This window comes from Corynebacterium sp. HMSC034A01, assembly GCF_001838175.1.
Classification (GTDB): Bacteria; Actinomycetota; Actinomycetes; order Mycobacteriales; family Mycobacteriaceae; genus Corynebacterium.
Window position 1 is genome coordinate 15,127 of the sequence record NZ_KV835978.1, and the last position, 53,727, is coordinate 68,853.

The 53,727-nt window shown below is 65.5% G+C and carries 61 protein-coding genes and 1 tRNA gene (1 of these 62 only partly in view); 21 read left to right on the forward strand and 41 right to left on the reverse strand.

Translation table 11 applies throughout. The features are described 5' to 3' along the window. Positions 1-91 precede the first annotated feature (91 nt). The 8 genes from HMPREF2791_RS10030 to HMPREF2791_RS10065 form a co-directional block, all read right to left on the reverse strand. Positions 92-871, reverse strand: coding sequence for a putative hydro-lyase (locus HMPREF2791_RS10030; RefSeq protein ID WP_070472785.1), 780 nt, complete (start codon positions 869-871; stop codon positions 92-94). A 9-nt stretch (positions 872-880) separates the two neighbouring features. After that, positions 881-2,050, reverse strand: coding sequence for an NRAMP family divalent metal transporter (locus HMPREF2791_RS10035; RefSeq protein WP_070473064.1), 1,170 nt, complete (start codon positions 2,048-2,050; stop codon positions 881-883). Between the two features lie 198 nt (positions 2,051-2,248). Further along, entirely contained in the window at positions 2,249-2,572 is a 324-nt protein-coding gene (locus HMPREF2791_RS10040) for a putative quinol monooxygenase (protein ID WP_070473066.1), read from the reverse strand. A 10-nt stretch (positions 2,573-2,582) separates the two neighbouring features. Next, positions 2,583-4,373 (reverse strand): ABC-F family ATP-binding cassette domain-containing protein, encoded by a 1,791-nt coding sequence (locus HMPREF2791_RS10045; RefSeq protein WP_070845219.1) that lies wholly within the window; start codon positions 4,371-4,373, stop codon positions 2,583-2,585. A gap of 46 nt (positions 4,374-4,419) precedes the next feature. Next, on the reverse strand, positions 4,420-5,379 hold the full coding sequence (locus HMPREF2791_RS10050) for a 4-(cytidine 5'-diphospho)-2-C-methyl-D-erythritol kinase (RefSeq protein WP_070845220.1): 960 nt from the start codon (positions 5,377-5,379) through the stop codon (positions 4,420-4,422). Continuing rightward, complete coding sequence (rsmA, locus tag HMPREF2791_RS10055) at positions 5,372-6,223, reverse strand: 16S rRNA (adenine(1518)-N(6)/adenine(1519)-N(6))-dimethyltransferase RsmA (protein WP_070845221.1); 852 nt, start codon at positions 6,221-6,223, stop codon at positions 5,372-5,374. Before rsmA ends, HMPREF2791_RS10050 begins: the two co-directional genes overlap by 8 nt. Continuing rightward, complete coding sequence (locus HMPREF2791_RS10060; RefSeq protein WP_070472797.1) at positions 6,224-7,363, reverse strand: resuscitation-promoting factor; 1,140 nt, start codon at positions 7,361-7,363, stop codon at positions 6,224-6,226. A gap of 98 nt (positions 7,364-7,461) precedes the next feature. Then, the gene (locus HMPREF2791_RS10065; RefSeq protein WP_070845222.1) at positions 7,462-8,298 is read right to left on the reverse strand and encodes a TatD family hydrolase; all 837 of its coding nucleotides are present in this window, start codon (positions 8,296-8,298) and stop codon (positions 7,462-7,464) included. A gap of 12 nt (positions 8,299-8,310) precedes the next feature. On the opposite strand from HMPREF2791_RS10065, the gene HMPREF2791_RS10070 reads away from it, so the two are divergent. Beyond that, entirely contained in the window at positions 8,311-8,703 is a 393-nt protein-coding gene (locus HMPREF2791_RS10070) for a DUF3806 domain-containing protein (RefSeq protein WP_070845223.1), read from the forward strand. Beyond that, positions 8,700-9,611 (forward strand): alpha/beta hydrolase fold domain-containing protein, encoded by a 912-nt coding sequence (locus HMPREF2791_RS10075; RefSeq protein WP_210400178.1) that lies wholly within the window; start codon positions 8,700-8,702, stop codon positions 9,609-9,611. Before HMPREF2791_RS10070 ends, HMPREF2791_RS10075 begins: the two co-directional genes overlap by 4 nt. 201 nt (positions 9,612-9,812) lie before the next feature. Here HMPREF2791_RS10075 and metG read toward each other — a convergent pair whose 3' ends face one another. The 3 genes from metG to rsmI all read right to left on the reverse strand — a co-directional run bounded on the left by metG (position 9,813) and on the right by rsmI (position 14,510). Beyond that, positions 9,813-11,669, reverse strand: a complete 1,857-nt coding sequence (gene metG / locus HMPREF2791_RS10080; protein ID WP_070845224.1) for a methionine--tRNA ligase — start codon at positions 11,667-11,669, stop codon at positions 9,813-9,815. 72 nt (positions 11,670-11,741) lie between these two features. Further along, on the reverse strand, positions 11,742-13,547 hold the full coding sequence (locus tag HMPREF2791_RS10085; protein ID WP_070845225.1) for a BCCT family transporter: 1,806 nt from the start codon (positions 13,545-13,547) through the stop codon (positions 11,742-11,744). 105 nt (positions 13,548-13,652) lie between these two features. Continuing rightward, positions 13,653-14,510: a 16S rRNA (cytidine(1402)-2'-O)-methyltransferase gene (rsmI, locus tag HMPREF2791_RS10090; RefSeq protein WP_070845226.1), complete on the reverse strand. Its 858-nt coding sequence runs from the start codon at positions 14,508-14,510 to the stop codon at positions 13,653-13,655. 40 nt (positions 14,511-14,550) lie between these two features. On the opposite strand from rsmI, the gene HMPREF2791_RS10095 reads away from it, so the two are divergent. Next, positions 14,551-16,197 (forward strand): dolichyl-phosphate-mannose--protein mannosyltransferase, encoded by a 1,647-nt coding sequence (locus tag HMPREF2791_RS10095; RefSeq protein WP_371335996.1) that lies wholly within the window; start codon positions 14,551-14,553, stop codon positions 16,195-16,197. Between the two features lie 179 nt (positions 16,198-16,376). Here the strand turns inward: HMPREF2791_RS10095 and HMPREF2791_RS10100 are convergent, their stop codons facing one another. Beyond that, entirely contained in the window at positions 16,377-17,012 is a 636-nt protein-coding gene (locus tag HMPREF2791_RS10100) for a zf-HC2 domain-containing protein (protein WP_070845227.1), read from the reverse strand. Further along, positions 17,005-17,412, reverse strand: a complete 408-nt coding sequence (locus HMPREF2791_RS10105) for a DoxX family protein (protein WP_070845228.1) — start codon at positions 17,410-17,412, stop codon at positions 17,005-17,007. The genes HMPREF2791_RS10100 and HMPREF2791_RS10105 overlap by 8 nt, the downstream gene beginning before the upstream one ends. A gap of 52 nt (positions 17,413-17,464) precedes the next feature. Here HMPREF2791_RS10105 and HMPREF2791_RS10110 point away from each other — a divergent pair, with 52 nt between their 5' ends. Beyond that, positions 17,465-18,088 carry a DNA-3-methyladenine glycosylase I gene (locus HMPREF2791_RS10110; RefSeq protein WP_070472821.1) on the forward strand — a complete coding sequence of 208 codons (624 nt, stop codon included), beginning with the start codon at positions 17,465-17,467 and terminating at the stop codon, positions 18,086-18,088. A gap of 18 nt (positions 18,089-18,106) precedes the next feature. Here the strand turns inward: HMPREF2791_RS10110 and HMPREF2791_RS10115 are convergent, their stop codons facing one another. Then, positions 18,107-18,727: a cation efflux transmembrane domain-containing protein gene (locus tag HMPREF2791_RS10115; protein ID WP_246815170.1), complete on the reverse strand. Its 621-nt coding sequence runs from the start codon at positions 18,725-18,727 to the stop codon at positions 18,107-18,109. Positions 18,728-18,956: 229 nt separating this feature from the next. Here HMPREF2791_RS10115 and HMPREF2791_RS10120 point away from each other — a divergent pair, with 229 nt between their 5' ends. The 3 genes from HMPREF2791_RS10120 to HMPREF2791_RS10130 all read left to right on the forward strand — a co-directional run bounded on the left by HMPREF2791_RS10120 (position 18,957) and on the right by HMPREF2791_RS10130 (position 20,772). After that, positions 18,957-19,175: a hypothetical protein gene (locus HMPREF2791_RS10120; protein ID WP_070472824.1), complete on the forward strand. Its 219-nt coding sequence runs from the start codon at positions 18,957-18,959 to the stop codon at positions 19,173-19,175. Further along, the gene (locus HMPREF2791_RS10125) at positions 19,172-19,591 is read left to right on the forward strand and encodes a hypothetical protein (protein ID WP_070845229.1); all 420 of its coding nucleotides are present in this window, start codon (positions 19,172-19,174) and stop codon (positions 19,589-19,591) included. The genes HMPREF2791_RS10120 and HMPREF2791_RS10125 overlap by 4 nt, the downstream gene beginning before the upstream one ends. A 704-nt stretch (positions 19,592-20,295) precedes the next feature. Beyond that, positions 20,296-20,772 (forward strand): carboxymuconolactone decarboxylase family protein, encoded by a 477-nt coding sequence (locus HMPREF2791_RS10130; protein ID WP_070472828.1) that lies wholly within the window; start codon positions 20,296-20,298, stop codon positions 20,770-20,772. A gap of 368 nt (positions 20,773-21,140) precedes the next feature. On the opposite strand, the gene HMPREF2791_RS10135 is transcribed toward HMPREF2791_RS10130, so the two are convergent. The 12 genes from HMPREF2791_RS10135 to HMPREF2791_RS10190 form a co-directional block, all read right to left on the reverse strand. Beyond that, entirely contained in the window at positions 21,141-22,451 is a 1,311-nt protein-coding gene (locus tag HMPREF2791_RS10135) for a DUF3987 domain-containing protein (protein ID WP_070845230.1), read from the reverse strand. After that, the gene (locus HMPREF2791_RS10140; RefSeq protein WP_246815171.1) at positions 22,448-23,338 is read right to left on the reverse strand and encodes a bifunctional DNA primase/polymerase; all 891 of its coding nucleotides are present in this window, start codon (positions 23,336-23,338) and stop codon (positions 22,448-22,450) included. The genes HMPREF2791_RS10135 and HMPREF2791_RS10140 overlap by 4 nt, the downstream gene beginning before the upstream one ends. After that, positions 23,335-23,514, reverse strand: coding sequence for a hypothetical protein (locus tag HMPREF2791_RS10145; RefSeq protein WP_141741272.1), 180 nt, complete (start codon positions 23,512-23,514; stop codon positions 23,335-23,337). Before HMPREF2791_RS10145 ends, HMPREF2791_RS10140 begins: the two co-directional genes overlap by 4 nt. Positions 23,515-23,580: 66 nt before the next feature. Further along, on the reverse strand, positions 23,581-23,871 hold the full coding sequence (locus tag HMPREF2791_RS10150; protein WP_070472834.1) for a hypothetical protein: 291 nt from the start codon (positions 23,869-23,871) through the stop codon (positions 23,581-23,583). Between the two features lie 38 nt (positions 23,872-23,909). After that, positions 23,910-24,086, reverse strand: a complete 177-nt coding sequence (locus HMPREF2791_RS10155; protein ID WP_246815172.1) for a helix-turn-helix domain-containing protein — start codon at positions 24,084-24,086, stop codon at positions 23,910-23,912. 260 nt (positions 24,087-24,346) lie between these two features. Beyond that, complete coding sequence (locus tag HMPREF2791_RS10160) at positions 24,347-25,090, reverse strand: hypothetical protein (protein ID WP_070845231.1); 744 nt, start codon at positions 25,088-25,090, stop codon at positions 24,347-24,349. Beyond that, a complete protein-coding gene (locus tag HMPREF2791_RS10165) occupies positions 25,074-26,348 on the reverse strand; it encodes a tyrosine-type recombinase/integrase (RefSeq protein ID WP_070472840.1) in 1,275 nt (424 codons plus the stop codon). The genes HMPREF2791_RS10160 and HMPREF2791_RS10165 overlap by 17 nt, the downstream gene beginning before the upstream one ends. 172 nt (positions 26,349-26,520) lie before the next feature. After that, positions 26,521-26,593 (reverse strand) — tRNA-Ala (locus HMPREF2791_RS10170). A 74-nt stretch (positions 26,594-26,667) separates the two neighbouring features. Next, a complete protein-coding gene (gene glpR, locus HMPREF2791_RS10175; RefSeq protein ID WP_141741273.1) occupies positions 26,668-27,870 on the reverse strand; it encodes a divisome protein SepX/GlpR in 1,203 nt (400 codons plus the stop codon). Between the two features lie 114 nt (positions 27,871-27,984). After that, positions 27,985-28,632, reverse strand: coding sequence for a GNAT family N-acetyltransferase (locus HMPREF2791_RS10180; RefSeq protein ID WP_371336003.1), 648 nt, complete (start codon positions 28,630-28,632; stop codon positions 27,985-27,987). A gap of 9 nt (positions 28,633-28,641) precedes the next feature. Beyond that, positions 28,642-29,949, reverse strand: coding sequence for a molybdotransferase-like divisome protein Glp (gene glp, locus HMPREF2791_RS10185; RefSeq protein WP_070845232.1), 1,308 nt, complete (start codon positions 29,947-29,949; stop codon positions 28,642-28,644). 18 nt (positions 29,950-29,967) lie between these two features. Next, positions 29,968-30,942 carry a UTP--glucose-1-phosphate uridylyltransferase gene (locus HMPREF2791_RS10190; protein ID WP_070472848.1) on the reverse strand — a complete coding sequence of 325 codons (975 nt, stop codon included), beginning with the start codon at positions 30,940-30,942 and terminating at the stop codon, positions 29,968-29,970. 63 nt (positions 30,943-31,005) lie between these two features. Here HMPREF2791_RS10190 and HMPREF2791_RS10195 point away from each other — a divergent pair, with 63 nt between their 5' ends. From HMPREF2791_RS10195 to mscL, 3 genes are read left to right on the forward strand one after another with little or no spacing between them, the layout of a single operon-like run. After that, positions 31,006-31,596, forward strand: coding sequence for a 5-formyltetrahydrofolate cyclo-ligase (locus HMPREF2791_RS10195; protein WP_141764975.1), 591 nt, complete (start codon positions 31,006-31,008; stop codon positions 31,594-31,596). Positions 31,597-31,630: 34 nt separating this feature from the next. Then, a complete protein-coding gene (locus HMPREF2791_RS10200) occupies positions 31,631-32,275 on the forward strand; it encodes an SAF domain-containing protein (RefSeq protein WP_070472852.1) in 645 nt (214 codons plus the stop codon). Then, entirely contained in the window at positions 32,259-32,681 is a 423-nt protein-coding gene (gene mscL, locus HMPREF2791_RS10205) for a large conductance mechanosensitive channel protein MscL (protein ID WP_070472855.1), read from the forward strand. The genes HMPREF2791_RS10200 and mscL overlap by 17 nt, the downstream gene beginning before the upstream one ends. Positions 32,682-32,709: 28 nt before the next feature. On the opposite strand, the gene HMPREF2791_RS10210 is transcribed toward mscL, so the two are convergent. From HMPREF2791_RS10210 to HMPREF2791_RS10245, 8 genes are all read right to left on the reverse strand, one after another. Further along, positions 32,710-32,907, reverse strand: a complete 198-nt coding sequence (locus tag HMPREF2791_RS10210; RefSeq protein WP_070472857.1) for a hypothetical protein — start codon at positions 32,905-32,907, stop codon at positions 32,710-32,712. Between the two features lie 28 nt (positions 32,908-32,935). Continuing rightward, complete coding sequence (locus HMPREF2791_RS10215) at positions 32,936-33,496, reverse strand: MogA/MoaB family molybdenum cofactor biosynthesis protein (RefSeq protein WP_070472860.1); 561 nt, start codon at positions 33,494-33,496, stop codon at positions 32,936-32,938. Positions 33,497-33,547: 51 nt separating this feature from the next. Continuing rightward, positions 33,548-34,810, reverse strand: coding sequence for a S1C family serine protease (locus HMPREF2791_RS10220; RefSeq protein ID WP_083290125.1), 1,263 nt, complete (start codon positions 34,808-34,810; stop codon positions 33,548-33,550). 101 nt (positions 34,811-34,911) lie between these two features. Next, complete coding sequence (locus HMPREF2791_RS10225; RefSeq protein ID WP_246825503.1) at positions 34,912-36,318, reverse strand: HAMP domain-containing sensor histidine kinase; 1,407 nt, start codon at positions 36,316-36,318, stop codon at positions 34,912-34,914. A gap of 71 nt (positions 36,319-36,389) precedes the next feature. Continuing rightward, positions 36,390-37,088: a response regulator transcription factor gene (locus HMPREF2791_RS10230; RefSeq protein ID WP_070472866.1), complete on the reverse strand. Its 699-nt coding sequence runs from the start codon at positions 37,086-37,088 to the stop codon at positions 36,390-36,392. 108 nt (positions 37,089-37,196) lie between these two features. Then, a complete protein-coding gene (gene rpmF, locus HMPREF2791_RS10235) occupies positions 37,197-37,370 on the reverse strand; it encodes a 50S ribosomal protein L32 (RefSeq protein WP_070472869.1) in 174 nt (57 codons plus the stop codon). A gap of 21 nt (positions 37,371-37,391) precedes the next feature. Then, on the reverse strand, positions 37,392-37,661 hold the full coding sequence (locus HMPREF2791_RS10240; RefSeq protein ID WP_034999480.1) for a type B 50S ribosomal protein L31: 270 nt from the start codon (positions 37,659-37,661) through the stop codon (positions 37,392-37,394). A 134-nt stretch (positions 37,662-37,795) separates the two neighbouring features. Next, positions 37,796-38,626, reverse strand: coding sequence for a CPBP family intramembrane glutamic endopeptidase (locus tag HMPREF2791_RS10245; RefSeq protein WP_141764976.1), 831 nt, complete (start codon positions 38,624-38,626; stop codon positions 37,796-37,798). Positions 38,627-38,674: 48 nt separating this feature from the next. On the opposite strand from HMPREF2791_RS10245, the gene HMPREF2791_RS10250 reads away from it, so the two are divergent. The 8 genes from HMPREF2791_RS10250 (at position 38,675) to HMPREF2791_RS10285 (ending at position 43,349) form a co-directional block, all read left to right on the forward strand. Continuing rightward, positions 38,675-39,721 carry a sensor histidine kinase gene (locus HMPREF2791_RS10250; protein WP_070472874.1) on the forward strand — a complete coding sequence of 349 codons (1,047 nt, stop codon included), beginning with the start codon at positions 38,675-38,677 and terminating at the stop codon, positions 39,719-39,721. Continuing rightward, positions 39,718-40,320, forward strand: coding sequence for a response regulator (locus tag HMPREF2791_RS10255; protein WP_070472876.1), 603 nt, complete (start codon positions 39,718-39,720; stop codon positions 40,318-40,320). Before HMPREF2791_RS10250 ends, HMPREF2791_RS10255 begins: the two co-directional genes overlap by 4 nt. Before the next feature lie 11 nt (positions 40,321-40,331). After that, on the forward strand, positions 40,332-41,363 hold the full coding sequence (locus HMPREF2791_RS10260; protein ID WP_083290126.1) for an SLC13 family permease: 1,032 nt from the start codon (positions 40,332-40,334) through the stop codon (positions 41,361-41,363). Positions 41,364-41,545: 182 nt separating this feature from the next. Next, entirely contained in the window at positions 41,546-41,782 is a 237-nt protein-coding gene (rpmB, locus tag HMPREF2791_RS10265) for a 50S ribosomal protein L28 (RefSeq protein ID WP_070472878.1), read from the forward strand. Further along, positions 41,782-41,946: a 50S ribosomal protein L33 gene (gene rpmG, locus HMPREF2791_RS10270; RefSeq protein ID WP_006841072.1), complete on the forward strand. Its 165-nt coding sequence runs from the start codon at positions 41,782-41,784 to the stop codon at positions 41,944-41,946. Before rpmB ends, rpmG begins: the two co-directional genes overlap by 1 nt. Before the next feature lie 3 nt (positions 41,947-41,949). Continuing rightward, the gene (gene rpsN / locus HMPREF2791_RS10275; protein WP_070472882.1) at positions 41,950-42,255 is read left to right on the forward strand and encodes a 30S ribosomal protein S14; all 306 of its coding nucleotides are present in this window, start codon (positions 41,950-41,952) and stop codon (positions 42,253-42,255) included. Positions 42,256-42,266: 11 nt separating this feature from the next. Next, positions 42,267-42,518 (forward strand): 30S ribosomal protein S18, encoded by a 252-nt coding sequence (gene rpsR / locus HMPREF2791_RS10280; RefSeq protein WP_172796731.1) that lies wholly within the window; start codon positions 42,267-42,269, stop codon positions 42,516-42,518. A 147-nt stretch (positions 42,519-42,665) separates the two neighbouring features. Next, positions 42,666-43,349: a TetR/AcrR family transcriptional regulator gene (locus HMPREF2791_RS10285; RefSeq protein ID WP_070845236.1), complete on the forward strand. Its 684-nt coding sequence runs from the start codon at positions 42,666-42,668 to the stop codon at positions 43,347-43,349. Here HMPREF2791_RS10285 and HMPREF2791_RS10290 read toward each other — a convergent pair. Genes HMPREF2791_RS10290 through HMPREF2791_RS10315 form a run of 6 tightly spaced genes read right to left on the reverse strand, consistent with a single transcriptional unit; the run spans position 43,346 to position 48,997 of the window. Continuing rightward, positions 43,346-44,158: a hypothetical protein gene (locus tag HMPREF2791_RS10290; protein WP_083327985.1), complete on the reverse strand. Its 813-nt coding sequence runs from the start codon at positions 44,156-44,158 to the stop codon at positions 43,346-43,348. The two genes, HMPREF2791_RS10285 and HMPREF2791_RS10290, sit on opposite strands and share 4 nt — an antisense overlap. A gap of 11 nt (positions 44,159-44,169) precedes the next feature. Further along, entirely contained in the window at positions 44,170-44,742 is a 573-nt protein-coding gene (locus tag HMPREF2791_RS10295; RefSeq protein ID WP_070845237.1) for a hypothetical protein, read from the reverse strand. Positions 44,743-44,751: 9 nt separating this feature from the next. Further along, positions 44,752-45,600 (reverse strand): serine hydrolase, encoded by an 849-nt coding sequence (locus HMPREF2791_RS10300; RefSeq protein ID WP_083327986.1) that lies wholly within the window; start codon positions 45,598-45,600, stop codon positions 44,752-44,754. Between the two features lie 35 nt (positions 45,601-45,635). Next, entirely contained in the window at positions 45,636-47,174 is a 1,539-nt protein-coding gene (gene purH / locus HMPREF2791_RS10305) for a bifunctional phosphoribosylaminoimidazolecarboxamide formyltransferase/IMP cyclohydrolase (protein WP_070845238.1), read from the reverse strand. Continuing rightward, positions 47,167-47,751 (reverse strand): phosphoribosylglycinamide formyltransferase, encoded by a 585-nt coding sequence (purN, locus tag HMPREF2791_RS10310; protein ID WP_246825504.1) that lies wholly within the window; start codon positions 47,749-47,751, stop codon positions 47,167-47,169. The genes purH and purN overlap by 8 nt, the downstream gene beginning before the upstream one ends. Positions 47,752-47,761: 10 nt before the next feature. Continuing rightward, positions 47,762-48,997 (reverse strand): cell division protein PerM, encoded by a 1,236-nt coding sequence (locus HMPREF2791_RS10315; protein ID WP_070845240.1) that lies wholly within the window; start codon positions 48,995-48,997, stop codon positions 47,762-47,764. 306 nt (positions 48,998-49,303) lie between these two features. Here HMPREF2791_RS10315 and HMPREF2791_RS10320 point away from each other — a divergent pair, with 306 nt between their 5' ends. Continuing rightward, positions 49,304-50,044 carry a M23 family metallopeptidase gene (locus HMPREF2791_RS10320; protein ID WP_070472901.1) on the forward strand — a complete coding sequence of 247 codons (741 nt, stop codon included), beginning with the start codon at positions 49,304-49,306 and terminating at the stop codon, positions 50,042-50,044. 316 nt (positions 50,045-50,360) lie between these two features. Continuing rightward, a complete protein-coding gene (locus HMPREF2791_RS10325; RefSeq protein WP_070472904.1) occupies positions 50,361-51,059 on the forward strand; it encodes a M23 family metallopeptidase in 699 nt (232 codons plus the stop codon). On the opposite strand, the gene pcrA is transcribed toward HMPREF2791_RS10325, so the two are convergent. Continuing rightward, positions 51,056-53,497: a DNA helicase PcrA gene (gene pcrA / locus HMPREF2791_RS10330; RefSeq protein ID WP_371336012.1), complete on the reverse strand. Its 2,442-nt coding sequence runs from the start codon at positions 53,495-53,497 to the stop codon at positions 51,056-51,058. The two genes, HMPREF2791_RS10325 and pcrA, sit on opposite strands and share 4 nt — an antisense overlap. Here pcrA and HMPREF2791_RS10335 point away from each other — a divergent pair. Continuing rightward, on the forward strand, positions 53,436-53,727 hold the 5' portion of the coding sequence (locus HMPREF2791_RS10335; protein WP_070472910.1) for a chorismate mutase. 2 nt of this gene lie beyond the right edge of the window; only the first 292 of its 294 coding nucleotides appear in the window; it begins with the start codon at positions 53,436-53,438; only part of the stop codon is in view: it crosses the right edge, with 1 base visible at position 53,727. The two genes, pcrA and HMPREF2791_RS10335, sit on opposite strands and share 62 nt — an antisense overlap.

Consider the following 53,727-nt stretch of genomic DNA (forward strand, 5'->3'; position numbering starts at 1 on the left):
CTAAAACAAGCGCAACCCCACACAACCCCCCGAACCGAAATCTGTGGATAACTCGCCACAGAAGCCCCAAAGTTATTCACAGTGGCACCCTTTAGGGAACCTGGTAGGCCACATCCCGCACGTCGGTGATGAGCATCTTGCCTGGCGAATGGCAGATCGCCAGCTCCGGCTTCGAGTGCATCACGATCGACTGCGGCGTCACTCCGCACGCCCAGAACACCGGCACCCAGCCCGCGGGAATGTCCACCGCGTCACCGAAATCGGGCGCGCCCAGATCGTCGATGCCGATCAAGCCCGGCTCCCCCACATGCACCGGGGCACCATGCACTGCCGGGTAACGCGACGTGATCCTCACTGCGTCCGCCACCAGCCCCGCTGGGATGGGCCGCATGGAGACAACCATCTTCCCGCTGAACACCCCGGCCGGTTCGCAGTCGATGTTGGTCAGGTACATCGGCACGTTCACGCCCTGCTCGATGTGGGCCACCGGCACGCCGTTGTCCACCAAAGCCTGCTCGAACGTAAACGAGCAGCCAATTACAAACGCGACAGTGTCCTCGGTCCAGTAGGCGGTGGCATCCGTTGGTTCGTCGATAAGCGAGCCGTGCGAAAACACCCGGTAGGACGGAATGTCGGTGCGGATGTCGCCGCCCGCGAGCAACGGCGACGACACCTCGCCCGGCTCCAGCACCCCGAGCAGCGGGCACGGCTTCGGGTTGCGCTGCGCGAACAACAAGAAATCAAACGCGTACTTTTTATCCAGCGCGATCAGATTGGCCTGGACATAACCAGCGGAAAAGCCCGCCGTTGTCGCCACATCAGTAGTGCGAAACAACGCGCGGGCTTGCGCTGGGGTGTAGGAGGCGTACATGCCCCAAGACTACGCCCACAGCTTCGGCAGCGTGCTGATGGAGCTCCACCCCATCCACGCACACCCGATAAGCGTGATGGCGCCGAGCACGAGCATCCACATCGGCGGCTTGTACCCGCGAAGCAGATCGCGGCGGAAGAAGCCAGCATAGAGCACGACCGCGAAACCAACCGGCAGGATCAGGCCGTTGAACGCGCCGGCAAAGATCAAAAGCTTCTGCGGGGCAGAACCGACGAAGAGGAAGATCACCGTCGAGATCACGATGAAGCCGACGGTGAGCCAGCCGCGCTTCTTCGGGTCGAACCCCTGCTTGGTCAAAAACGAGATGGAAGTGAACGACGCGCCGATCACCGACGATAGGCCCGCCGCCCACAGCACCAGCCCGAACATGCGCCGGCCAGTTTCACCTGCGGCCTGGTAGAACACGTCGGCCGCGGTGTTGTCCTTGGACAGTGCCACACCGGTGGCCACGACACCGAGCACCGCGAGGAACAGCAGCACGCGCATGATGCCGGTGACGATAATGCCGGTCACGGCGGAGCGGGAGATGTAGTCCATGTTGTCGGGGCCGGTGTGGCCGGCGTCGATGAGCCTGTGCACGCCGGCGAAGACGATGTAGCCGCCGATGGAGCCGCCGATGAGTGTGGTGATGACCTTGAAGTCGACCTCGTCCGGCGCAACCGACTGTTTCACAGCCTCAGCCACCGGCGGGTTGGACGAGATGGCGACGTAGAGCATGAGCAGGATCATCAGCGCGCCAAGGATGCCGACGATGACGTCCAGTGCGGCCCCCGCACGCTTCCACAGGAACACGACAATCGCGATCACAGCGGAGATGGCACCGCCGATCTTCGGGTCAATCGCCCCGCCGCTGAGCGCCTGCACGCCGAGCCCGGTGCCGGCGATGTTGCCGATGTTGAACACGAGGCCGCCGATGCCCACGAGGATGGCCAAGAACCAGCCGAGGCCGGGCAACACAGAGTTGGCCAGTTCGCTGGCGCGCAGCCCGGACACGCCGAGGATGCGCCAGACGTTGAGCTGGATCACGATGTCTACCAGGATGGACAGCAAGATCGCGAACGCGAACGCCGCGCCCATCTGCACGGTGAAGACGGAGGTTTGGGTGAGGAAGCCGGGGCCGATGGCGGAGGTCGCCATGAGGAAGATTGCGCCGACCATGGGGCCGATGCCACGTGCCGCGGCGGGAGCCTTTTCGGGCACGTCGGCCGCGGTGGATCCGCCGTTGGCGGGTTGAGGTGCGGTCACGGGGACACCCCTTTCGATTGCGGGAAACTTATGTGACGCGCAACATCGTAAGCTATGGGTGCCCCGCGGGTCACACCTCGGGGGTAGCTTGCGCTACGTGCGCACTACCCCTTAGGAGACCCTGAACTCCGCCATTTCGTCCCACTCGGTCTTGCCCTCGATGAGGGTGTTGATGATGGTGGGGGTCTCTTTGAGGATCGTGGGGAAGAATTCCTGGGCGGCCTTGAAGTGCTCGGAGTTGACGTGGGCTTCGGCGGCGTCGTCCTGGAATGCTTCGATGAGCAGGTATTCGTCGGGGTTGTCTTCGTTGCGGTACCAGTCGAAGAAGATGTTGCCTTCTTCGGCGCGGGAGGCGTCGGTGAAGTCCTTGACCAGTTCGCGGAAGTTGTCGACGTGTTCGGGCAGGGGCTTGAATCGTACGTTGATCAAAATCATGCGCCCCACCCTAGCCTTCGAGCTGTTCGCCAAGTTCGAGCCATTCCATCTCGAGCTCCTCGCGGGTGTCCTTCACGGCGTTGAGCTCTTTGGTTTTGGCGCCGATGGCGTCGAAGTCGCCGGCCTCGGAAAGCGCGGCGATCTCGGTCTCGAGTGCTTCGGCCCGCTCGTTTTCCTTGGCGATCTTGCGCTCGAGCGCCTTCATCTTCTTCTGCAGCTCGCGCTCCTCTTGGGAGCTCATCTGCTTCTCGACGGCCTCCGGTTGCCCCTGCCCCAGATCCAGCACGCCGGCAGTGCGGGCCTGATCGGCGCGGGTGTCCAGGTACTGCTGGATGCCGCCGGGCAGGTTGGTGAGTTTCCCGTCGCCGAACAGCGCGTAGGTGGAATCGGCGATGCGCTCGATGAGGTAGCGGTCGTGGGAGATGACCACCAGGGTGCCGGGCCAGGAGTCGAGGAGGTTTTCCAGCTCTTGGAGGGTGTCGATGTCGAGGTCGTTGGTGGGCTCGTCGAGAAGCAACACGTTCGGCTCCGCCATGAGCACGCGGGTCAGTTGTAGGCGGCGGCGCTCGCCGCCGGAGAGGTTGCGCACGGGGGTGCGCTGGCGCTTCGGGGAGAATCCGAGGCGTTCGGCGAGCTGCGATGCGGACAGTTCCTTTTTGCCGAGGGAGATGTAGGTGGCGACGTCCTCGACGGCGTCGATGACGCGGCGCTCCGGGTCGAGGTCGTCGAGTTCTTGGCGCAGCCAGCCGATGCGGGTGGTCTGCCCCTCGATGCGTTTGCCGGCGGCCAGCGGGTACTCGCCGGCCAACGTGCGCAGCAGGGTGGTTTTGCCGGAGCCGTTCACGCCGACCAAGCCGATGCGCTCGCCGGGTGCGAGGCGCCAGGTGAGGTGGTCGACCAGCGTGCGCCCGTCCGGGGCGTCGACGCGCGCGTCCTCGAGTTCGATGACCACGCGGCCTTGGCGCTGCTTCGAAAACGCCATGAGCTCGACGGCGTCGCGCGGCGGCGGGACGTCCTTGATCAGGGCTTCGGCTGCCTCGATGCGGTAGCGTGGCTTGGAGGTGCGGGCCGGTGCACCGCGGCGCAGCCACGCCAGCTCCTTGCGGGCGAGGTTCTGGCGGCGCTGCTCGATCGCGTCGGCCTGGCGGGCACGCTCGGCGCGGGCGAAGGTCCAGTCGTTGTAGCCGCCCTCGTAAACGTCGACGGTGCCGTCGTGGACTTCCCAGGTCAGGGTGGCCACGGTGTCAAGGAACCAGCGGTCGTGGGTGACCACCACGACGGCGACCTTGCGCGAGAGCAGGTGGTCGGCGAGCCACTGCACGCCCTCGACGTCGAGGTGGTTAGTCGGCTCGTCCAGCACCACCAGGTCCAAATCCTGCACGAGCGCGGCTGCGAGGTTCACGCGCCTGCGCTCGCCGCCGGAGAGCTGCCCCACCGGGGTGTCCAGGCCGAGCTCCGCCACGCCGGTGCCCTGCAGCACCTCGCGCACGCGCGCGTTGGAGGCCCACTCGAAGGTCTGCAGCCCCAGCGGCTCGACGACCGCCTGGCCCACCGTAAGCGCACTATCGAGCGTGAAGCGCTGCGTGACCACCGCCATGCGCAGGTCCGAGGTGTGCGACACGCGGCCCGCGTCCGGTGGCTCGATGCCGGTGAGCACCTCAAGCAGGGTGGTTTTGCCGCCGCCGTTGACGCCGACGATGCCGATGCGCTCGCCGGTCTGCACGCCGAGCGAGACGCCGTCGAGAAGCGTTTTCAGCCCCCACGTTTTGGAGACGTTTTCCAGGTTGATCAGGTTAGCCATATGGCTTGCAATCTTACGCAGGCGCCCGCCCTATCGACGCCTCCGGTTAACCCACCTTCTCCACCACCGCACCGCGGTCCGGGCCTTCCGCGACGAAGACCTCGTAGCCGTCGAAGCGCTCCGCCAGGTGCTCGGCGGCGAAGCGCGCGGCGTCGGCGTCGTCGCAGAGCACGGCCACGGTGGGCCCCGAGCCGGAGACAACCGCGCGGCGGCCCGCCTCCCCGGCAACCCCAAGCACGCGCTTGAGCACCGGGCGCATCGACAGTGCGGGTGCTTCTAAGTCGTTGTGCATCGCGGCGGCGACACGTGCCACGTCGCCGGAGGTCAGCGCCTGGGACAGCTCGGTGGCGTCCATGTGGGGCAGCAGGGCGGGGTTGCCGTGCCGGAGGTCGTCGAGAAGCGAGAAGGCTCCCCCGGTGTTGATGCCGATTTTCGGGTTGATGAACACCCAGTGCAGGCGGCCGCGCGAAAGCATCTCCACCAGCTCATCGCCGCGGCCAGTGCCGAGCGCGGTGCCGCCCATGAGCGAAAAGGGCACGTCCGCGCCGAGCGACGCCGCGATCTCACCCAACACCTCGTCCGGCAGCGGCTCACCGTATTCGGCCACCAGCGCGTTGGCAGCCACCAGCGCGGCGGCCGCGTCGGCAGAGCCGCCCGCCATGCCGCCGGCGACGAAGACGTGCTTGTCCACCTCGATGCGCACGCGCGGCACCGCCACGCCCGCGCGCGCCATCACGGCTTCGACGGCGCGCCAGGCCAGGTTTCCCGGCCCGTCGATGTCCTCGTCCGGCTCGTCAACGAAGAACGTGGTGTGCATGGATTGCACGGCTGGGCCGTCCACGGGGGTGCCGTCGTAAAGCAAGCGCACCACCTCGCGCCGGTCCACCGCGTGGAAGACGCTGACCAGGTCGTGGTAGCCGTCCGTGCGCGCCTCGCCCACGCCGAGGTGCAGGTTCACCTTGCCCGGCGCGGAGGCAACGATCTCACGCACTGCGCTTTCAGCCATGCCGCGCCTCCCCCAGCCGGATGAAGTCTGCGACGGTGAGCTTCTCGCCGCGCAAGCCCGGGTCGATACCGGCGGCGCGCAGCGCTTCCTCGGCGGCCGCGGCCGAGCCGTAGATGCCCGACAGCGTGGAGCGCAGCGTCTTGCGCCGCTGAGCGAAAGCGGCGTCCACCAGCGGGAAGATGGTGTCGCGCGAGCTTCGCGGGGCGTCTTCGGAAACGTCGATGCGCACGAGCCCCGACTCGATGTTCGGCGCCGGCCAGAACACGTGCTTGCCGATGGTGCCAGCACGCGAGACGTCGCCGTAGAAGGCGGCCTTGACGCTGGGCACGCCGTAGATCTTCGAGCCGGGCTGGGCGGCAAGCCGGTCGGCGACTTCCTTTTGCACCATCACGAGCACCCTGCGTATCGACGGCAACTCCGCCAGCAAATGCAGCAGCACCGGCACCGAGACGTTGTAGGGCAGGTTCGCCACCAAGGCGGTCGGCGCAGCGTCGAAGTCGGCGCGGGCAGCCTTCAGCGCGTCGGTGTTGATCACGGTCAGCCGCTCGGCGTAATCCGGGGCGAACTCGCCAACAGTTTTGGGCAGGCGCCCGGCCAGGCGCGGGTCGATCTCGAGGGCGGTGACGCTCGCGGCAGTGTCAATCAACCCCAGGGTGAGCGAGCCGAGTCCCGGTCCGACCTCGACCACGTGGTCGTCGGGGCCAAGCTCCGCCGCCGCGACGATGCGGCGCACGGTGTTGGGGTCGTGCAGGAAGTTCTGCCCCAGCTTCTTCGTCGGGGTGACGTCCAGCTCGGCGGCAAGCTCGCGGATCTCGGCGGGCCCTAGAAGTTGCGCTTCTGCCATCTAGCGGATACCTAGGCTCGCGGTGCAGGCCGGCCAGGCACCCCAGCCCTGGGAGGCCTGGACGCGCTCGGCGATGGCGATCTGCTGCTCGCGGGTGGCCAGGTGCGCGCTCGGCGCGTACGCGGTGCCGCCGTGGCCTGCCCAGGTGGACGGGGTGAACTGCAGCCCGCCGGAGAAGCCGTTGCCGGTGTTGATGGACCAGTCGCCGCCGGCTTCGCACTGCGCCAGCGAATCCCACACGCTGCCGGAGGCCACCGCGGGCGCGGCTGCGCCAGTGTTGCCAGCCTGCTTCGTGCCGCGGGCGATAAGCGCCGGCTTGGCCTTCTTCACTTCCTTTTCTTCGGCCACGCCTTCGGACTCGACTTGACCGTTGACGGTGACGGTGCGGTGGACGACCTTGGTCTCGCCCTGCTCGCCCTTCTCGCGGACCTCTTCGGTGCCCTCGTCGAGCGAGTCGTCGTCGACGTACTCCGCGGGGGCCTCCACCACGACGGTCTCTGGGCGGTCCACGGTGCTGACGCGGTCGAGCACGATCTCCATGCCGGGCTCGATGGCGTCGGTGAGCGCGACGTTGAGGCGGTCGTCGGTGTCGAAGGTGACGCCGCGCGCGGCAAGCAGGTCGCCGACGGTCTTCGCCGCGGCCGAGACGTAGGTCAGCTCGCCGCCGTCGCGCAGCGCGACGATCTTCGGGGTGGTCACGTCCAAGTTCATGCCGTGGGTGACCGGCTGGTCGCGGTCCACGTCCACAGCGGAGTGACCGGCGACGCCTGCCTGGTCGATCAGCTCGCCGACGGTGCCGGCGGTGGAGGTGATCTCCTGCGCAACGCCGTCGATGACCACGGCGACCGGCTTCGCGGTGCGCACGGTGACGGTGTCGCCGCTGGCCAGCTTCTCCCCAGGCGCGGGGTAGACCAGGTCTTCCGGCGCGACCTCGACACCGGCGGAGTTCAGCGCGCCCGCCACGTCCGCGGCGTAGGTGCGCACGTTGGTCTCCTCGCCGTTGACGTCGACGGTGACCTGCTTTTGGGTGGCAAGTGCCGTGCCCGCGCCGCCGACCAGGACGGCGCCGGCGACGGTGCCGGCGACGGCGCGCTTGGTGGCGGTGCTCTTCGGGTTGATCCGCTTGATCTGACGGGACATGTGTTTCCTCACGGGTCGGCTCAGCTGAATGGGTTCAGCCAATAACCTGGGTAACGATACGGTAACGCCCGCGGGGTTTCAAGGACCGACGTGCCAGGTCACACCCCGTAGACCCGCGAGAACGTCTCTGCAATCTCACGCGCCACATCGGCAACTTCCATGCCGCGCGCTTCGGCCACAACCTTGGCCGTGTGCCCGATCAGCGACGGCTCGTTTTTCGCCCCGCGGAACGGCTCCGGGGTCATGTACGGCGCATCCGTTTCCACCAGCAGCTGCCCCGCCGGTGCCAGCGCCGCCGCCTCTCGCAGCTCTTCGTTGCGCTTGAACGTCACGTTGCCGGCAAAGCTGAGCACGTAACCGCGCTCGATCGCCTCCCGCGCCACATCCAGCGGTGAGGAGAAGCAGTGCAAAATCACGTGCTCGGGCCGCGGGGCGCTATCAAGAATGCGCAGCATCTCCGCGTCGCCTTCGCGGTTGTGGATCATCAGCGCCTTGCCCGACTCGCAGGCCAAATCGATGTGCCAGCGAAATGCCTCCTCCTGCACCTCAAGCGGCGCGGTGCCTTCCGCGTCGTGCTTGAGCCAGTAGGTGTCGATGCCGGTCTCGCCCACCGCGACACAACGCTCGTCGGCGGCCATCTCCGTCAGGCGGGCGCGAGCAACGTCGTCAAGCTCATGCGCCCTCGTCGGGTGGATGGCGCACGCCGCGAACACGCGCTCGTTGAAGTGGGCGGCCTGAAGCGCAAGCTCGGCCTCCTCGAGACCGTCGCCGACGGTGCAGATGCGTTCCACGCCGGCGGCCAGGGCGCGCTCGACGAACGCATCCACTTCTTCGGCGCCGCGCGCTCCGCAGGACGCGAGGTGGGTGTGCGCGTCGATCAGGCCGGGAATCGGTTCGGCGGGCACGGGTGTGGGACGCGGTTTCTTTTTGCTCATACGATGCACCCTATGACATTTGAAGACATCGACTCAGCCACCCAGACCCAGATCGAGGCCGACCTGGCCGAAGCCGCCGGCCGCGGCATCAACGGCTCCCCCGCCGACATCGTGGAGTCCTTCGAGGCCGAACTCGCCGACTACCTCGCGTTACCGCCGGACGTGCGCCGCGGCTTCCCCCGCGGCGACACCGCGCGGCTGTACGGCACCGCACTCGGCCAGGCGCTCGTGCGCGAGGGGTACAAGTGGCAATTGCTTATCGACGACTACGGCACCGACCTCGTCGTCGCCAAAGACGTCGGCAGCGCCGGCGAAAAATACACCGCGCCGCTCGTGGTGGTGGACCAGCGCTTCGAGGACGAGGAACCCGGCACGCTGACCAAGTTCCTCGGGCAGTTCCTATGACAGAGTCGATCATGCCGCTCGTGCGGCCGGAGCTGCGCAGGCGCGCGCGGCTGATCCCCCATCCGTCGGTGGAACGCGGCGCGACCCGCTGGCTGGCCACCCACGGCCAGACGCTCTTTCCCATCCCCCGCCGCGAGGGCGTGCAGCTGATCCGGCACGGGCACACTCTCATCTTCCGGCCGCGCAACCCGAGAGGCGCGCTGTTGTGGCTGCACGGCGGCGGCCACATCATCGGCCACCCAGCCCAGGACGGGCCGCTGTGCGCGAACACCGCCGCCGAGGTGGGCGTGACCGTGGTGGCCCCGCGCTACCCGCTCTCCCCTGCACACCCGTTCCCCGCCAGCCTCGACGCCGCGCTGGACACGTGGGCGTGGATGCACACCCGCGCCGACGAGTTCGGCGAACCGTTCGCCATCGGCGGCGAAAGCGCCGGCGGCGGGTTGGCGGCTGCAGCCTGCCAGCGGCTTTACGACGAGCCTGCCGAAAAGCACGGCCCGCTGCCCCGCGCCCAGTGGCTCTTCTGCCCGATGCTGGACGACCGCCCCACCGCCGACCGGAGGCGCGACCTACCGCGCGACCGCCCCGTGGCCAACAACACGCAAACCCGCTACGCCTGGACGTCCTACCTGGGCCAGGCGCCCGGGCTGGAGACGGTGCCGGAGTACGCAGTCCCTGCCCGTCGCGCGGACCTGTCGGGGCTTCCCCCGGCATGGCTGTCCACCGGAGACATCGAGCTCTTCTACGAGGAGATCTGCGCCTACACCCGGCGACTTCGCGACGCCGGCGTGCCCGCCCAGCTCGAAATCGTCGAAGGCGCGCCGCACGCGATCGAGCTGTGGGCGTTCGACGTGCCCGTGGTCAAGGCCATGCTCGCCTCGGCGCGATCGTGGCTCGGCGAGCAGCCGTAGCAATTATGTTCCCGCGCCGCCCCACCGCGCCGCCCCGCCGCACTCGCCCCAAACGCCCTCCAACGCGCGGATCCAGCTACCTAGGTCCAGATAATCGCCCCAGGAGCCGATTAGCTGGGTCCTACTAGCTGGATCTGGCGGAAGAGTGTGGGAAGAGGCTGGGTGGTGGGCTGTCAGCGGGCAGCCGCCGGCACCGCCGCGCTACTGCACCGGCGCCCACTCCGGGCCGGTCTCGCCCAGCTCCGGGTCCAGCTTGGCAATCAGCGGCTGCGGCTTGGACAGCTCCGTGCCCGGGGTGACGTCCACGCGCCGCCACACGGCCTGCTGCTGGGAGTAGTCGCCGGTGATGGTCAGGTAGGTCTGGCCCTTCTCCGGCAGGCCGGCGCCGACGAGGTTGAACTCCTCGTCGTCCACGACCTCTTCGACCCGCGGCTCGGCCGCCCAGATGCCGGTGCGGCCCAGGGTCTCGTGGACCTTCTGCGCGGTGTGCGGCAAAAACGGGGTGAGCATGGCGTTGCAGTCGGAGACGACCTGCAGCGCGGTCCACAGTACGGTGGCCACGCGCTCGCGCTTGGTGTCGTCCTTGGCCAGCTTCCACGGCTCCTGCTCCGCGATGTAGGCGTTGGCCTCGCCGACAACGTGCATGATCTTCGTGATCGCGGACTTGAAGTGGGCCTTGCCCAGCTCCTCGCCGGCGGTGGTGAACGTCTCGGCCGCGAGGTTCAGGATGCGCTCGTCGGAGGCCTCAAGCGGGCCGGGCGCCGGGACCTGGCCGAAGTTCTTGTGCGCCATGGACACGGTGCGGTTGACCAGGTTGCCCCAGCCGTTGGCCAGCTCGTTGTTCACGCGGCGGACAAACTCATCCCAGGTGAAGTCCGTGTCGTTGTTCTCAGGTCCTGCGACGGCGATGAAGTAGCGCAGCGGGTCCGGACCGAACTCGGCCAAAAAGTCCTTGACGTAGATGACCACGCCCTTGGACGAGGAGAACTTCGAGCCGGACATGGTGAGGAACTCGGAAGAGACAACCTCGGTGGGCAGGTTCAGTTCGCCTAGCTCGCCAGCGGTGCCGCCCTTGGCGCCCTTGCCTGCGTAGCCGAGCAGCTCCGCCGGCCAGATCTGGGAGTGGAAGGTGATGTTGTCCTTGCCCATGAAGTAGTAGCCCTCGGTGGCCGGGTCCTGCCAGAAGTCCTTCCAGGCCTCCGGGTTGCCGGAGCGGTGCGCCCACTCAATCGACGCAGACAGGTAGCCCACCACGGCATCGAACCAGACGTAGAGCTTCTTCGACGGGTTGTCCTGCCAGTCCTCCACCGGGATCGGGATGCCCCAGTCGATGTCGCGGGTCATGGCGCGCGGGCGCATATCCTCCAGCAGGTTCAGGGAGAATTTCAGCACGTTCGGGCGCCACTCTTGGCGTGTGGAAAGCCACTGCTCCAGCGCGTCGTGCAGCGCAGGCAGGTCGAGCATGAAGTGCTCGGTCTCGATGAACTCCGGCGCCTCGCCGTTGATTTTGGACACCGGGTTGATCAGGTCCGCCGGGTCGAGCTGGTTGCCGCAAGTGTCGCACTGGTCGCCGCGGGCGTCGGTGGCGCCGCAGATCGGGCAGGTGCCTTCGATGTAGCGGTCCGGCAGCGTGCGGCCCGTCGACGGGGAGATCGCGCCTTGCGTGGTCTCCCGGATCATGTAGCCGTTCTCGTTCAGCCCGCGGAAGAGCTCCTGCACCACGGCGTAGTGGTTGCGGGTGGTGGTGCGGGTGAACAGGTCGTAGGACAGGCCCAGGCCCGCCAGGTCCTGCACGATCTGCTTGTTGTAGCGGTCCGCCAGCTCCTTGACGGTCACGCCTTCCTTGTCGGCCTGCACGAGCAGCGGGGTGCCGTGCTCGTCTGTGCCGGAGACCATGAGCACGTTCTTGCCGGACATTCGCTGGTAACGGGCGAAAACGTCGGAAGGCACGCCGAAGCCTGCGACGTGGCCGATATGGCGCGGGCCGTTGGCGTACGGCCACGCAACGCACACAAGAACGTTCTGGTTGGTCTCGGAAGAAGTCATGGCTCTCAGCATAAGTTATGCCCCGCTCAAGCACTGCACTGCTTAAGCGGGGCGCAACTTTAGAACGTCGTCAAGCAAACGCTCCTAGCGGGAACGCGGTTTGAGCATCTCCTTGACCTGCGCCTTGCGGGCTTCCAGCTGCTGCTGGTCGCGGTGCATGCGGCGCTCGATGGCCAGCTGGCGGGCGAAGCGCTCCTGCTCCTTCTTGTCCAGGTAGATCGTGTCGTTGGACATGTCCTTGACAATCGCGAACATCAGCACGATCAGGATGATCAAGAACGGCGTTGCGGCCACGATGGTCACGGATTGCAGCGAGTTCAGCGCGTCCGAGCCACCGGAAATCAGAAGCGTCAGGCCGACGAATGCGGTGGCCAAGCCCCACATTGCGGCGAGCCACGGCTTCGGCTCGGTCTTGCCGGACTGGGTCATAGATGCCATCACCGTCGACGCGGAGTCCGCGGAGGTGATGAAGAAGGTGCCCAGCAGTACCAGCGCAAACACGCCAACAACGTAGCCGCCCGGCAGCGCGTGCAGCAGGTTGAACAGCTGTTCTTCGTTGGAGCCGCCGCCGACGATGGACTCGCCAGCCTGCTCCATCTTGATCGCGGTGCCGCCGAAGATGGCGAACCACACGGTGGACAGGCCAGCCGGAACCAGCATCACACCGAGGCAGAACTCGCGCACGGTTCGGCCGCGGGAAATGCGTGCGAGGAAGGTGCCCACGAACGGGGACCAGGAGATCCACCATGCCCAGTAGAAGATGGTCCAGCCGGAGAGGAACTCGCCGGCCTGGCCGTCGGAGCTCTCAGCGGTGCGGGCTGCCATTTCGAAGAAGTTCTGCAGGTAGTTACCAACAGCGGTCGGCAGCATGTTCAGCTGCGCCACGGTCGGGCCAAACACGAACACGAAGACCGCCAGCACAGCAGCGATGACCATGTTGGTGTTAGAGAGCCACTGAATGCCCTTGGACACACCCGACATTGCCGATAGCAGGAATGCGAGGGTGAGCACGGAAACGATGCCGATGGTCAGCTTGGTGGACGGGTTGTCCACGAAACCGGAGGCTTCCAGGCCGGAGCTGATCTGCAGCGCGCCGAGGCCCAGGGAGCAGGCGGTGCCGAAGATGGTGGCGAAGACGGCGAAGGCGTCGATGAGCTTGCCCAGCCAGCCGTTGGCTGCTTTCTCGCCGATCAGCGGGATGAACGCGCTGGACAACAGCTGCTTGCGGCCGAGGCGGAACGTCGAGTACGCGATGGCCAGGCCGATGATGGCGTAGACGGCCCACGGGTGCAGCGTCCAGTGGAACATGGTCTGCGCCATCGCGGTGCCGACTTCGTGCTCGTCGTGGCCCGGCACGCCGTCGAGGTACATCGCCAGCGGCTCGGCAGCGCCGTAGAACATCAGGCCGATGCCCATGCCGGCGGCGAACATCATGGCGATCCACGAGGTTGTCTTGAACTCCGGACGCTCGTCGGCGGTGCCGAGGCGGATGGTGCCGAAGTTCGATGCCGCGATGACGATGACGAAGGCGACGAAGATGGTGCCGCCGAGGACGAAGGCCCAGCCGAGGTTGTCGATGACCCAGCCGAAGGCGGCATCCGCGAAGTTAGAGAAGTTGTCGGGGGCGGCAAGGCCCCAGCCGACGATCGCCGCGACAATCACTGCCAGAGGAATGACGGTGCCCCAGTTGATCGGGGCGTCTTCTGCGTCGGCTTCGCTAACGACGCTTTCCTCTGGGTCTGTGTAATCGGGTTGCGCGCCGTCGCGGTCTGCGCGCAGCAGTGCGGCGATCTCGCCGACTGCGGAAGATTTTTCAGTCTTGATGGGATCCGTACTCCGCGGCTCCACATCAGGATCGTGGGGATCCCTTTGGAGATCACGCTGAGACATATAGTTCTCCTCGCAAATTTTCAGGGTTTTTCTAGAACCCAAGCAGGCTAGCGCAGATCACACCATTGTGCTAGCCAGCGCGCGAGGAACTTTTGCCTATCGACGTCAGCTTCGCGCATCCAACGCGGCATCGTAGAGGTCTCCGACCTTCACTCCGTGCTGCTTCGCCACCTGTTTCGCCGCATCTTTCATGCGCTGGCCGCCGTCGACCAGCTCCAGCACCAGACCGACCAAGTCCTCGGGTTCGGCCTGCTGCCCGGTGCCGCCTTCGATCACCAGCGTGATCTCCCCTCGCACGCCGCCGGCCGCCCATTCGGCGAGCTCCCCCAGCGTGCCACGTTTAACCTCCTCGTAGGTTTTGGTCAGCTCGCGGCACACGGCGGCGCGGCGTTCGGTGCCGAGGACTTCCGCGGCGTCGGCAAGCAACTGCTCGATGCGGTGCGGCGACTCGAAACAGCACACGGCGCGGCGCTCGTGCGAGAGCGTTTCCAACCACGCGCGGCGCGCGCCGGTCTTCCGCGGCGCGAAGCCGTCGAAAATGAAGTGGCCCACGTTGAGCCCCGACAGTGCCAGGGCCGTGGTGACCGCGGAGGGGCCCGGGATGCAGGTGACGGGGATGCCGGCGTCGTGGGCCGCAGCGACGATGGAGTGGCCGGGGTCCGACACCAGCGGCATGCCGGCGTCGGTGACAACGACGACGGTGCCGGCGCGTGCGGCGTCGAGAAGCTCCCGCACCCTCGATTCTTCGTTGTGGTCGAAGTTGGACACCACACGCCCAACGATTTCCACGCCGAGCGCCGCGGCGAGCGCGCGCGTGCGGCGTGTGTCTTCTGCGGCGATCACGTCCGCGGCCGCGAGCGCTTGCGCCAGCCGCGGCGACGCATCTGCCCCGTTACCAAGCGGGGTGGCCGCGAGCACAACTCCGGCCGGGAGGTTCTGTATCTGGTCTTGCTCGTCGGACATACCTCGGGAGCATACGCCCAAGGCGCTAATATCTTCCGTCGTGACCACTATTGCGAGCACCCCGAACCCCGCCGGACCGCAGTCCGGCGCCGACCAAACGGCGCCCGAGACGACGCGTTCCTTGCGGCCCGCCCAGCCGGCGCCCGAGGCACCCGTGACCGTGCCGTGGACGCGCCGCGACACCATCGCCGCCTCCGTCATCGGTGTGCTGGCGCTGCTCACCCGCTTTATCGGGCTAGTGCAGCCGACCAGCTCCGGCACCCCGGTGTTCGACGAGAAGCACTACGTGCCGCAGGCCTGGGACATGGTGGAAAGCTGGTTCAACCCGGTCTTGGGCGGCATCGAGTCCAACCCCGGTTACGGCCTGGTCGTGCACCCGCCGCTGGGCAAGCAGCTGCTCGCGCTCGGCGAGATCATCTTCGGCTACTCCCCGCTCGGCTGGCGCCTCATGACCGGCCTGTTCGGCACCGCGGTGATCGTGTTCGTATTCCTGCTCGCGCGGCGGGTCAGCCAGTCCACCAACATCGCGATCATCGCCGGCATCATCGCGCTTTTCGACGGCGTCCTGCTCGTCTCCGCCAAATTCGGCATGCTCGACGTGTTCCAGGTGCTGTTCGTGGTGATGGCGGCGTGGACCCTGGCCGGCGACATGCGCGAGGTGCACCACCGCTGGCACGACGCGTGGCTGGCCGGCAAGCTCGAGGACGCAGGCCCGTTCGGCCCGCGCATGGGCTTTCGCTGGTGGCGCTTCGCCACCGGCGTGCTGCTCGGCCTGACGCTGTCGGTGAAGTGGTCCGGCCTGTACTACATCATGTTCTTCGGCCTGCTGTCGTCGTTCTGGGACCTGTTCCTGCGCCGCCGCTACGGCGTGGAGAAGCCGATTTCGGGCACCCTGCTTCGCGACGTCCCGTCGGCACTCGCCTCCATCGTGCTCATCCCCGCCGTGCTGTACCTGTGGTCCTGGCGCGCCTGGTTCGCCTCCGAGACGTCCGTGTACCGCCACTCGCTTACCGACGGCACCATCGCCGGCTCCGACTGGCCCTGGCTGGCCAACCTGCCCGAGCCGATTGCCGGCTGGTTCTACTACCACTTCTCGGTGCTGAACTTCCACGCCTCGCTGACGTCGTCCTCCGGCCACTCCCACCCGTGGGACTCCAAGCCGTGGGCCTGGCTGGTCTCGGCGCGCCCGATTCTGTACTACTCCGCCACCGATCTGGAGTGCTCGGTTGCGCCCGGCGACGGGACGTGCCGCGAGATGATCTACATGTTCGGCACCCCCGCCATCTGGTGGCTGACCGTGCCGGTGCTGTTGTGGGCGTGCTGGGTGTGGCTGACCCGCAGGGACTTCCGCGTCATCGTGCCGGTGATCGCGTTCGCCGCCGGCTTCCTGCCGTGGCTGGCTGCCTTCGACCGCCAGATGTACTTCTTCTACGCCACCGCCCTGGTGCCGTTTACCGCGGTGCTGCTAGCCCTCGCCTTGGGCAACCTGGCCAAGAAGGGCGGGCCCGTGACGTGGCCCTGGGTGCACAAGGTCGCAGGCTTTGAGATGCGCTGGGGTCAGCTCGCCGCCGTGGTCTACATCGCGCTGGTGGTGGCCAGCTTCATTTACTGGTCGCCCATCCTTTACGGCTTCAAGATCCCGGACACCTGGTACGAGTCCATCATGTGGCTGCCCAGCTGGAAGTAGCCCGGCTGGTTGGAAACCTGGCCCAATTTTCGGCACCGGCGTCGTTCCCCCGGGGCCCGCGCCTGACACTTTCTGGCGGAATCTGTCAGGCGACGCGCTCCGCCCCAGGGTAGCTCGAAGCGCCTGCGGAATATGTCAGAGCCATCGCTTTTGACTGCTACCCCAGCTCCACACCTGCGCTAGTACGGCCGGGCGTCCAGCATCTGCCACGCCCGGCGCAGCGCCCCGCCCCGGTCGGCGACCCAGGTCCACACAAGGGCCACCAGGCTCATCAGCGGGATGAGCACCCCGGCGAGCTCGAAAGCGCCTGTGCCCAGCACAAAATCGCGCACGGCAAAACCGACGGTGAAGGTGAACATGGTGCCCACGATGAGCACGACGCCCGGGATCTGCTGTGGCCGCCAGGCGGTAAAGCCCAACGCGAGCGCCACGCCGAAGCGCACCGACGCCGCAGACGCCACCACCGGCTCCTCCCCGCCGGAGAGGATCAGGCGCACGGCCCACACCACCCACACCACGGCCATTGCGCCGAGCAGCAAACGGCCCACTGCCATGCCGAGCTCGCGGCGGCGGGCGAAGCGGCGCCACTCGTCGTCCACCCCGGCGAGGATCGCGGCGGAGAGGTCCTGTGGCGGGGCCATCGCGTCGTCGGTGTCCCCGCCGAGCGACTGCGACAGCGCCAAGGAGCGGTCCAAAAACGCGCGGCATTCCGTGCAGCCGGACACGTGGGCGTCGACAATAGCGTCGTCGAGTTCGGATTTCTCGCCGTCGATGCGCGCGGACAGCGCCGCCTGGACCTCCTCGTGGCTAACCACGCGTGAGCACCCCGTCCAGGCTGGCACGGCCTGTGCCGAAGACGGTGATGATAAACAACGCGGCGGCGAGCACCAGCGTGTACTCCACTCCCCCGGCCTCGATGAAGAAGCCGTTGTCCAGGTGGACGAAGTACCCGGCGGCTAAAACGAGGAGGGCGAGGAGCGACGCGGTGATCGTCGTTAAGAGCCCCACTGCCAAAAACGCGCCGCCGATGAGCTCGACGGTGCCGGTGAGGTAGGCGGACAGCTGTGGCTGCGGCACCCCGAGTGTCGCGAACTGGCGGCCGGTTTCGGCCATGCCCATCTCGAACCAGTGGTTGTAGCCGTGCGCCACAAACACCGCGCCCAGCACGAGCCGGAGTACAAGCAGCGCGAAGTCGCGGACGGCGGGCCTATTCATGCCGATTAGCGTACCCGTGGAACCAAACGAGGTAGAACTGAGTCCAATACATATGACTGATTTTCACACCGCCCCAGAGACCGATCCCGAATCCGGCTGGCCCGTCATCGGCGACGACGGGCTGGCGCGCCCACCGTGGGCGGCCACCGACCCGCTTTTGCGCGAGTACTACGACACCGAATGGGGCATGCCCGTCACCGACGAGCAGGGCATGTTCGAGCGCGTCTGCCTCGAGGGCTTCCAGGTGGGGTTGTCCTGGCGGCTGATCCTGCAGAAGCGCGAGGCGCTGCGCGCGGCGTTCCGCGGTTTCGACCCAGAGGAGGTCGCAGGCATGAGCATCGAGCATTTGCTTGACGACGCTTCCTTGATCCGCAACCGGCGCAAACTCGAAGCAGCAGTGAAAAACGCCCAGGCAACGCTCAACCTGCGGGAACAGGGCACGCACCTGGGCGAGTTCGTATGGTCCTACCAGCCGGAACACACGCCGGTGCCACGTACGATGGCGGAGGTGCCGACGCGCTCGGCCGAGTCCGAGCAACTGGCGAAGGACTTGAAGAAGCGCGGCTTCACCTTTGTGGGGCCGGTGACTATGTACGCGCTGATGGAATCCACCGGCATCGTCGACACCAACTTGGTGGGCACCTGGCGCCGCGGTGCGTCCGGAGTGTGGGCTTAAGGCGCGTCTAGGCGGCGTTTAATCGTCGTCCATGTCCGCGAAAGCCTCCTCGACAGAGTCGTGCTCCTCGCGGGATGCCTCCCAGACTTCCTTGGCGGCGGAGAGGTTGATCGCGGCGATGATCGCACCGACGACGATGTCGAACCAGGCGGTCTCCCACACGAAGGTGAGCAGTCCGGCGGCGATGATGAGCAGGTTGGCCAGCGCGTCGTTGCGCGCGGCCAGCCAAGCGCCGGTGGCGAGCGATGAGCCTTCACCGCGCAGCTGCATCAGCAGGATCGCGCAAACCACGTTGACCACCAGGGCACCGACCGCGATGCCGGTCAGGCCCTCCGGCGACGGCGCGACCGGGTTCACGATCTTGGCGACGACGGTGACAATCGCAGCCACCGCCGGGATGAGGATCAGCGCTGCGAGCACGCTACCCGCGGTGCGACGGCGCGCGGCCGGCCACGCCACGGCGAAGAACACCAGCAGGTTGATTGCGGTGTCCTCGAGAAAGTCGGCGGAGTCCGCGAACAGGGACGCCGACCCAATGGCCACCGCACCGGCAAACTCCACGAAGAAGTATGCCAGGTTCAACAGCGCCACAATCAGCACCGCGCGACGGATCTTCTGCGCGCCCAACGAATCTTCCACTTCAGCTGCTCCTTTATGCCCGAGATTCAACGGGAGGCAGCTTAGCCGATCAGCAAAACGTAACGGGGCCCGGCCGTATTCGACCGGGCCCCGCAATCAAGCGGAGCTAAGGGAGCTCCACGACGAAATCTATTCAACCGCTGGTAGACGCGCCATTCGCAGACATTGGCCCCGCAACTGTTGCGCAACTGTTGCTTAGCGCACCGAAAACCGACCCGAGGAGCACCCGATGCTTTCCCCCAAAACCACTACCAGCCTGGCGCGGCAGGCATCCGCAGCGCGCACCCCACTGCGCCACATCATCCACCACGAGGAGGCAGACGGCACCATCCACTACCTCTGCGGCATCCGGCGCGCACCCGGCGCGGCAGTCAAGGGCACCCACGCCGATAAGGTGAACTGCCCCGCCTGCGATGCAGCCGCGCACCTGCTGGAGGTCATGCCGTGACCGAGCACCACCTACTGCCGCGTGACGATCAACCCGGCGACTACACCGGCTGCTGGAATCAGGTGCACGTGCGCACCGTCTACCCCGACACCGCAGCCGGGGTGTGGCACTTCGCCATGACCGAGGAACTACGCGGCACCTACTGCGGCAAGTTCAACCGCATGTGGGGCTGCGAACTGCCCGGCGCACGTGTTAGCACCCGGCGCGGCGGCACCGTCACCATCGCCGCCCAGGGCGCGACCATCGGGCAGATCATCACCACGCTTAACCCGTGGAAGTTCCGAGGCACCCGGCTCGGGTTCTGCCCCGACTGCCTAGACATGGCTCGAGCACAAGCCGAACTGATCAGCCAGCCTAAGTACCGGCTGCGCGGGCTGCTACGGCAGTTCGACGGTGCCGCTACCCCACCGGCGTAGCTTCAACCGCTTAGACGGCAAAATTCACCAGGCGTTTTGCGCTGGCCTATCGCGCACGCGCGTGTTGCCGGCCTTGCACGTCCATCACTCGCCGCCACCTCCACTGCTCGAAGTGGCGGCTGTTTCGTTGTTCAGAATCGCGGCATACCTCCCTAACGCGCGCCCCCCTTAACCCCGGGGAGAGAGAAAACCTGACTGCATCAGGCGGGGCGGAGTCAGGTGAGGGCACCCCTCGGATATTTTTGGCCACCCCCTCCCAGCTCGGGCAGACTTTTCAGGCCCGCGTAAAAAGCCCTGACTCGGGCAGCGGTGCGGAGTCAGGTGAGGGTACCCGGTTATGAATGTTCGGCCTGCCGCAGAATCGTGTAACCCGTACACGGCCCGAGCGCCTATGCCCTCGGGGCATCAGCGCGCCGGGTGGGAGGGGTGCTCCCCCAAGGGTGTGCCGTGTAGCGCGGGCGGCATGTCGGCGGTGCATGTAGTGTTCGCGGCGGGGGGCACCCCCACCCCTCCAGAATCAGCCCCGCTAGGAGCTCGGGAGATTGTGCTGCAATGTCTCGGGGGCGCATCCGGCGGTACCCGTGGGGACTTCTCCCCTGCCCGCTTTAAGCGGCGTTTTCCTGCCGTTGCTTCCCCCACTAGGCCATTGATAGATCTGGAAGATTGACTGATGCGAGTGGTCGGGTGAGATGTAGACTTCCTGCATGGCACCGAATAACCGGAAACCAATCCCGAAAGTCGCCTACGCGCCCATGCTCGGTATGGAGACGTACGTGCGGGCCCGTGTGGACAAGGACTACTCGCATCTCGTGCAGCTGCGGGCCTCTGCAATCAACCAGTGCACATACTGCCTTGCTATGCACCGTCGCGATGCTAGGAAAGACGGCTGGACGGAAGAGAAAATCGGCCGTGTGGAGAACTGGACGGAAACTCCCGATGTCTTCTCCGATGAAGAGCACGCGGCACTAGAGCTCACCGATGCAGTGACGAAGATCCGCGGCGAAGAATCCGTGCCAGATGAGCTCTGGAACCGCGTTGAGCGCCTTCACGGGGAAAAGGGCGCGCGTAATCTGCTGATGGCGATTGTCACGATCAACGCGTGGAACAGGATCGGCATCACCACGCGGCTCGATCCGAACAGCCTTTCCGGTGTCACGCCTTTCGATCTCGGACAGAACTAGCGTTCGCCAGTTGCCCTGTGATTTCAGTTTCTCCTGGCGACGATGTTGAAACTAGGCTGCATTGCAGGGTCCTTGTTGAGTTCGGATTGGCTTGAACACCTAAATCCTTAACCCAGCAAGGACCCCCACATCTTGTGCCACACCCAAGCACCCCGAAAACGACCTACGCACTCCCAAACGCGAAGAGCCGGTTTTGTTGTCGGCAGGTGTCCTGACCGTCCTAAGTGTCCTGTGCAGGTAGACGATGGTTTTACACTGTCCTATCCACTGTCCTAGGTGTCCTGTGCGCCTCGGGTGGGTAGGACACCCAGGACACCACCTAGGACACCCGAAAACATGCTGTGACCAGCACAGGACACGTAGGACGCCTAGGACACCTGGTATTTATCCATTGCGGCATCGAAAGCACCGCCACGAATCAGCATGGGGCGTTTCGTGCCCTCCTCCTCGACCTGGTGCACCACATCTGCGGCCATGAATTCATCCAGCACCGCATCGAAAGCACCGCGCTGGTTGCCGCGCATCCGTTGCCGCAGCGGACTAGACGGCACCGCCTGCCCATCAGCATCAGCGACTGCTTTCAAGATCAGCGGGCGGGCTTTTACCTTTGCGCGGGCCTGCACGGCCTCCTCGGCAGCATCCTTGCGCTCCAGACGCAGCGCCGCCTCCTCCACCTGTTGGCCCTCCAGGTGTGCCTCACAGCCGCGTGCAATAGCGGCAGAAAAACCCATCAGCCCCTCTGCCCGCCGGTAATCTCCCTCCTCTATCCGATCACCCGAGCGCAGCAACGTAAGCCCCATTGCCAACTTGAGCGTGGTGAACATGCGGTGCCCACCACCGTCTAGCGGCGGGCCATACATCAGCGTCTCCTCATTGTTGCGCAGCACCTTTTCCCGAATAGCGGGCGCGACACCCATCGGGGTGCCGTCCAACACCGAGGAGGGCACCATTACCGGGTGCAGGTTCACCGGCGGGTACTCCTCGCCCGGCTTGCGCAGCGGGTCGAACACCTCCACGAACACAAAGCGGTGCTTAAACCCATCGTCCTGCCCGCTAATGATGAACCCCGTCTTATCCGGCTGCGCACCGAGCACCAGCCCGGCGCGATAATTGCCGCGCTCCACTCGCAGCTTGTCCTTGCGGTTGTTCAGTGTGAGCTCGCCGCCGCTGTAGATGTTCAACAGATGCGGGCGCAGCGTACTGCCCTGCCGCTCGGAGAGTGCACCCATCAGGCCCACCTCGGTGACCGTGAACAGAATCGACGGCCCGGCCTGCCCCTCACCCTCGGGCTGGAGGGAGGTTAAAAGCCCCTCACCCGAGCCGATGCCATGACTCTGCGGGCGCAACTGCAAGCCCAGATCATCACCCGCCTGTAGCACCGTAACTGCATCGGATGCAGCCTCGATCAGCTTGTCCTTGCCGCCGCCGGGCCTGCCCATCAGCACCACGAAAAGGTTGGGCGCGCCGGGGCCTAGCCCCGCATCGAATCGCACCCGCCCGGGCGTGGCAGTCAGCGCGTACAGCGCGCACGCAACCAGGAAAGCAATAGGCGGGCGGTTGTTCGCCCGGGCGTAGTCACGCACCCGCTGGAGCGCATCACCGGCACCATCGAATACCTCATGCTCCAGCTGCTCCCATTGCGCCACAGTGTAGACAGAATCGAACTTACGGTTAGTCATGCTGCGGCACCTCCTCCGTTGCTGTACATGCGGGCACCGGATGCGATCGTGCGGCGCGCCTCGGCCTCGGGTAGCCCGGCGCGGGTTGCGGCTTGCACTAGCTCCTCGTCCATGCCCAGGGCCTCCTCTGCGTTGCGGCACGCGGCCCAAATCAGCGTGTTGTTGCGGTTGCCTGCTGGTGCACTCGCCACGGCCTCTATAAGGCCGCTGCCGTTGCCCCCAGCTGTGTTGTGACGTTGTGGTGCGGGCGTGACCTCCACGGGCTTGTAGGCGTGCCTGTGCAGCCACACGGGCAGTTCGGGCACCTCCTCCAGCTCCATCCAGGTGTGCAGCCGGTACATCCCACCATCGGGGTGCACCGAGGGTGCCACCACCACATAGCCACGCCGGGTTTTCAGATCAACACCCGAGGAGGTGTGCGCAAGTTGTCCACGCAGCGTGGCGTTGAACGGCAGGCGGAACCACAGGTGCCACCCGCCGGTGCCGGTGATCATGGTGAGCGTGTCAGGCACGCTGCGCCCGGCGTTGAGCTCTGCCCACGTCTGCGCGCCGGGCGCGCCGTCTTTTACGTCCACGTCCACCACTACGTAGCCCGCGGGCGGGCGTAGCCCAATGTTCGCGCCGGGTGTGTGTGCCCACCATTGCTGCACGGTGGGTACGTCTGCGGTGAAACTGTCCTTGCCGTGTGGCACGTAGCGCGGCATCGGCACCTTGCCGCGTAACGGGCCTACCTCCAGGCCGCGGGCGGTGTACCACTCGGCGGCTGCGGCGCGGAACTGCGCAGGATAAAGACCGTGGTATTGGGTATCGTGATCAACGTCCGACCACTTGATTACGTCCCCTGGTTGTGTGCCGAGCACCGGGGGCGTTTTCTTTGCGTTGTTCACCGAGCACCACCGGCCTGTGCCTTAATCCAGGCACCGAGCTGCCCGAGGGTGCGGGCATCCAGCATGACCTCTACCGTCTCCATCGTCTCAGCGTTGATCAGGTGGAGCGAATACAGGCCCACCGGCGCGCCGGGTTTGGTGGATAGGCAGCTAACTGCCACATCTCCGGTGATCATCTGTTCCCCACTGTGCGCAACCTTTGTGTGAAAAATTGCGCGGTCTGTGAACTGCACGCCGTTCATTTAGTTCACCTCCCCCGTGTTGTAGTAGCCGGGCGCGATTACCTCGGTGTAGGCGCGGCGGCGCAGCTCCTCGGGCCACCCCTCCAGCGCAGCGGCAAGCACCGAATATGCGAGATGGAGCAAATCAGCTCGGGAGGCCGGCACCTCTACGGTGTCCCCATCGGTGCGCTCCAGGCGCAGGCGGTAGGGCGCGGCATCCAGGTTGGTTTGCCGGTTGCGCAGGCACCAAATCGAAAGTTCGCCGGCGGGCTCGGTGCTGTGTGCCTCGGTGGGATAGTTGCCAGCCCACATTGCACGGGCTGCTACCTCTGTCCATTGTGCGGGGCGCATTAGCGTTCACCCCCTGCCCATGCATCGGTGCGGGTGAACAGGTTATCCACATCTTCGGGGCGCAACCGGATAGAGCGCCCGAGACGGTAGGCAACTAGATTGCCCTCGGCAATGTAGCGGCGCAGCGTGCGCTCACCTACTTGGTAAAGTTCTGCGGCCTGCGGGATGGTGATCATGCGCGGTTTCGCGCCTTGTGCCGTCTGCGGCATTGATAAACCCTCCAGGGTGTACGTAACCCGGGCAGCTTTAACTGCCCCGGCATGACCCTGGGTTTGTTTAGGCATAACCCAGACGAGAACGCAGCCCCTCTTGAGCTGTGTTCGGTGAACGCCTGGGGCGGGGTCTAACATCCCCGCCTGGCCGACTGGAGCGGCAGCGCACAACACGCTGTAGTTTGTTGCCCCGAGGGGCCACCACTGGCATCAGGATAGCACTGTTACAAACGTGCAATCACTTGTCGCAACGTGTGCAACGAAATCTTGCGCTCCCCCGCCTGCCGCACAGCATGGAGCGCAGGGGCTAATTTCGAACCTCGCACGGTAAAACCATCGGTGCCGTCGCGAAACCTAAACCGGTGATCACAATTGTTCGCTGGAAGAAGCGTCACCCCCGTTACCGGGCGTTGCCCCTTGTTCTGCATTGCATCCCACAATCCGCTGAACACGTACTCCTCGTCTCGGGGCAAGAGTGACCAATCAACTCCCCCGAACAACTCACTGTATGGCCTCACATCATCAACGTTTTTCGGGTTCGGATTAAGGGCAGCACCAGGGTATTTAGCCGCTGCTTCAACCTCCCAAATCTTCCAGCGGACAACATTGAGCGGGGAACGAACATAGGGGTTGGGCGGCAACCCACGCTGCGGTGCTGTGATGAACAGCTCACGCACCTCCTCCTCACGAGTAAAGAGGAAAAACGTGCCCGACACTTTGCCGGCAGCATTCGTTACAGAAATCACTTTGTAGGTGCCCAATATCTCTCCCCCAGGCACCTGCGCCGGCCCCTCCCCTGCGTCTGCATAGGTCTTGTCCCAGGCCTCCCGCAATCTGTCCCATTCCCGCAAAATTTCTATTCGATTAGGGCTCAAGGCGTGCTTTTGACGTGTCAAGAATGGCTGGGCCACCCCAGCGTGCTCCAGCTCCTCGTACTTAGTCAGCCCTCGCTCACGCTTTTTGTGCATCGCGCTCCTCCTCTGTCTCCATGCCCGGCGCGGCTGCGCGGCGTATCCCCGCCAGTGCGGCGGCGGCGCGCTGCTGGTAGCCAACCTCTGCGCGCTGGTACTCCATCAACTGTTCCACTGTTTCGTGGCCCATCAGGCGGCGGGCCTCCTCCATTGAGAGCTGCCCGGCCATGACCAGGCGCACCAGTTGCGTGCCGTAGAACCGGCGGCAGCTATGCGGTGAGGTATCCACCCTGCCCGCGTGTTCTTTCGCGGCCTTAAAATACTTATCCCGGTAGCCGTGCTGGGTGAACTGCCTACCGTTCTTGCGTGACACCACCAGCGCCTCGGGGTCTGTTTTGCCCGCCTCGGTGAGGTGGTCGCGGATAGCGTCGGCAATGTCGGCGGGCACCACCACATCGCGCACCGCCGCTGCGCTTTTCGGGGTGGAGTTGATCACGGTTTGTTTGCCGCCGCCGGGCTTGTCCACGTCTTGCATGGAGCGGCGCACCCGCAGCGTCATTGTCGCGCCGGGCTCTAGCCCGGTGAGGTCTTTGCGGCGCAGCTCTAGCAGCTCCCCGAGGCGCAGCCCGCCCCACAACATGATCTGCGGCGCGTGACGCAACCACTCGGGGAACCCTTGCACCAGTGCCTCGGCCTCGGCATCGGTGTAGACGGCTTCATCCCGTTTACGGTTCTCGGGCTTGCGCATCTTCACCAGCGGCACCGGGTTGCCGTCGATTAGCTCCAGTTCATCGCGGGCCCAGTTAAACGCGGTGGTGAGCTTTTGGTGTGCGTGGTAGCTGGTGCTGTAGCCGTCTTGACCGTAGGGCCAAATAGCCTGCATCTCCTCTACCCACTGCCGCACCCGCTGCCGGTCTACGTCCACCACGCGCACGTGGCGCAGCGAGTTGAGCCCGGGCACATCGTCGGGCAGCGCGCGTAGCTCCAGGCGCTTGCGGTGGGTGGCGCGGGTGGTTGGTTTGAGGTCTGCGCGCGCCAGCCAATCATCTACCAGCTCGCCCACTGTCATGCCGCGCTCCTCCTCCAGGCGTGCGGCGGCTGCGGCCTGTTGCGCACGTTGCTTAGGCGGTGCCCACTCCTCCCGGTCGATCAGGCGGCGCTCTGCGGCCAACCAGCCCTGCGCGTCGGTGCGGGTGGCGAAACTGTAGCCCGGCGTGTGGCGGGCTCCATCGGGCCCGGTGTACTGCGCGGTGAATCTGTCGCGGGTTTTGCGCACGGTGCCCCACCCGTTGCGGCTGCGGCGCTTTGTCGCCATGTTGGGCTCCTCGGTGTTGCGGTGACGTTGCGCAACTGTGTTGCGTAACTGTTGCGTATAGGCTTCATACCACGGCAACACATGGCAACGTGCGGCAACAAAGGAATAGTGCACCTACCAGGGCAGATACAAAAACCCCTGGCCAAACATGACCAGGGGTTTTATCGAATTGTGGAGCTAAGGGGAATCGAACCCCTGACCTTCGCATTGCGAACGCGACGCTCTACCAACTGAGCTATAGCCCCTTGGGCACGCTCGTTACGTTACTCCTCCCCCACGCGCCGGCTAAATCGCCAGCGCAGTGGAGGTTTTCACGGTTTTAGGAGGCACGGGTGCCGTAGCCGCCGAGGTCTTCGTAGTCGTCGTAGCCGGGGTCGTTGTCCGGCGCGTAGCGGGCGGACGGCAGGGTGTCAAAGTCGGGGCTTTCGTCGTCCAGGTCCAGCACGACGGAGCCCGCGCGCAGGCGTGCGTCACGCGGGTGCTCGACGTGGTTGCTCATAGCCACGCCCATGCGGGCACGGCGCAGCTGACGCAGGCGGCGGGCGTGCAGGGCTCGCTCTTGCAGCACCACGCGACGCAACGCGATCATGAACCATGCGGTAAGCCCCACCGACACGGCGGGCAGCACCCAGGTCCAGCCACCCGCCACAAACGCCACGACGAAGGTGACCACGCAGGCGGCGATGAGCGCCAGCAGGGTGCGCTGGCGGCGCTGGAAGCGGGTGGCGGTGTTCTTCTTGTCGCGCTCCGGGTCGAATCCGCCGCGGCCGCGGCGCGCAGCGGCGAAGGCGAGGTCCTCGTCGCCCGCTTCGGCGACCTCTGCGGTGTCGACCTCGTCGTCAAAATCTTCCGGTGCTTCCTCAACGTCCGTTTCCGGGGCGCCCTGCTTCTCGACGCCTCCGGTCTCGTCCGCGTAGCCAAAGTCCTCGGGTGCGGTGTAGGACTCGTCCAGCTCGTAGCGGTTGGACTCTGCCTCAGCCTCGTCGGCGCCGCCGGCGTCGGTATCGGTGTCGGCGGCATCGTCCTCTGCAGCATCCTCCGCGGCGAGGACCTTCACAGAGGTGGAGCCGCCGGTCTCGTTGGCGACGACCTTGGTGGACCCGCCCTCGGCCGATTCGGCTCCGGCCGTCTCAGCATCTGCCGGTTCGGCTTCGCCTGCAGTGTCGTCTTCGGCATGCTCGATGACTTCGCCGTCGATGTGGTCGGCCTGATCTTCGGCGCCGGGGCGGCGGAAGAGGGTGCGCAGAGCGGGAGCGTCGTCGATAAGCACCTGCTCATCGGCGTCCGTCGCCTCGACGACCTCGTAGTCGGTGTCCTCGCTGTGGCGGTGAATGTCGGCGGCGGTGAGCTTCGGGCGGCGGCGCTCGGCCATCGGCGTGGTGCCGCCCTCGTGCAGCACGCGCGTTTCGTCGTAGCCGTCGCCGGAGCGGCGGATCGGCTTGTTGTTACCGATCATCAACGGCGCGAGGACGATGATCCACACGACCAGGATCAAGATGATCATTAAACTCGGGCTGCCCATGGGCGATGCCACCTTTCCGCGTCAGTTGCACCCTTAAAGTCAGGAGTCCACGGTATCGGCACTTGCGCAGGCGAACGGGTCGGCGCGCCGGTGGGCCGCAGCTGTTTTTCGCCTCTAGCGCACCCGGCCAGCCTCGCGCAGGCGCTGCACGGCCGTAGTGGGGAAATCGTCGGAGTTCAGGGCCACGAAGTGGTGGTCGCGCCACTGCCCGTCGATGTGCAGGTTGCGCCGCAAGTAGCCCTCCTCGCGGAAGCCGTTGAGCTTGAGCACCTTGCCGGAGGCGGGGTTGTGCGGCAGGTAGGTGGCGGTCACGCGGTGCAGACCGACGCGGGAAAACGCGTGGTCCACACCCAGCGCGCACGCGGCGGTGGCCACCCCGCGGCCCATAAACGGCGAGTGCACCCAGTAGCCCACCCAGCACTCGGAAACGATGCCGTGCTGGATGTTGCCCAGGGTGACCTGCCCGGCGAAGTCGCCGTCAACCTCGATGACCAGCGGCACCACGGTGCCCTGGTTGGCCAGCCGCTTCAGGTTGAGCCAGGTGTTGCGCCACGCCGCGTGAGAGTGCGCGTCCTCCCAGGTGCCCTCCACCGTGGGCTCGACGGGTTGAAGCCATTGCTTATCGACGTGTCTCGTGCCCGACCACTCCTCCCCGTCGCGGGAAGACAGGGGGCGCAGGCGGACGGATGCGCCGTCGGGAAGCGTGGCGGCCGGCGTGGATTCTGGCCACCCCGGGGTGGGCTGGCGGAACATGGCGAACATGGTCGGCGCCTAGCTGCGCTGGCGGAGGAACTCGACGTCCACGATGTCGCCGGGACGCACGTGCACAGCATCCTCCGGCAGATGGATCATCGCGTTGGCCTCCGCGAAACCGGCCAGCAGGTGGGCGGGCCCGGCTTCCAGCGCGGACAGCGGCTCGACCAGGTAGTCGCCGGTATCGGCGTCGCGCATGAGGCGGGCGCGGATGTAGCCGCAGCGGCCGGGAATTGAGCTGAGTTCGCGAAGTGAACGGGCCTTGACGGTGCGTCGCGTCACCGCAGTCTTGCCCAGGGAGCTGCGGATGGCGGGGCGGATAAATGTTTCCGCAATCACCAGCGCACTCACCGGGTTGGACGGCAAGAGGAACGCCGGGACGCGCTCTTCACCCACTAAGCCGAAGCCCTGCACGGAGCCGGGGTGCATGGCCACGCGCGTGGTGTCGATCTGCCCGAGCTCGCGCAGGATCTCCTGGATGGGAGCCGCGCCGGAGCCGCCGACGGCGCCGGTGATGATGACGAACTCGCTTTTTGCGATATGGCCGGCCACAGTCTCGCGCATGCGGCGCGGCTCGGCGTTGATAATGCCGGCGCGGTGCACGTCCGCGCCCGCTTCTTTAGCGGCCGCTGCCACGACGTAGGAGGCGATGTCGAAGACCTGCCCCAAGCCGGGGCGGCGGTCTAGGTCCACCAGTTCCAGGCCGTAACTCATCACGGTCACGCGGGGCCGCGGATACACCAGCAGCTTGTCGCGGCCAGCGGCGGCGGCAAGGCCGATCTGGGCGGGGCCGAGCACCGCCCCCTGGCGCACGGCGATGTCGCCGGGCTGGATGTCGTCGCCGGGCCGGCGCACGAAATCGCCAGTGCGTACGGGACGCTGCGGGGTGACACGCTTGCGGCCGCGGTCCGTCCACTCCAGCGGCAGCACCGCGTCGGCGAGCGTCGGCAGCGGCGCGCCGGTGGCGACACGCACCGCCTGGCGCGGCTGCAGGCGCAGTGGCTTCTGGGAGCCGGCGGGCACCTCACCCACCACGGGAAGGGCGCGCTCGCGATTCGGCTGCGGGGCGGCGGGGGCTTCCTCGCCGTCTTCGTCCTGGTCGCGGTCGCGGCGCTCGGGCCTGCGCAGCCCAGCGGTGCCGCCCACGTCTACCGCGCGCACGGCGAAACCGTCCACCGCCGCTTGGGGGAAACCGGGAACCTGCGTGGTGGAGGTGACTTCTTCGGCGCACATCAGACCGAGCGCGTCCGTCAGCGCCACCCGGATCGGTTCGGGGGCGGCCGCGGCATCCACTACGGCCGCAAGCTGGTCCTCTACGCTACGCATGGCCCGTGCCCCTTTCGTTTACGCGTTGTCCTGCGCCTTCGCTGCAACCTCGGGGTGTTCTGCCTCGAAGTCGGCGATGATCTTCTTCACCGCGGTATACAAAGCCGGGCCGTACTTCTCGTCCCGCAGACCAAAGTCCACATTCGCCGGGATGTACCCGCCCGGGTTACCAAGGTCGTGGCGACCCCCCTCATGCACCACCACATGCACCGGATGCCCCTCAGAAATCATCAACTCAATCGCATCCGTGAGCTGCAACTCACCACCCTTACCCGGCTCAATCCGGCGCAGCGCGTCAAAAATCCCGCGGTCCAACAAATACCGGCCGGTAGCCACGAGCGTCGACGGCGCATCCTCCACAGCAGGCTTTTCCACCATGCCGCGCACCTTGAGCACCTCAACGCCGTCAATCTCAGCCTGGGCATCCTCGACGTCGAACACGCCGTAGTTGAACACCTCCTCACGCGAGACGTTAAACGCGCACAACACCGAACCCCCAAGGCGTTCACGCACCGCAACCATCTTGTCCATCACACCCGCCGGCAACACCAGATCATCCGGCAGCATCACAGCAACCGCATCCTCGTCGTCGTCCAACGCTTCCTCAGCGCAGCCGACAGCATGGCCAAGCCCGAGCGGCTCATCCTGGGTCACCGCCACAGCCTCAATCAAACCGTTGGCGCGGGCCACCTTGTCCGCCTGGGCCTGCTTGCCGCGGGCGACCATCAGCTCCTGCAAGTCCGAAAACTCGCCGAAATGCCGCATGATCTCTTCCTTATTCGGCGCGACCACCACAGCTAGGCGCTGCGCACCGCACGCAGCAGCCTCCTCAGCAATCAGCTCAATGCCCGGTGTATCCACCACCGGCAGAAGCTCCTTCGGCACCGTCTTCGTCGCCGGCAAAAAACGAGTCCCCATACCCGCAGCCGGCACCACAACAGTCTTCACCGAAGCGCGCGCAGCATCAACAGGGTGGTCAGTAGAATTCTGCATAAACGCAAAGCCTACAGCCCCCAACCCCCACAACCGGGCTGCGACCCGGAAGAAGCGAGGAGTATGCACACCCCAGTGAACTCAACCGCCCCACACCCAAAGGCCGCCATGCGCGCCGCGCACTTGGCTGCCCGGCGCGACCTGCGCGGAACGGAGCGGAAGCGCGAGCTCGACCAGGCGATTGCGGCGGCGACGTTGGCATGCGTCGACGACTTCGGCGCGCGCGGCACCAACGTCGCTGCCTACAACCCGCTCGGGTCCGAGCCGGGGCCGGCGGATTTCGCCGCGCAGCTCGCCGGAGCGGCCCGCGCATTATTACTGCCTATTTCCCTCCCCGACGGTGTGCTGGCCTGGGCGCAGTTCGGAGACACGGACACGGCCGGCGCGCTGGGGATCACGGAGCCTGAAGGTCCGCGCTTCAACTCGAACGTGTTGCGCTCCTGCGGGCTGGTTGTGGCTCCGGCGTTAGCCGTCGATAGGCAAGGCATGCGTTTGGGCAAGGGTGCCGGCTACTACGACCGAGCGCTTTCCGGCCTGGAAGTTCCGGTCGCGGCTGTGGTCTACGACTGGGAGGTCGTGGACGCCGTGCCCCACGACGCGCACGACCAGGCAGTGGACGCGGTCATTACGCCCGGAGGTTTCTTCCGTATCTAGGGAACCGCGGGGCGTTCGAGTCCGTCTAATCCCTATGGATCTTTCCGCACGCTTGAACAACCTCCGCTCCCCCGGCTACCGCCGCTCCGTGATCGTCCGCAGAGCCTTGGCTGCGTTCCTCGTCGTTGCTGCTGTGTTGCATGTGCTTATCGACGCCTCACGGTCCGACCCGCCGGCCCTCACCTTCGCCCGCGATGTCGCCCCCGGCAGTGTGCTCACCTCGGACGACCTGGAGTTACGCCGCCTGCCAGCGGAATCGGTGCCCGAGACAGCGCTGGATGACGTTGCTCTCGCAGAAGGGCAACTCCTCGCGGCGGCCGCTTCCCGCGGCGAGGTAGTCACCGCGACGCGATTGGTGGGCCCCGACCTGGCAGCCGTGCTCACGCAAGACAAGCCGGACGGTGAAGAGTTCTCGATGGTGCCGGTCCCCCTGGCGGAACCGGACATCTTGCCCATGCTCCACCATGGGACTGAAGTTGACGTTGTGGGCCAGGGTCCGCAAGTGGTTGCAAAGAATGGGATTGTCGTCACATCTGGGGAAGGCGACGCGGTGTTGGTGCTGCTCAGGCAAGGTGAGGCTGCAGCCGTGGCAGCGGCATCACTCTCGGAACCGCTGACTCTTGTGTTGAGCAACCGTCCACGTCCGTTTAATATCCCCAACCATGCTTCAAGGGTTTAAAGATTTCATCATGCGCGGCAACGTCATCGAACTTGCCGTCGGCGTTGTCATCGGCGCCGCATTCACCGCAGTTGTCACCGCGTTCTCCGACTCCATCATCAACCCGCTGCTCGCTGCCCTGGGTGGCGTGGACTACTCCGGTCTGGGCTTCTTCGTCCGCGAGGGCAACGAGGCGACCTTCGTCGACTTCGGCGCCGTTATCACCGCCATCATCAACTTCCTGCTCATCGCTGCAGTGATCTACTTCCTGCTCGTTGCTCCGATGAACAAGCTGGACGAGACTCAGAAGCGCCGCAAGGGCATCGACCCAGAGGAGCCGGAGCCGACCGACACCGAGCTGCTCGCGGAAATCCGCGACCTGCTCGCAGGCCAGACCCCGGACAACGTGCACAAGCCGCTGAACTAGTTCGTCCTTGAACGGGGCTGGCTGAAAGCTAGCCCCCGTAGTGTGGCGGCCGCTCCGCCTCATAGAAATCGCGGCCAGTCAAACCCGGCTCTTCGTCGCCGAGCAGCACCTCGCGCTCAGCGTCTAGGGCCGGGTTTTCGTTTGCCTGCGTGGTTGGCGCGGCGTCCGCGGAGCGGTCGTAGTCCACGTCCGCCTTGCGTATAGCGCGCCTGCGCTTGCGTTCCATCAGTGTGCTGCCTCGATCTGCGCAGGTTTTAGACCGAGTGCTGGTTCAGCTCGTCGATGAGGTGGCGCACGAGCGGAGCCGCCGTCGATACGCCATCGCGAATCGCTTGGCGCGAGGATGCGAGGTTGACCACGACCGTGGAGCCGGACACCCCACAGATGCCGCGAGAGGTGCACGCGTCCACGGCACCGCATGCTTGACCGGACGAGCGGATGGCCTGGCTGACCCCCGGGACCACCTTGTCGATAATCGCGCGAGTCGCCTCCGGCGTCTTGTCGCGCGGCCCGACACCCGTGCCGCCCAGGGTGAGCACCAGATCCACGCCGCCGACCACACCGGTTTCTATAGCCTTGCGGATCTCGGACTTCTTGGACTTCACGCGCACCACGCCGTCGACCTGGTAGCCGACCTCGCGCAGCAGCTCCACCACCATCTCGTCGGTGTTGTCGCCCGGCGCGTCGTAGCGGCGGTCCCCCACCAACACGACAATTGCGCACGGCGACGTCGGGGAATCGCTCTCCAGCTCGGAGGCGCGCAGCGTCGCGTCATCCGGCTCGGTGATGTCGAGCGCGTCAAACAATTCCGGCATCGTGGTCAGACTCCCTCAAAGCAAAACGGGGCGGATAGATCAGATAAGAAGTTACTCGGAACTTAAGGTCACCTCTACCGGAATCGGCTCCGACTCCCCCTCCCGCTGCACCTGCAACGTCACTGTCTCCCCGAACTCCTTCGAGCGCGTCGCCGCGATCAGGGCATCAGCAGTGTCGATGGGGCGGTCGTTCAGGCGCGTGATCACATCGCCGGGTTGCAAACCAGCCTGCTCACCGGGGCTGCCCGGCTCCACCCCCGCCACGACGGCACCGCCGCTGAGGCTCTGCATGACGCTCACACGCACGCCGAGCATCGGCTGGGTGGCCTCGCCCGTTTCAATCAGCTGATCCGCCACGCGTTTTGCAAAGTTTGAGGGGATAGCGAATCCGAGGCCGATGGAGCCGCCCTGGCCGCCCTGCCCCATGCCGCCCGCGGACAGCGACGCGATGGCAGAGTTCATGCCGATGAGGTTGCCGCTGCGGTCCACCAGCGGGCCGCCGGAGTTGCCCGGGTTGATCGCCGCGTCGGTTTGGATGCCGTCCATCAACGAGCTTTCGCCGCCTCCCTGTGAGGCGCGCACCGGGCGGTTCAACGCCGAGACGATGCCGCTTGTCACCGTCGCGGACAGGCCCAGCGGGGAGCCCACCGCGACGACCTCTTGGCCCACGCGCAGCTCGTCGGAGTTGCCGAATTGCATCACTGGCAGGTCATGCACGTCGTCGATTTTGAGCACGCCGACATCGGTGTTGACGTCGGAGGCGACGAACTGGGCGCTGCGACGTGAGCCGTCGTTAAGCGTGACCTGCACCTTGGACCCCGGCGTGTCGGCGCCGGCGATGACGTGATGGTTGGTCAGCACATAGCCGTCGGCAGAGATGATCGAGCCGGAGCCCTCCGCACTGCCGCGAGGGGTGGCGACCTCGATGGAGACCACCGCCGGCAGCACTGCAGCCGCCACCTGCTCAACGGACCCCTCGGGAGCCTCGGCCGGATCCGCTACCGCAGGGTTACGCAGCTCGCCTTGCGACGAGTCACCTTCAGACCTGTCCTGCGACTTCGTCGAAGAACCCTCTGCGGCGCTCTCCAGCGCACTCTCGGCCCCCTTGCCCGACTGGGACGAACCAGCAAGGTATCCCGCGCCACCGCCTGCCACAAGAGCGGTGGCCAACGCGACGGCAAACGCCGCACCGACACCCTTCCCGCCGCTTTTGCTGGGTCGGTGCGCCTGTGGCTGGGGCTCGGGCTGCACCTGATAGACGCCATTGTTTGCCGGGAAACTGGAGGTGTCGCCCGGGAAATTCGTTTCACTCATGAGGGGCAATTATGCCCCCTCGTCCTGTGGCCGGACTTGAGGGCATGCACCGCATTTCGTAACAATCTCTGAACGAATCCTGTATACCCTGGCCTGCGGGTCTAACTGTAGCGCTTGCGGGGAATCACACGCGATGTGGTCGTCGCGGCTGGGACCTCAACCTCCGTGCCATCGGCCCCGGGCGGGCGGCCCGGGAACACGACGCGGAAACGCGCGCCGCCGTCGTCCGATTCCTCCACCACGACGGTGGCGTTGTGGCGGTCGAAGACCTGCTTCACAATGGCAAGGCCCAAACCGGACCCCGGCATGGAACGGGACTCGGGTGCGCGGTAGAAGCGCTCGAAGACCTTCTCGCGCTGGTCTGCCGGAATGCCGGGGCCGGAGTCGTCCACAATCAACACTGCGTTGCGCTTCGCCGCCTTTAACGACACGCGCACGGTGCCTCCCTGCGGAGACCACTTCGCGGCGTTGTCGATGAGGTTGATCGGGGCACGCCCCATGGCGAACCGGTCGCCGGTGATAATCCACGGGTCGGCTTCGAATTGGAACGCCAAGTCCGGGCGGCGGCGCCGGACACGGTCGAGGGCTTCCTCCAGCACCTTGTCCAGGCGGAAATCCTCAGGCTCGGCCCCTTGCTGCGCTTCGTCTCGCGTCAGGTCGACCAGGTCGCCGATGAGAATGGACATTTCCTCCATCTGCGCCATCACGTCGCGCTCCAGGTCCTTGCGGTCCTGCTCCGAGATCTGATCCTGGCGGCCGGAGTTGTACAGCATCATCAACAGCTCGATGTTCGTGCGCATCGAGGTCAGCGGGGTCTTCAGCTCGTGGCCCGCATCCGCCACCAACTGTGCCTGGCGAGTCTTGGAGTCCTCCAGCGTGGAGATCATTTTATTGACCGACGTTGTGATCTCCGCGAACTCGTCGTCGCCATCAACGGGCAGTTCGGTCAGTTGGTCGGACTCGTTCGCGGCGTCGATAGCCCTGTGCAGCCGACGCACTGGCCGAAGGCCAACCGCGGCGATCACCGCGCCGGCAACCCACGCCAGAAGGCCGCCGGTGCCAGCGATAACCAGCGCAGCCGCGCCCCAACTGCCGGAGACGATGCCGAACACGTCCAACTGCTGCGACATAGCCACGGTCACGCCGGAGTCGCTGCGGCGCACCACGACGCGCTCGCCCGCCACCGTGCGCTGCGAGAGCATGTCGCCTGACGACGTCGCCGTGTACGGCCCCGCCACCGGCACCGGGTCACCGTAGAACACGTTGGAGCCAGCGGGTGCCGCCGAAACCTTCACCCACGGGGTGGCGCGACGGAACTCGGCGAGCGCCCGTTTGAAGCCTTCCTGGTCATCCCCATCCAGGTCCTTCAACTGCAACGCCACGCCGTAGGTGCGGGTGCGCAGGTCGTCGTCCATGACGGTCAGACGAGTTGTTTCTGAAAGCCGGTAGGTAAACAGTGCGGTCAACAAAATGACCACAGCGACGATGCCGCCGGCGAGAACGGCCAAGCTGTTCCGCAGGGATCGGCCGGGGGTGTCCGCCCCCTGCGGCTCCGCTTCGCCTGTGAAGCGCCGCAAAATCACGGAGCGGTCTCCCGCAGTACATAGCCGACGCCGCGGACGGTGTGGATCAGACGAGATTCGCCGCCCGCCTCAGTCTTGCGGCGCAGGTAGCCGATGTAGACCTCGAGAGCGTTTCCGGACGTTGGGAAGTCGTAGCCCCACACCTCTTCCAGGATGGTCTGGCGGGCCAGCACGTGGCGCGGGTTCTGCAGCAGCAAGTGCAGCAGCGCAAACTCGGTACGGGTCAGCGAGATTGCCCGGCCCCCACGGGTCACGTCGCGAGTGGAGGTGTCCATGACCAGATCCTCGAACTGGAGGCGTGTCTGGTCCTTTTCAGCGGCCTTCCGAGCCTCCGAACGGGTGCGGCGCAACAGCGAGCCCACACGAGCCAACAATTCCTCCAGGGCGAAAGGCTTGGGCAGGTAGTCGTCCGCGCCCGCGTCCAAACCGGCGACGCGGTCGGACACGCCGTCGCGAGCCGTGAGCATGAGGATCGGGCCGTCGTACCCCGAGGAACGTAGGGTCCGGCAGACGCCCAAGCCGTCAAGCTTGGGCATCATGAGGTCGAGGATGGTCAGGTCAGGCTGCTCGATACGGATCTGGTCAAGCGCGTCTTCACCATCTACGGCGAGAACGACGTCGTATCCGTTGAAGCGAAGCGAGCGCCGAAGCGACTCACGGACGGCCTGCTCGTCGTCGGCTACCAGAATTTTCATAGGATTATTATGACTTATATTTTCCTCAGAGTTGAATTAAGCTGAAAAAACCGGGTCCCACCTGGGGATCCCGGTTTGTTCGTTGGGTCTTTTACGACCCTTAAAAGCTTAGAACTGCTCGACGTCGATCAGACCAGCCTGAGCGGCCTTGATCAGGCGGCGCGGGATGCGTACCTCCTGACCATCGATCTTGACGGTCTGCAGGTCGGCGTTGTCGGCCTTCCACTGGGAACGACGCATGCGCGTGTTCGCGCGGGACTTCTTGAACTTCGGTGTTGCCATGACGAGTCTCCTTTATCCCCTCTAGTTGGCCTTCTTCTTGCGGCGGGCCATGCCACCGAAACGCTGGTTGAACTTCTCCACGCGACCAGCGGTGTCCATGAGACGCTGTGCGCCGGTCCAGAACGGGTGGGACTCGGCGGTGACGTCCACGACCACGAGCGGGTACTCGTTGCCGTCTTCCCACTGCTCAGTGCGTGCGGAGGTCAGGGTGGAGCGCGTCAGGAACTTGTGGCCCGTGTTTGCGTCCTGGAAAATCACCGGGTGGTAATCCGGGTGAATATCTTTCCTCATGTGATTCGTCTCCCTCAGGATTGAACTACGGGTCGGTTCTCCACGCTCGCATCGCGCGAAGATCGTGCCCGAGTTGGGTGCGAAATGGTCTTCTCATCCGGCGATTGCCGAACAACCTGCAGGATTATACTTGCCTAGGCGAGTTTTTCCGAATCGCGCAGTTTCACATTTCGCCACCACAGCAGCAGCGCTCCGGCCAGCGCCTGCGCCAGGCCGAGCACGAGCCATGCAAGATTGCCAAGTTCAACCGGAAAGGCCAAGCTCAACACCGCGAGCATGAGGTGCATTCCGCCATGCGAGCCTGCCGCCCACCAGAAGCTGCCAAAGCAGTAGACCAGCGCAGCACCGAGGATGGACATCCCGAAAGGCATAGCCAAGTACACGACATGGTCGAGAGTACTTTGTTGCCCTCCCGCAGAGGTTAAGTGAATCAATGTGAAGGCGGCGGTTGTCCACACCACGGTCAGCGCTTCGCGGTGGCGCGTGACGTCGAAAAGCCAGCCACGGAAGAGCAGCTCTTCAGGGATCCCCTGCAGCAAGTATGCGCGAACGAGGATCCACGCCACGATTGCGACAACCGGATAGTCGCCAGCCTCGGCCGTCTCCGGTATCTCCGGGCCGCGCCCGAGGATCGCCCAGAGCAATGCCCAGCCCAGGACCATCGGTACGGCAACCACGAGCGTGCCACCAAGCAGCCCCCACGCCCCTTTCCAATTGATGCGGGACCGCTCAACGCAGCGCACCCACACAACGACGAATGCGACCACCAACACAGGAGTCAGGCAAAACAAGAGGGTTTCGTCCACATACGGGGCGAGCGGGAGCCGAGCAAGATTCGCCCCCATGAGCACAGCTACAGCGATGACGGCGCGGAGCACGAGGCCGAATGCATTGACAGGAATTCTTGGATTCATGTTGAGCGACTTTATGGAGCGCAAACCGGCCGGGAAAGTAGATACGGTCACCAAAATCCATGACCCGGGTCATGGGTGTCAGCGGGTAGGTTCAGCACCATGAACCGTGTCCACCTGCACCTGTTGGACAGCATCCTGGCCTTCACCACAGTGCTGTACCTCAACTTGGCGTCAGCAGCACTCGTGCGAGAGGGAATACTTCTGGCAGTCGCCGTGCTCACCATTGCGGCCTGGGTGGCGTGGCGCAGGACGGAACACAAGGTTGCCGCGGTGTGTTTCTCTTTGTGCGCGTTCGCCATCCTCGGTACCGCGAACAACCCGATCAGCATCCTCGTTTTGTGGTGCGCTGTCGTTGCGGTGCATATGAGTCTGGGCAAACGGGCAGCGTACGTGTACGCGGGCGCAATCGTAGTAGCCGCTTTCGCCGCACAGGTCACGGTTCACGCCCCGGCCGGCAAAACCGCTTACGAAACGCTCGCCGGTGCCGCCGCGGCTGCCGTGGGCCTCAATCTCGCTTCCACGGTTTCCCGGCAACGCTGGCACGAGGCGCATCAGCAGGACATGGCGATGGCGAAAGAGCGCGAGAGAATCGCGGCAACGCTTCACGATGCCCTCGGGCACCGCCTCACCACTATCGGCCTCAGCCTCGACTACGCACTCCGCATCCCCGACGCGGAGAAGCGCGATGACGAGATCGCACGAGCTCGTGCAAATGTGTCGGAGGCCCTGCACGAGATGCGCGCAACCGTGCGCGCAATGAAGCCTGCCGCTCACCCGGACGAGGATATCGAGTCCGCGCTGTCTCATCTGGCGGCGTCTTTCGCAACTACATCTTTAGACGTTGATTTCTCCCACACAACGCAAGCGAAGTACTCCACCGAAGAGCGCATGCTCATGCTGCATTTTTGCCAGGAGGCTCTGACAAACGTGCTGCGCCATTCGCACGCCACGAAAGCCCGAATCGTTCTTGCTGGCCGAATACTCTCTGTGACCGACAATGGAGTGGGAACGACTGGGCCGGAGGCTTTCGGCATCACCTCGCTTCGCGAACGCGCCGCGGGACTCCACGGCGAAATCCTCACGGTCCCCCACGGCGGCATCGACGGCGGGTTTCGCATTGAACTGCACCTCAAGGAGAAACCATGACCACACGCGCACTGCTCATCGACGATCACGAGATGCTCCTGCGCGGCCTCCGGCTCATCCTGGAAACCGATGACCGGGTCGAGGTTGCCGCGACGACAACTGACGGCGCACAAGCGCTGAACCTCGCACGGCGCTGCGATGTCGACGTGGTGGTCACCGACGCCGCCATGCCGGGAACCGACGGGGTTGGGGTCGTACGCGACTGCAGCCCCCACGTCCCCGTACTCGTGCTCACCACTTTCGACGACGCTAGCTTGGTCAAGCGGCTGCTCGACGCCGGCGCCTCCGGTTACATCCTCAAAGATGTTTCTCCTGAAGAATTATCCAGCGCTATCGTCGCCACCGCACAGGGCGGTCTCGTCCTCGATCCGCGGATTGCCCGCTACGTCGCAGGTAACCCGCAGCTGACAATTCTGACACCGACGGAGCGTTCCGTCGCCGAAAAGGTCGCACAAGGCATGAACAACCAGGAAATTGCGAGTTCACTCTTCCTGGCTGAAGGCACCGTGAAAAACCACGTGTCTGCGCTGCTCCGGAAACTCGACGCGCGCGACCGCACGGTACTCGCGCTACACCTTGCCAAGGCTTTCGGGCTCTAAACTCCAGCTTCGTGCGCTTTGCCTCTATCTTCTGGCCTGCCGCGGCTGTCGCTCTTTTCGCCGTTCTGGCCCTTCTCGACGCCTCCGCCGCAAAAGCGGAAGCCGCACGGTTGCTACCCGTCTTGATCTTTGCCGCATCGATGTCGGCCATGGTGAACCGTGCTGCGCACGCTGGCGTGTTCGAGGCGATGGCCGCACGCATTGAACGCACGCGTTTCGTATGGCCCGCCTTCCTCGTCCTGTGCGTCCTTGTCACTATTTTTCTTTCCCTTGACACCACGGCGATCATGCTCACACCGCTGGCAGTGACGGTGGCGCGTCGCAACCGGCTGAGCGTCGTCGCACTATCTTTATCGGTGGTATGGATCGCCAACCTCGGTTCACTGCTTCTCCCGGTATCTAACCTGACGAACCTGCTGGCGTTCGAGCACTTTTCAACCACCTATGGATTCCTCGCAGCATCGTGGCGCCCTGCACTCACCGGCATAGCTGTAGCCGTAGCTGCCTCCTACGTCGCGCGCGGACTCTTTCGACCTGAACCGGGCCGCCAGCGCCCGAGCGCCCCACCCACCCCGGGCGCTGCACCATGGATTCTCGGGGCGACCGTCGTCGCGCTACTTACCCCCATCCCCTTTTGGGTCAGCAGTACGGCTGGTGCGACGGTAATGGCGTTAACAGTAGGCGTCGAAAAGCGCGGCAACCTGATCCCGTGGCAGTCGCTGGCGCTCGTGGTCGCCATTTCTTCAGCCGTCGCAATGCTTCCGCCACTGCCTGTCCACGCACCGGCCGCACTTTCGGGCGCGGTCACCGCGAACCTCGTCAACAACCTGCCGGCGTATCTCCTTCTTGAGCATGGTGAGCCTATGCAACTGCTTATCGGCGTAAACTTCGGCCCACTGGTGACACCGTGGGCGTCCCTGGCTACGCTGTTGTGGCATGACCAGCTCAAACGCGCCGGCGTAAACGTCCCCTGGGCTGTGTTTGCGGCATTCGGGTGTGTACTGGCGCCACTCGCCGTGTTGTTGGCAAGCCTTGCCGCCTGAGATTAGGAGTTTCGGCGCTGAACATGTACTGTTTACTCTCGCTGTTGTCGAAGTACACGTATACGCCTGCGTCAACCGATTGCACTTGCGCTGGTCGCGGACCCTCACTCCGCTTCTCACCTGGCGCTTTCCTCACATAGCGATCGTGTCGTGGGCGGCAAGAAGAGTAAGGAAGCTAACCCATGTCGGCACATTGCCAGGTCACGGGACGTAAGCCGTCTTTCGGCAAGACCGTCTCGCACTCGCACCGCCGCCACTCGCGCCGTTGGAACCCCAACGTGCAGAAGCGTCGGTTCTACCTGCCCTCCGAGGGCCGTACCATTACCCTGAACGTCTCCACCAAGGGTCTGAAGGTCATTGACCGCGACGGCATCGAGTCCGTCGTCGCTCAGATCCGCGCACGAGGTGAGAAGATCTAATGGCACGTAACGATATCCGCCCGATCATCAAGCTCAAGTCCACTGCGGGCACCGGTTTCACCTATGTGACCCGTAAGAACAAGCGCAACAACCCGGATCGCATCACGCTGAAGAAGTACGACCCGGTTGTTCGCAAGCACGTCGAATTCCGCGAGGAGCGATAATCCATGGCGAAGAAGTCCAAGATCGCTAAGAACGAGCAGCGTAAAGAGATCGTCGCCCGCTACGCGGAGCGTCGTCAGGAGCTCAAGGCCATCATCAAGAACCCGGAGACCTCTGACGAGGACCGTCTTGAGGCACAGTTCGAGCTCAACCGTCAGCCGCGCGACGCCTCCCCGGCTCGCGTGCGCAACCGTGACTCGCGTGACGGCCGCCCCCGCGGCTACCTCCGCAAGTTCGGTGTTTCCCGTGTCCGTATGCGCGAGATGGCTCACCGTGGTGAGCTGCCTGGCGTCCGTAAGTCTTCGTGGTAAGGAGGACTCACATTATGAAGCGCAACAATTCGCGTAAGCCGCGCATTGAGCAGTCCCGCCGCCCGAAGAAGAACCCGCTGAAGGCGAAGGGCATCGAATCGGTCGACTACAAGGATGTTGAGACCCTGCGTCTGTTCATCTCCGACCGCCACAAGATCCGTTCCCGCCGCGTCACGGGCCTGACCCCGCAGCAGCAGCGCCAGGTCGCTACCGCTGTGAAGAACGCGCGCGAGATGGCTCTTCTGCCGTTCACCACCCGCTAATTAGCCGGTTGACGATGACAGCGTAGAGTCTTCGGCTCAAAAGAAGCACCCGCACTCCCCTCCCCGGAGGGTCGAGAGCGGGTGCTTTTCGTCTATAGTTATCCCGCGCAACCGTACACAGAGAGCTCCCTGGAAAGGACGCAAGGCATGGCGAAACCGGTCGGACGGCCACGCAAGCAAAGCCCCCGCCGCAGAGGCGCCACCGCGCGCGAGGAGATCCTCGACGCCGCCTCCGAACTGTTCACCCGCAAAGGTTTCGCCACCACCTCCACCCATGACATCGCGGACGCGGTGGGCATGCGCCAGGCCTCGCTGTACTACCACTTCCCTTCCAAGCGCGACATCTTCCTCACGCTGCTGATGGGCACGATCCAGCCGGCCCTGGCGCTCGCGTCGGACCTGGCCAAGACCGACGAGTCGGCGGCGGTGAAGCTGTGGGCGCTGGTTGCCGCGGAGTCGCGCATCCTGCTGTCCTCGAATTGGAACATCGGCAGGCTTTATCAGCTGCCGGTGCTGTTGTCCGAGGAGTTCACCGAGTACCACGAGGCACGACAGGAGCTGGAGGGGATCTTCCGCAAGCTGTCGGGGCAGATCGTCGGCGAGGACGACCCGCGCATCGACCTTCCATTCCACATGACGCTCGCGGCCATCGAGATGCGCGACAACACCGGCACCGCGCCCTACCCGCTTGTCGACGACGCCCTGCCCGCCCCCGCCGTCACCATCGCCGACGCCGTGCTGGACGTCCTCCACACGGACCTGCCGGACCGCCGCACGGAGCGCATGCTCGAGCTGGTGGACTTGGTCTCCCGCAAGAACGAGCAGGACTAGGGCTGGCAGGCCGCAACCGGCAACTGCATGGGATCGGCGGCGAGTGTTTCCACGGCAGCGCTCAGCATGGCCTGGCCCGTCTCGTAGGTCCCGTCCGCGGGCAAGGCCGTAATCGCGACCGGCGCCCACGTGCCGTCGCCGCGCGGGACGAGTCCGAACTGCCGTACTTGGTAGGCCCCCGTGGTGTCCGGCCCCCAACCTCCCTTGAACAGCGCCCCGATAGTCCCCAGTCCGTACGCCTGCGAAGGGTCGAGCTGGCCCATGAGCGCAAGCACGGGGCCAGCACCGTCCACGCAGGCGACCTGGCCTGCGAGCACGGCTTCGTCGGCCACGCTGAGCTGGGTTTGTCCGTAGGTGGAAAACTCGGGCCGGAGCGGTTCCGTGTTCAATCCCGTGGCAAGTCCGACCTGGGAAAGCACCCCGTCGACGGCCTCTGCTCCGACGGCGTCGTAGAGGCGTTGCGCCGCCGCGTTGTCCGACGCGCTCACCGCGGCGCGGGCGTCTTCCTCGAGTCCGGGAAAAGCGCGCATGGCGGCTACGGCGATTGGCACCTTGATAGTGGACCAGGCGGGGCTCGGGGCGGTGAATCCGTCCGCTACCGGTCCCTCATTCCCTACCGTGGCGATACCCAGCTGGCCGCCGTAGATGGACTCGACGTGCGCGACCGTGGCGTCGAGAAGCAATTGCGCATCGGGGACGGAGGCCGGCGCCTCCGTGACCTCAGAGGTGACCACGGAAGTAACGGTCACGGCTTCCTGGCCGCCCGAGCAGGCGGACAACAACGGTGCGCCGACTGCGGCGAGCCCCAAGCGCCAGCGAGCTACCAAATCTTGACCCGGGCGTTGTCTCCGCCAGTGCAGTACACCGTCTCCCCGCCAGAGCAGGTCATGCGGTAGGTGATTTCGGTGGCCGGGCTATACACGGACACCGTGAAGTCTGGCGTGCCGGTGCGGGCGTAGGTACCCTGGAACGCCTCGTACACGTTGGCGGCAAAGCCTGCGGTGGTCACCCCCGTATCCGGGGCGTACTGCGAGTACGTGCGCTTCGACGGCTCGGCGGGCCGCTGTTCGGGAGCCTCCGATCTGGGCAGCGTACGAGTCTCAACCACTGTGCTGGTCACCGGCTCGCTAGAGCGGTTGAACGCGCCGGAACCGCCCATGAAGGCGAGCACACCGACAAGTGCGGCAAGCAGTAGCGCCGCGAGCACGTAGAGCCACGGGCTCGGCCCGCCGCGCTCTTCCACTGGCTCAGGCGGCTGGTAGCTCGTCTGGTACTCGTTGGGCTGGCCGTACTGCTGCTGTGGCACCGCGCTGAACTGCTGTGTGTGTCCTACGTCCGGATCCGTGAAGTGCGGCTGCTCCGGTGACCATTTGCTGGAGCCTTGACCGGTCATGGCGTGCCCCTAACAGCGCGACGTGGGCAGGTCGCCGCGCATGGCGTTCAGCCCGTTTGCGAGCTCGTCCAGCATGGCGAAGCTACCCTCGTAGCCCTTCGGGCTGTGGGCGGTGATTGCCACGGCGATGTCGCCGTTCGGGCCCGGGATCAGGCCGAACTGCCGGGCCAGGTGCCCGCCCTCGTGGTTGTTCCAGCCGCCCTTGTATCGGGCACCGCCGATGCGCCCCAGGCCCCAGTGCTGGTAGTCCACGACGCGTCCCATCATGTCCAGCACCGGCTCGTGGCCCGCAACGCAGCGCAGGCCGGAGGCGAACTCGGCCTGGTCGCTGGTGGTCCACAGCGTGCCCATCTGGTAGCCGGCCGGGGTGGTCGTGCGCGCGCCAGCTTCGCGGATCACACCCTCGTAGCCAGCGGCCGGCACCTGGCCGAACATGCGGTGCGCGGCGGGGTTGTCGGAGCGGGTCACCGCGGCCTCGGCGTCAGGGTAGAACGCCTGGCTCTGGCGCAGCGCGGCGATGGCCAGCGGCACCTTCATCGTGGAAAACGCAGGCTCCGGCCGGTTGTCGCCCGCGGTGAAGCCGCCCACCGCCACGGTGGCTCGGCCGCCGTGGCGCCCCACCACGTCCGCCACGAGGCGGTCCAGCTGCGCCTGGACGTCCACGGCAGGTGCGACGTGTTGCGCCTTACCGGGCTTCGGAGTGGTCAGCGGCAGCGGCAGGCGGATGGCGTTTTTCACCTGCGGCGGCAGCTGGTTGTAGGCCTGCACGATCGGCTGGCCGATCACGGGAATCTGGTCGATCGCCGTGTACGTCGGCACCGACGACATGGGAAACGCCAGGCCCGCGGTCAGGGCCAAGGCTGCAACTTTGGAGGGCACGGGAAACGGTCTTTCTAGTGGGCGAAGTGGCGGGTGCCGGTCAGGTACATGGTCACGCCAGCGGCCTCAGCGGCAGCGATGACCTCCTCGTCGCGGATGGAGCCGCCGGGCTGCACCACGGCCTTCACACCGGAGTCAGCCAACAGCTGGAAACCGTCCGCGAACGGGAAGAACGCGTCAGATGCGGCCACGGCGCCGTTGGTGCGGTTTCGCCCCTCGTCGAGGGTGTTGGCGCGGTCCACCGCGAGCTTCGCGGAATCCACACGGTTGACCTGGCCCATGCCAATGCCTACCGACGCCCCCTCGGCCGCGATCAGGATCGCATTCGACTTCACGCAGCGCACTGCGCGCCACGCGAATTCGAGGTCCGCAAGGGTCTGCTCGTCCGCCGCCTCACCTGCGGCCAGGGTCCAGTTGGCGGCGGTGTCGCCCTCGGCCTGGAAACGGTCGCGCTCCTGCACGAGCCAGCCGCCGGCGATCTGCTTGCGCTCTTCGTCCTGCTGCTTCGGCTCGACCTCGAGAATGCGCAGGTTCTTCTTCGTCTGCAGCAGCTCGAGCGCGTCCGCGGCGTAGGAGGGCGCGATGACGACCTCGGTGAAGATCGGCTTGATCTGCTCCGCCAGCTCCAGGGTGACCTCGCGGTTACAGGCGATCACGCCGCCGTACGCGGACACCGGGTCGCAGGCATGCGCCTTCTTGTGCGCATCCGCGATCGAGGTGTCGGACACGGCCACGCCGCACGGGTTGGCGTGCTTGATGATCGCCACGCACGGGCGCTCGTGGTCCCAGGCGGCGCGCCACGCGGCGTCGGCGTCCTGGTAGTTGTTGTAGCTCATCTCTTTGCCACCGTGCTGGGTGGCGGCGGCCAGGCCCCAGCCCTCGTTTTCCAGGCGTGCGGCCTGGTGCGGGTTCTCGCCGTAACGCAAGGGGGTGGCGCTTTCGCCGGCGCCGGAGGCGTCCGCGCCCAACTGGTTGGACAGCCAGGAGGAGACCGCGGCGTCGTAAAGCGCAGTGTGCGTGAACGCCTCGAGCGCAAGCTGCTTGCGCTGCTCAAGATCGAAGCCGCCGCCCTTGACCGCCTCGACGACCTCGCCGTAACGCGCAGGCGAGGTGACGACGGCGACCGACGGGTGGTTCTTCGCCGCGGCGCGGACCATGGACGGCCCACCGATGTCGATCTGCTCGACGCACTCGTCGAAGGTGGCGCCGGACGCGACGGTCTCCTCGAACGGGTAGAGGTTGACCACGACGAGGTCGAACGGCTCGATGCCCAGCTCTTGAAGCTGGTCCACGTGGCTGTCCTTGCGCAGGTCCGCGAGGATGCCGGAGTGCACGCGCGGGTGCAGCGTCTTCACGCGGCCATCGAGCACCTCGGGAAAACCGGTCACGTCCGCGACCTCGGTCACAGCCACGCCCGCGTCAGCGATGCGCTGTGCGGTGGAGCCGGTGGACACGATCTCCACACCCGCCTGGCCGAGCGCACGAGCCAGCTCCTCCAATCCGGTCTTGTCGTAGACGCTGATAAGCGCACGCTTAATTTCCCGCTTAGACATTGAACACAGCCTTTCCGTTGACGATTTCGGCGTTGTGCAGCAGATGGACAATCTGCTCGCGTTCCACCTTCTTAATGCGCTCGTGGAGCTCTGTCTCCGTGTCCCCCGCCTGCACCTCTACGGCGCGCTGCGCGATGATCTCGCCGCTGTCCAGCCCGGCGTCGACGTAGTGCACGGTGCAGCCGGTGACCTTCACGCCGTGCTCCAGCGCATCACGCACCGCGTGCGCGCCCGGGAACGACGGCAACAGGGACGGGTGGGCGTTAATAATGCGCCCCTCAAATTCCTGCACGAACGCCGGGCCGAGCAGCCGCATGAATCCCGCAGAGACAACCAAGTCCGGTTCGACGGAGGCCACAGCAGCCACCATCTTGTCGTTCCAGGCGTTGCGGTTTGTCTCCATCGGCACCACGGCAGTGCGGATGCCGGCGTTTTTGGCGCGTTGCAGAGCCGGACAAATTTGATCCGCCACCACGAGGTCGACGCGGTAGCGGTTCTCCTGGTTATCGATGATCGCTTTCAGCAGGGTGCCGGTGCCCGACGCGAGGACGGCCACCGATTTCGCAGAGTCACTCACAGTGCCCAGTCTAACTACCGCTGCGCGCGGATGTGCGTTGCCTCACCAGTGCCACTGCGCGCACGAGAGCGCCCGTCAGTGCAATCCAGAGGAACAGGGATAACGCGAACGCGAACGGATCCGTGCCGACAAGTCCGTACGCACCGGCGCCGCCGGCCGAGAAGATGCCCAGCAGCGCCCCCAACAGCGCGGCCCACGTCGCGGTCGCGGCGACGCTTTCGAGGGTCAAAGGCTTGACGACGAACGCATGCGCCAGCACCGCCGCCGGCACCACCAACAGCACTGGGGCCCATTGCGGCATCTCCGCCGGGATCGCCGCGAACAGCGGCAGGGGCGGATACGCCACATTGGAGTTGGCGAACAAGCTCACATCCGCGCCGGCGGCTTCGAAGCTGCCGCCGAGCAGCACCGCGAGCTGCGCGACCGCAGCGTTGGGCAGATACAACAGACTGAGCACCACCAACGCGACTGCGCCCCCGACGCCGAGTTGCGGGAACTGCGAAAGCAGCTCGCCGACCCGGCTATAACCGAATGCGAGGGCGATGAGGAATACCGTCGCGGCCGCGGCGAGCAGGCGGAGGATGAGATTCGCCCCGTTTGCTCCAGCGTCCACAGCCAGGGTGGGAATGCCGCTGCGCTTCGCCAACGCGTGCCACACCACACACCGCACACCGATGACGAAGCCCACCAGGTGCACGATCAGCGGATAGACGAACGCCGCGACGACGGGCGGCATCCCAACCGAGTACACGTGCGACGCGTCAAACACCATGAACAGCGCGATGGCGCTGACCAGTAGCGGCAGGCCGAGCGCGAGTCCCAGCAGGGTCAACAAGTCCAGCACGCTGACGCGGCCAGCTGTAGCCTTGCGCACCTGGACCGCCACCACCGCGGCCACCCCTACTGCGGGCAGGAGGGGCATTGCGGTGAGCGAGACGCCGTCGATAAGCAAAGGCACGCCGTGGAGCGCGAACCATGCCTCACCGACTGCGCCGGGGAAGTACGTCAGGCTCCAGCCAGCGATGAGAATGACGGCGAAGCACAGCGCCACAAGCCCAAGCACCAGCGCCAGGTTTGGCACGAGCGCGTACGGCAAGTAGTGGCGCACCCGCTCTTTTGCGGTGGCGGGCACCTTGTCGTTCGCAGCCGGGCGTTTGATGCCCGTGATCTTTCGCGTGGATGCGCCTTTTCGACGATGACGGCGCGCGTCCGACTGGCGCGGCCTCTGATTGGGTGTGGTGCTCATCGCACCCTACTCTGCCACCCCAGCCGCAAGCCCCACCACAGTGACACCCACACGGCCCACTGCAGCACCTCTCTACCTGGCACAATGCTACGAGTGGCCGTCACCGCCCGACGGCGTGGCCCACATCTCCGAACAAGCGGGGGTGTAACGTTGCCCCAAATAAGCGCGATCTAAGAATAATTTCAGTTTCTATCTTGCTCCGACGAAACCAATTCGTTACAGTAGCCTCTCGTAGATAACAGGAAGGTCACGATCCCACTGTGAGCAGCGGGACCTACGGCCAACGGAAGATCTCAAAGAGGGCTCATGTTCAACTCCAAGAAGCAGGGCGGCAAGCACCGCAAGCAGTCCCCCAACAAGGGGCGCGTTGCCGTCGTCGCAGCAGCCACTGGCGCTGTGTCCACCGCTGGTTTCTCCGGCCTGGTCGCCGGTGCCCTCACCAGCAACCAGGACGCCGAGCAGGGACAGAACATCAAGCTCGCCGCAGACGCCGACGAGCTGCAGAGCACCGATCCGGGCGTGGACGAGGTTTCCGCCGAGGAGACCCCGCAGATCCTCTCTATCGCCGAGTACAAGCCGGTGGAGAACCTCACCGAACAGCTGGACAAGGCTATCCAGCACTCCGACGAGGTTGCCCGCCTGGACGAAGCCGCCCGCGCGCCGCTGTTTACTAAGCCGGCCGAGGGTGCCTTCACCTCGGGCTTCGGCATGCGCTGGGGCTCGATGCACAACGGCATCGACATCGCCAACACCCCGGGCACCCCGATCCGCGCAGTTGCTGCCGGCACCGTGATCGACTCCGGCCCGGCGCAGGGCTTCGGCAACTGGATCCGTATCCGCCACGAGGACGGCTCCATCTCCGTTTACGGCCACATGCAGTCCCTCTACGTCGCCGTCGGCGAGGTTGTGCAGCCCGGTCAGCTCATCGCCGGCATGGGCAGCGAGGGCTTCTCCACCGGCTCCCACCTCCACTTTGAGATCTGGCCGGACGGCGCCAACCCGTCCGATCCGGCTCCGTGGCTCGCAGCCCGAGGCATCAGCCTCTAACTCTTCCAGCCCTCTTCAACGGGGCCTTTCGCGCTACTCGACGCGCGTGAGGCCCCGTTTTTGCGCAGTTGACGCGCGCAGCCTCTTTGACGGGGGTAAACGCTCTACCCCCGACCTCTAATACCATGCGCAACAATTTTCACATCAGCAACACGCCGGGTGAGCTGGACGGACTCCTAAGTTATGCCCAAAATTCGAACAAACGTGCACGTCACAGCATTGCCAGGGCCCATTTCGCCGGTTAGATTCTCTGCCTGTGTGCGTGGCCGAGACCGCGCCTAGCCCTCTACAGAGTTAGAAAAGGTATCCCCCAAACATGAACCGACGTCTCACTTCGAGCATCGCAGCCGTCTCGGCCGCAGCAGCAATGGCGCTCACCCTTGCGCCCGCGCCTGCTACCGCCCTGACCGTCACTGTGGGTGGCGCAACCGTCTCCGACGCGGGCCAGGCCCTGGGCGCAGTGGCCAAGGCCGCTGGGGCCATCAAGGAAAGCGGCGCGACGATTACCGCGGGCGACTACAAGATCGTCTACGACCCGCGCGCGCTCGAGGCCCCGCTCGCCGCCGCGTTCGCTCCAGCGAAGGGCAGTGACTGGGTGGCTCCGCAACGCGGCCGCACCGCTGACGGCCGCACCGTAGTCACGCCGGCATCCGGCCGCTTCACGTCTGGCTTCGGTCCGCGCTGGGGCACCGTGCACCAGGGCATCGACATCGCCAACGACTTGGGCACCCCGATCTACTCCGTCATGGACGGCACCGTCGTCTCCGCGGGCCCGGCGCGCGGCTTCGGCAACTGGGTCGTGATCAAGCACGACGGCGGCGAGGTGTCTGTGTACGGCCACATGCGCCACTACGACGTCTCCGTGGGCCAGCGCGTCTCCGCCGGACAGAAGATCGCCTCCATCGGCAACGAGGGCCAGTCCACCGGCCCGCACCTCCACTTCGAGATCAAGCCGGACGGCGTCAACCAGGTGGACCCGGTTCCGTGGTTCGCCGCGCAGGGCATCAAGATCTAGAGCTTCTCCATGGGCACGCCGCCAATCGTCATCAGGCGGACGGTGCCCGAGGAGCCGAAGTCAATCGTCACCGTCTCGCGCACACCGGATCCCTCAACTGCCATCACAGTGCCGAGCCCGTACTTGGCGTGGTTGACCCGGTCGCCCACCGCCAGGTTGAGGTTCTTGTGCACTTTGGCACCGGACCCGCCCCGGCGAGAGCGGGCAGGAGGACGGGAACGAGTGGGAGCACCCCACGCGTCAGAACTGAATGAGCGCTCCGGCTCCAACCTGCGCCAGTCGATGAGGTCCTCCGGGACCTCTGCGAGGAAGCGGCTGGCGGGGTTGGTCACCGGAGAGCCCCAGGAAGCGCGCAGAATCGCGCGGGTGAGGTAGAGCTGCTCCTTGGCGCGGGTGATACCCACGTACGCCAAGCGGCGCTCCTCGGCAAGCTCCGCTGGATCCCCCAACGCGCGCAGGTGCGGGAACTGCCCGTCCTCCCAGCCGGTGACGAACACCACCGGAAACTCGAGGCCCTTCGCCGTGTGCAACGTCATCAGCGTGACCACGCCTTGCTCGTGCTCCGGCAGCTGGTCCGCGTCCGCCACCAGGGAGACCTTCTCCAAAAACGCCTGCAGGGATCCCGGCGCGGGCTCGCCTTCCTGCATCACCTCGTTGAGCTCCGCGTCCGTCATGTACGCCACCTGGTTGGCGGCCTCCGAGGAAAACTCGCGGGCCACAGAGACCAGCTCGTTGAGGTTGTCCAAGCGCGCGCCGTCCTGCGGATCGTTCGACGCCTCCAGCTCTGCGCGGTAGCCCGTGTCGTCCAACACGCGGGTGATCAGCGCGCCCAGGTCCGGCATGCCCGTGACTTCGTTGCGCATCGCCGGCATGTCGTCGCGGATCTGGCGGATCATCTCCACAAAGCGTGTGATCGAGTTGGTGGCGGCTTTGGCCAGCATGTCGACGTTGCCGGAGGTGGCGTCGACAAGCGACCGCCCAAAGCTCTGGTTGTTGTTCTCCGCGTGCAGCGCCACCATCGCCTGCGCCTTGTCGCCGATGCCGCGCTTGGGCACGTTGACGATGCGGCGCATGCTCACCGTGTCGTCCGGGTTCTCCAGGACCTTCAGGTAGGCGACGATGTCGCGGATCTCGCGGCGTTCGTAGAAGCGCGTGCCGCCGACGACCTTGTACGGGATGCCGGAGCGGATGAAGATGTCCTCGAGCGCACGCGAGGCGTTGTTGGTGCGGTACATCACCGCCATGTCCGAGTACGGCACTCCCCTGTCTGCCAGGGTGTCAATCTCGGAGGCGATGAAGCGCGCCTCGTCGTGCTCGTTATCCGCGACGTAGCCGATGATCTTCTCGCCGGAGCCCTGGTCCGTCCACAACTTCTTCGGGCGGCGGCCCTCGTTCTGCGCGATCACCGCGTTCGCCGCGCCCAGGATGTTCTGCGTGGAGCGGTAATTCTGCTCCAGCAAGATCGTGGTGGCGCTCGGGTAGTCGCGCTCGAACTCCTCGATGTTGCGGATGGTCGCGCCGCGGAAGGCGTAAATGGACTGGTCCGAATCGCCCACCACCGCAAGCTCCGGCGCGTCCGGCCCGTCGCCGACGAGGGTGTGGATGAGCTCGTACTGGGCGTGGTTGGTGTCCTGGTACTCGTCCACCAGAACATGACGGAAACGGCGGCGGTAATAGTCCGTGACCTGAGGATGTTCTTTGAAGATGCGCACGACCTCACCGATGAGGTCGTCGAAATCCAAGGCGTTGGACTGGCGCAGGCGGCGCTGATACTCCACGTACACCTTGGCCACAGTGGTCTCAAACGGGTTGTGGGTGCGCTCCGAATTCGCGAGCGCCTCCTCGGGGCCGATCAGCTCGTTTTTCAGGTTCGAGATCCCGTTGGCCAGGGTGCGCGGCGTGAGCTTCTTCAGATCCAGGTTGAAGTCCTTGGCAATCATGCCCAAAAGGCGGCGCGAATCATCCGAGTCGTAGATGGTGAAGTTGGTGTTCAGCCTCGGCACCAGCTGGGCCTGCTGGCGCAGGATGCGCACGCACACGGAGTGGAACGTGGCCACCCACATCCGCTCCGCCTCAGGGCCTACCAGCTGGCCCACGCGCTCCTTCATCTCCGCGGCCGCCTTGTTGGTGAAGGTGATGGCCAAGATCTGCCACGGCGCCACACCGCGGTTGTGCAGCAGGTAGGCAATACGGCGGGTGAGCACCGCTGTCTTGCCGGAACCCGCGCCCGCAACGATGAGCAGCGGACTGCCCTCATGGATGACGGCGGCCTGCTGCTGCGGATTCAAACCCAGGGTCAGATCAGTCATGGCCGTAACTGTACTAACGCCTCCGACACGACCCGCGCGGGTGTTCGAACTGGCATAATGGTCAGCCATGAGCGAGCTTGAAATCCGCATGCCTTCCGGCACAGACGACCCACTCTCGGACGCGGAGATTCAGGCGTACCGCAAAGAGATCGACCGGCTCGACCGCGTGATCCTCGACGCGGTGAAACGCCGCAGCGAGATCTCCAGCGCCATCGGCAAAACCCGCATGGGCTCCGGCGGCACCCGCCTTGTTCATACGCGCGAGGTGGCCATTATCAACCAGTTCCGCGACGAGCTGGGCGAGGAAGGCCCCGGCCTGGCGCAGATCCTGCTGCGTCTCGGCCGCGGCAAGCTGGGTT

What these genes read in the sequence shown, in the direction of transcription:
- HMPREF2791_RS10030 (WP_070472785.1), bottom strand. Translation starts at nt 871, where the DNA reads ATGTACGCCTCCTACACCCCAGCGCAAGCCCGCGCGTTGTTTCGCACT.
- HMPREF2791_RS10035 (WP_070473064.1), bottom strand. Translation starts at nt 2,050, where the DNA reads ATGGTCGGCGCAATCTTCCTCATGGCGACCTCCGCCATCGGCCCCGGC.
- HMPREF2791_RS10040 (WP_070473066.1), bottom strand. Translation starts at nt 2,572, where the DNA reads ATGATTTTGATCAACGTACGATTCAAGCCCCTGCCCGAACACGTCGAC.
- HMPREF2791_RS10045 (WP_070845219.1), bottom strand. Translation starts at nt 4,373, where the DNA reads ATGGCTAACCTGATCAACCTGGAAAACGTCTCCAAAACGTGGGGGCTG.
- HMPREF2791_RS10050 (WP_070845220.1), bottom strand. Translation starts at nt 5,379, where the DNA reads ATGGCTGAAAGCGCAGTGCGTGAGATCGTTGCCTCCGCGCCGGGCAAG.
- rsmA (WP_070845221.1), bottom strand. Translation starts at nt 6,223, where the DNA reads ATGGCAGAAGCGCAACTTCTAGGGCCCGCCGAGATCCGCGAGCTTGCC.
- HMPREF2791_RS10060 (WP_070472797.1), bottom strand. Translation starts at nt 7,363, where the DNA reads ATGTCCCGTCAGATCAAGCGGATCAACCCGAAGAGCACCGCCACCAAG.
- HMPREF2791_RS10065 (WP_070845222.1), bottom strand. Translation starts at nt 8,298, where the DNA reads ATGAGCAAAAAGAAACCGCGTCCCACACCCGTGCCCGCCGAACCGATT.
- HMPREF2791_RS10070 (WP_070845223.1), top strand. Translation starts at nt 8,311, where the DNA reads ATGACATTTGAAGACATCGACTCAGCCACCCAGACCCAGATCGAGGCC.
- HMPREF2791_RS10075 (WP_210400178.1), top strand. Translation starts at nt 8,700, where the DNA reads ATGACAGAGTCGATCATGCCGCTCGTGCGGCCGGAGCTGCGCAGGCGC.
- metG (WP_070845224.1), bottom strand. Translation starts at nt 11,669, where the DNA reads ATGCTGAGAGCCATGACTTCTTCCGAGACCAACCAGAACGTTCTTGTG.
- HMPREF2791_RS10085 (WP_070845225.1), bottom strand. Translation starts at nt 13,547, where the DNA reads ATGTCTCAGCGTGATCTCCAAAGGGATCCCCACGATCCTGATGTGGAG.
- rsmI (WP_070845226.1), bottom strand. Translation starts at nt 14,510, where the DNA reads ATGTCCGACGAGCAAGACCAGATACAGAACCTCCCGGCCGGAGTTGTG.
- HMPREF2791_RS10105 (WP_070845228.1), bottom strand. Translation starts at nt 17,412, where the DNA reads ATGAATAGGCCCGCCGTCCGCGACTTCGCGCTGCTTGTACTCCGGCTC.
- HMPREF2791_RS10110 (WP_070472821.1), top strand. Translation starts at nt 17,465, where the DNA reads ATGACTGATTTTCACACCGCCCCAGAGACCGATCCCGAATCCGGCTGG.
- HMPREF2791_RS10120 (WP_070472824.1), top strand. Translation starts at nt 18,957, where the DNA reads ATGCTTTCCCCCAAAACCACTACCAGCCTGGCGCGGCAGGCATCCGCA.
- HMPREF2791_RS10130 (WP_070472828.1), top strand. Translation starts at nt 20,296, where the DNA reads ATGGCACCGAATAACCGGAAACCAATCCCGAAAGTCGCCTACGCGCCC.
- HMPREF2791_RS10135 (WP_070845230.1), bottom strand. Translation starts at nt 22,451, where the DNA reads ATGACTAACCGTAAGTTCGATTCTGTCTACACTGTGGCGCAATGGGAG.
- HMPREF2791_RS10145 (WP_141741272.1), bottom strand. Translation starts at nt 23,514, where the DNA reads ATGATCACCGGAGATGTGGCAGTTAGCTGCCTATCCACCAAACCCGGC.
- HMPREF2791_RS10150 (WP_070472834.1), bottom strand. Translation starts at nt 23,871, where the DNA reads ATGTGGGCTGGCAACTATCCCACCGAGGCACACAGCACCGAGCCCGCC.
- HMPREF2791_RS10155 (WP_246815172.1), bottom strand. Translation starts at nt 24,086, where the DNA reads ATGATCACCATCCCGCAGGCCGCAGAACTTTACCAAGTAGGTGAGCGC.
- HMPREF2791_RS10160 (WP_070845231.1), bottom strand. Translation starts at nt 25,090, where the DNA reads ATGCACAAAAAGCGTGAGCGAGGGCTGACTAAGTACGAGGAGCTGGAG.
- HMPREF2791_RS10165 (WP_070472840.1), bottom strand. Translation starts at nt 26,348, where the DNA reads ATGGCGACAAAGCGCCGCAGCCGCAACGGGTGGGGCACCGTGCGCAAA.
- glpR (WP_141741273.1), bottom strand. Translation starts at nt 27,870, where the DNA reads ATGGGCAGCCCGAGTTTAATGATCATCTTGATCCTGGTCGTGTGGATC.
- HMPREF2791_RS10180 (WP_371336003.1), bottom strand. Translation starts at nt 28,632, where the DNA reads ATGTTCGCCATGTTCCGCCAGCCCACCCCGGGGTGGCCAGAATCCACG.
- glp (WP_070845232.1), bottom strand. Translation starts at nt 29,949, where the DNA reads ATGCGTAGCGTAGAGGACCAGCTTGCGGCCGTAGTGGATGCCGCGGCC.
- HMPREF2791_RS10190 (WP_070472848.1), bottom strand. Translation starts at nt 30,942, where the DNA reads ATGCAGAATTCTACTGACCACCCTGTTGATGCTGCGCGCGCTTCGGTG.
- HMPREF2791_RS10195 (WP_141764975.1), top strand. Translation starts at nt 31,006, where the DNA reads ATGCACACCCCAGTGAACTCAACCGCCCCACACCCAAAGGCCGCCATG.
- HMPREF2791_RS10200 (WP_070472852.1), top strand. Translation starts at nt 31,631, where the DNA reads ATGGATCTTTCCGCACGCTTGAACAACCTCCGCTCCCCCGGCTACCGC.
- mscL (WP_070472855.1), top strand. Translation starts at nt 32,259, where the DNA reads ATGCTTCAAGGGTTTAAAGATTTCATCATGCGCGGCAACGTCATCGAA.
- HMPREF2791_RS10210 (WP_070472857.1), bottom strand. Translation starts at nt 32,907, where the DNA reads ATGGAACGCAAGCGCAGGCGCGCTATACGCAAGGCGGACGTGGACTAC.
- HMPREF2791_RS10215 (WP_070472860.1), bottom strand. Translation starts at nt 33,496, where the DNA reads ATGCCGGAATTGTTTGACGCGCTCGACATCACCGAGCCGGATGACGCG.
- HMPREF2791_RS10220 (WP_083290125.1), bottom strand. Translation starts at nt 34,810, where the DNA reads ATGAGTGAAACGAATTTCCCGGGCGACACCTCCAGTTTCCCGGCAAAC.
- HMPREF2791_RS10230 (WP_070472866.1), bottom strand. Translation starts at nt 37,088, where the DNA reads ATGAAAATTCTGGTAGCCGACGACGAGCAGGCCGTCCGTGAGTCGCTT.
- rpmF (WP_070472869.1), bottom strand. Translation starts at nt 37,370, where the DNA reads ATGGCAACACCGAAGTTCAAGAAGTCCCGCGCGAACACGCGCATGCGT.
- HMPREF2791_RS10240 (WP_034999480.1), bottom strand. Translation starts at nt 37,661, where the DNA reads ATGAGGAAAGATATTCACCCGGATTACCACCCGGTGATTTTCCAGGAC.
- HMPREF2791_RS10250 (WP_070472874.1), top strand. Translation starts at nt 38,675, where the DNA reads ATGAACCGTGTCCACCTGCACCTGTTGGACAGCATCCTGGCCTTCACC.
- HMPREF2791_RS10255 (WP_070472876.1), top strand. Translation starts at nt 39,718, where the DNA reads ATGACCACACGCGCACTGCTCATCGACGATCACGAGATGCTCCTGCGC.
- rpmB (WP_070472878.1), top strand. Translation starts at nt 41,546, where the DNA reads ATGTCGGCACATTGCCAGGTCACGGGACGTAAGCCGTCTTTCGGCAAG.
- rpmG (WP_006841072.1), top strand. Translation starts at nt 41,782, where the DNA reads ATGGCACGTAACGATATCCGCCCGATCATCAAGCTCAAGTCCACTGCG.
- rpsN (WP_070472882.1), top strand. Translation starts at nt 41,950, where the DNA reads ATGGCGAAGAAGTCCAAGATCGCTAAGAACGAGCAGCGTAAAGAGATC.
- HMPREF2791_RS10285 (WP_070845236.1), top strand. Translation starts at nt 42,666, where the DNA reads ATGGCGAAACCGGTCGGACGGCCACGCAAGCAAAGCCCCCGCCGCAGA.
- HMPREF2791_RS10295 (WP_070845237.1), bottom strand. Translation starts at nt 44,742, where the DNA reads ATGACCGGTCAAGGCTCCAGCAAATGGTCACCGGAGCAGCCGCACTTC.
- purH (WP_070845238.1), bottom strand. Translation starts at nt 47,174, where the DNA reads ATGTCTAAGCGGGAAATTAAGCGTGCGCTTATCAGCGTCTACGACAAG.
- HMPREF2791_RS10315 (WP_070845240.1), bottom strand. Translation starts at nt 48,997, where the DNA reads ATGAGCACCACACCCAATCAGAGGCCGCGCCAGTCGGACGCGCGCCGT.
- HMPREF2791_RS10320 (WP_070472901.1), top strand. Translation starts at nt 49,304, where the DNA reads ATGTTCAACTCCAAGAAGCAGGGCGGCAAGCACCGCAAGCAGTCCCCC.
- HMPREF2791_RS10325 (WP_070472904.1), top strand. Translation starts at nt 50,361, where the DNA reads ATGAACCGACGTCTCACTTCGAGCATCGCAGCCGTCTCGGCCGCAGCA.